Origin of the sequence: Stutzerimonas stutzeri (genome assembly GCF_000952685.1) — a bacterium.
GTDB classification, from domain to species: domain Bacteria; phylum Pseudomonadota; class Gammaproteobacteria; order Pseudomonadales; family Pseudomonadaceae; genus Stutzerimonas; species Stutzerimonas stutzeri_E.
Genome location: NZ_JYHV01000014.1, coordinates 227,777 through 285,113, shown reverse-complemented (window position 1 = coordinate 285,113; position 57,337 = coordinate 227,777). Strand labels below are relative to the sequence as shown.

Annotated in this window: 54 protein-coding genes (1 of these 54 only partly in view); 18 read left to right on the top strand and 36 right to left on the bottom strand. The window is 59.9% G+C overall.

Features of this window, described 5'->3' with window-relative positions; genetic code table 11:
* Window positions 1–465 precede the first annotated feature (465 nt).
* Window positions 466–2,061: an isocitrate lyase gene (locus UF78_RS08115; protein WP_045161600.1), complete on the top strand. Its 1,596-nt coding sequence runs from the start codon at window positions 466–468 to the stop codon at window positions 2,059–2,061.
* A gap of 689 nt (window positions 2,062–2,750) precedes the next feature.
* On the opposite strand, the gene UF78_RS08110 is transcribed toward UF78_RS08115, so the two are convergent.
* The 7 genes from UF78_RS08110 to ppsA form a co-directional block, all read right to left on the bottom strand.
* Window positions 2,751–3,743, bottom strand: coding sequence for an OmpA family protein (locus UF78_RS08110; protein ID WP_045161598.1), 993 nt, complete (start codon window positions 3,741–3,743; stop codon window positions 2,751–2,753).
* A 99-nt stretch (window positions 3,744–3,842) separates the two neighbouring features.
* Window positions 3,843–4,409, bottom strand: coding sequence for an RNA polymerase sigma factor SigX (gene sigX / locus UF78_RS08105; RefSeq protein ID WP_045161597.1), 567 nt, complete (start codon window positions 4,407–4,409; stop codon window positions 3,843–3,845).
* Between the two features lie 107 nt (window positions 4,410–4,516).
* Entirely contained in the window at window positions 4,517–5,347 is an 831-nt protein-coding gene (locus UF78_RS08100) for a mechanosensitive ion channel family protein (protein ID WP_045161596.1), read from the bottom strand.
* A gap of 2 nt (window positions 5,348–5,349) precedes the next feature.
* Window positions 5,350–5,595, bottom strand: a complete 246-nt coding sequence (locus UF78_RS08095; protein ID WP_045161594.1) for a hypothetical protein — start codon at window positions 5,593–5,595, stop codon at window positions 5,350–5,352.
* Between the two features lie 54 nt (window positions 5,596–5,649).
* A complete protein-coding gene (locus UF78_RS08090; protein ID WP_080890570.1) occupies window positions 5,650–6,603 on the bottom strand; it encodes a zinc transporter ZntB in 954 nt (317 codons plus the stop codon).
* A gap of 102 nt (window positions 6,604–6,705) precedes the next feature.
* The gene (rraA, locus tag UF78_RS08085; RefSeq protein WP_045161591.1) at window positions 6,706–7,194 is read right to left on the bottom strand and encodes a ribonuclease E activity regulator RraA; all 489 of its coding nucleotides are present in this window, start codon (window positions 7,192–7,194) and stop codon (window positions 6,706–6,708) included.
* A gap of 186 nt (window positions 7,195–7,380) precedes the next feature.
* Entirely contained in the window at window positions 7,381–9,753 is a 2,373-nt protein-coding gene (gene ppsA, locus UF78_RS08080) for a phosphoenolpyruvate synthase (protein ID WP_045161589.1), read from the bottom strand.
* A 156-nt stretch (window positions 9,754–9,909) separates the two neighbouring features.
* Between ppsA and ppsR the strand changes: the two genes are divergently transcribed.
* On the top strand, window positions 9,910–10,728 hold the full coding sequence (gene ppsR, locus UF78_RS08075; RefSeq protein ID WP_045161588.1) for a posphoenolpyruvate synthetase regulatory kinase/phosphorylase PpsR: 819 nt from the start codon (window positions 9,910–9,912) through the stop codon (window positions 10,726–10,728).
* Window positions 10,729–10,861: 133 nt separating this feature from the next.
* Here the strand turns inward: ppsR and prpF are convergent, their stop codons facing one another.
* The 5 genes from prpF to UF78_RS08050 form a co-directional block, all read right to left on the bottom strand.
* A complete protein-coding gene (prpF, locus tag UF78_RS08070) occupies window positions 10,862–12,049 on the bottom strand; it encodes a 2-methylaconitate cis-trans isomerase PrpF (protein WP_045161587.1) in 1,188 nt (395 codons plus the stop codon).
* Window positions 12,050–12,147: 98 nt separating this feature from the next.
* Window positions 12,148–14,745, bottom strand: a complete 2,598-nt coding sequence (gene acnD / locus UF78_RS08065; protein WP_045161585.1) for a Fe/S-dependent 2-methylisocitrate dehydratase AcnD — start codon at window positions 14,743–14,745, stop codon at window positions 12,148–12,150.
* Window positions 14,746–14,819: 74 nt separating this feature from the next.
* Complete coding sequence (prpC, locus tag UF78_RS08060) at window positions 14,820–15,947, bottom strand: bifunctional 2-methylcitrate synthase/citrate synthase (protein WP_045161584.1); 1,128 nt, start codon at window positions 15,945–15,947, stop codon at window positions 14,820–14,822.
* Between the two features lie 93 nt (window positions 15,948–16,040).
* The gene (gene prpB / locus UF78_RS08055; protein WP_045161582.1) at window positions 16,041–16,928 is read right to left on the bottom strand and encodes a methylisocitrate lyase; all 888 of its coding nucleotides are present in this window, start codon (window positions 16,926–16,928) and stop codon (window positions 16,041–16,043) included.
* Complete coding sequence (locus UF78_RS08050; protein WP_045161581.1) at window positions 16,925–17,647, bottom strand: GntR family transcriptional regulator; 723 nt, start codon at window positions 17,645–17,647, stop codon at window positions 16,925–16,927. Before UF78_RS08050 ends, prpB begins: the two co-directional genes overlap by 4 nt.
* A 273-nt stretch (window positions 17,648–17,920) precedes the next feature.
* Between UF78_RS08050 and UF78_RS08045 the strand changes: the two genes are divergently transcribed.
* The 4 genes from UF78_RS08045 to pabB are packed head-to-tail and all read left to right on the top strand — an operon-like array spanning window position 17,921 to window position 22,363.
* Window positions 17,921–18,457 carry an ATP-dependent zinc protease gene (locus UF78_RS08045; RefSeq protein ID WP_045161580.1) on the top strand — a complete coding sequence of 179 codons (537 nt, stop codon included), beginning with the start codon at window positions 17,921–17,923 and terminating at the stop codon, window positions 18,455–18,457.
* Window positions 18,458–18,461: 4 nt separating this feature from the next.
* Window positions 18,462–19,988 carry an inactive transglutaminase family protein gene (locus UF78_RS08040; RefSeq protein WP_045161579.1) on the top strand — a complete coding sequence of 509 codons (1,527 nt, stop codon included), beginning with the start codon at window positions 18,462–18,464 and terminating at the stop codon, window positions 19,986–19,988.
* 3 nt (window positions 19,989–19,991) lie between these two features.
* Entirely contained in the window at window positions 19,992–20,975 is a 984-nt protein-coding gene (locus UF78_RS08035; RefSeq protein ID WP_045161578.1) for an alpha-L-glutamate ligase-like protein, read from the top strand.
* 47 nt (window positions 20,976–21,022) lie between these two features.
* On the top strand, window positions 21,023–22,363 hold the full coding sequence (gene pabB / locus UF78_RS08030) for an aminodeoxychorismate synthase component I (RefSeq protein WP_045161577.1): 1,341 nt from the start codon (window positions 21,023–21,025) through the stop codon (window positions 22,361–22,363).
* 140 nt (window positions 22,364–22,503) lie between these two features.
* Here pabB and thrH read toward each other — a convergent pair whose 3' ends face one another.
* A complete protein-coding gene (thrH, locus tag UF78_RS08025; RefSeq protein WP_045161576.1) occupies window positions 22,504–23,121 on the bottom strand; it encodes a bifunctional phosphoserine phosphatase/homoserine phosphotransferase ThrH in 618 nt (205 codons plus the stop codon).
* A gap of 183 nt (window positions 23,122–23,304) precedes the next feature.
* On the opposite strand from thrH, the gene UF78_RS08020 reads away from it, so the two are divergent.
* A complete protein-coding gene (locus tag UF78_RS08020) occupies window positions 23,305–24,039 on the top strand; it encodes a phosphoadenylyl-sulfate reductase (protein WP_045161575.1) in 735 nt (244 codons plus the stop codon).
* A gap of 136 nt (window positions 24,040–24,175) precedes the next feature.
* On the opposite strand, the gene cysB is transcribed toward UF78_RS08020, so the two are convergent.
* On the bottom strand, window positions 24,176–25,150 hold the full coding sequence (gene cysB, locus UF78_RS08015; RefSeq protein WP_045161574.1) for an HTH-type transcriptional regulator CysB: 975 nt from the start codon (window positions 25,148–25,150) through the stop codon (window positions 24,176–24,178).
* Window positions 25,151–25,465: 315 nt separating this feature from the next.
* Window positions 25,466–26,419, bottom strand: a complete 954-nt coding sequence (locus tag UF78_RS08010) for a putative 2-dehydropantoate 2-reductase (RefSeq protein WP_045161573.1) — start codon at window positions 26,417–26,419, stop codon at window positions 25,466–25,468.
* A gap of 274 nt (window positions 26,420–26,693) precedes the next feature.
* On the opposite strand from UF78_RS08010, the gene UF78_RS08005 reads away from it, so the two are divergent.
* Window positions 26,694–27,770: a 3-deoxy-7-phosphoheptulonate synthase gene (locus tag UF78_RS08005; protein ID WP_045161571.1), complete on the top strand. Its 1,077-nt coding sequence runs from the start codon at window positions 26,694–26,696 to the stop codon at window positions 27,768–27,770.
* Between the two features lie 49 nt (window positions 27,771–27,819).
* Here UF78_RS08005 and UF78_RS08000 read toward each other — a convergent pair whose 3' ends face one another.
* Window positions 27,820–28,110 (bottom strand): GNAT family N-acetyltransferase, encoded by a 291-nt coding sequence (locus UF78_RS08000; protein WP_045161569.1) that lies wholly within the window; start codon window positions 28,108–28,110, stop codon window positions 27,820–27,822.
* Window positions 28,111–28,525: 415 nt separating this feature from the next.
* Here UF78_RS08000 and UF78_RS07995 point away from each other — a divergent pair, with 415 nt between their 5' ends.
* Window positions 28,526–28,780 (top strand): Lpp/OprI family alanine-zipper lipoprotein, encoded by a 255-nt coding sequence (locus UF78_RS07995; protein WP_025241419.1) that lies wholly within the window; start codon window positions 28,526–28,528, stop codon window positions 28,778–28,780.
* 77 nt (window positions 28,781–28,857) lie between these two features.
* Here the strand turns inward: UF78_RS07995 and UF78_RS07990 are convergent, their stop codons facing one another.
* The 3 genes from UF78_RS07990 to UF78_RS07980 all read right to left on the bottom strand — a co-directional run bounded on the left by UF78_RS07990 (window position 28,858) and on the right by UF78_RS07980 (window position 30,822).
* On the bottom strand, window positions 28,858–29,820 hold the full coding sequence (locus tag UF78_RS07990; protein ID WP_045161568.1) for a L,D-transpeptidase family protein: 963 nt from the start codon (window positions 29,818–29,820) through the stop codon (window positions 28,858–28,860).
* A gap of 70 nt (window positions 29,821–29,890) precedes the next feature.
* Window positions 29,891–30,172: a hypothetical protein gene (locus UF78_RS07985; protein WP_045161566.1), complete on the bottom strand. Its 282-nt coding sequence runs from the start codon at window positions 30,170–30,172 to the stop codon at window positions 29,891–29,893.
* Between the two features lie 44 nt (window positions 30,173–30,216).
* Window positions 30,217–30,822 carry an arylesterase gene (locus UF78_RS07980; RefSeq protein ID WP_045161744.1) on the bottom strand — a complete coding sequence of 202 codons (606 nt, stop codon included), beginning with the start codon at window positions 30,820–30,822 and terminating at the stop codon, window positions 30,217–30,219.
* 10 nt (window positions 30,823–30,832) lie between these two features.
* Here UF78_RS07980 and UF78_RS07975 point away from each other — a divergent pair, with 10 nt between their 5' ends.
* From UF78_RS07975 to UF78_RS07955, 5 genes are all read left to right on the top strand, one after another.
* The gene (locus tag UF78_RS07975; protein WP_045161565.1) at window positions 30,833–31,519 is read left to right on the top strand and encodes an ABC transporter ATP-binding protein; all 687 of its coding nucleotides are present in this window, start codon (window positions 30,833–30,835) and stop codon (window positions 31,517–31,519) included.
* Window positions 31,516–34,017, top strand: coding sequence for an ABC transporter permease (locus UF78_RS07970; protein WP_045161564.1), 2,502 nt, complete (start codon window positions 31,516–31,518; stop codon window positions 34,015–34,017). Before UF78_RS07975 ends, UF78_RS07970 begins: the two co-directional genes overlap by 4 nt.
* Before the next feature lie 62 nt (window positions 34,018–34,079).
* On the top strand, window positions 34,080–34,577 hold the full coding sequence (gene greB / locus UF78_RS07965; protein ID WP_045161563.1) for a transcription elongation factor GreB: 498 nt from the start codon (window positions 34,080–34,082) through the stop codon (window positions 34,575–34,577).
* Between the two features lie 305 nt (window positions 34,578–34,882).
* Entirely contained in the window at window positions 34,883–35,824 is a 942-nt protein-coding gene (locus tag UF78_RS07960; RefSeq protein WP_045161562.1) for a triacylglycerol lipase, read from the top strand.
* 46 nt (window positions 35,825–35,870) lie between these two features.
* Window positions 35,871–36,896 (top strand): lipase secretion chaperone, encoded by a 1,026-nt coding sequence (locus UF78_RS07955; protein WP_045161561.1) that lies wholly within the window; start codon window positions 35,871–35,873, stop codon window positions 36,894–36,896.
* A gap of 4 nt (window positions 36,897–36,900) precedes the next feature.
* On the opposite strand, the gene UF78_RS07950 is transcribed toward UF78_RS07955, so the two are convergent.
* Window positions 36,901–38,310 carry a transglycosylase SLT domain-containing protein gene (locus tag UF78_RS07950; RefSeq protein ID WP_045161560.1) on the bottom strand — a complete coding sequence of 470 codons (1,410 nt, stop codon included), beginning with the start codon at window positions 38,308–38,310 and terminating at the stop codon, window positions 36,901–36,903.
* Window positions 38,311–38,487: 177 nt separating this feature from the next.
* Between UF78_RS07950 and UF78_RS07945 the strand changes: the two genes are divergently transcribed.
* Both UF78_RS07945 and UF78_RS07940 read left to right on the top strand, forming a co-directional pair.
* A complete protein-coding gene (locus UF78_RS07945; protein ID WP_045161559.1) occupies window positions 38,488–39,303 on the top strand; it encodes a TatD family hydrolase in 816 nt (271 codons plus the stop codon).
* An 89-nt stretch (window positions 39,304–39,392) separates the two neighbouring features.
* Window positions 39,393–40,865 carry a methyl-accepting chemotaxis protein gene (locus UF78_RS07940; protein ID WP_045161558.1) on the top strand — a complete coding sequence of 491 codons (1,473 nt, stop codon included), beginning with the start codon at window positions 39,393–39,395 and terminating at the stop codon, window positions 40,863–40,865.
* Between the two features lie 115 nt (window positions 40,866–40,980).
* Here UF78_RS07940 and UF78_RS07935 read toward each other — a convergent pair whose 3' ends face one another.
* From UF78_RS07935 to selD, 8 genes are all read right to left on the bottom strand, one after another.
* The gene (locus UF78_RS07935) at window positions 40,981–41,778 is read right to left on the bottom strand and encodes an acyl-CoA thioesterase (RefSeq protein ID WP_045161557.1); all 798 of its coding nucleotides are present in this window, start codon (window positions 41,776–41,778) and stop codon (window positions 40,981–40,983) included.
* Window positions 41,779–41,876: 98 nt separating this feature from the next.
* Window positions 41,877–43,895, bottom strand: coding sequence for a transglutaminase TgpA family protein (locus UF78_RS07930; RefSeq protein ID WP_045161556.1), 2,019 nt, complete (start codon window positions 43,893–43,895; stop codon window positions 41,877–41,879).
* Window positions 43,892–44,851 (bottom strand): DUF58 domain-containing protein, encoded by a 960-nt coding sequence (locus tag UF78_RS07925; RefSeq protein WP_045161555.1) that lies wholly within the window; start codon window positions 44,849–44,851, stop codon window positions 43,892–43,894. Before UF78_RS07925 ends, UF78_RS07930 begins: the two co-directional genes overlap by 4 nt.
* A gap of 27 nt (window positions 44,852–44,878) precedes the next feature.
* Window positions 44,879–45,796: an AAA family ATPase gene (locus UF78_RS07920; RefSeq protein WP_045161554.1), complete on the bottom strand. Its 918-nt coding sequence runs from the start codon at window positions 45,794–45,796 to the stop codon at window positions 44,879–44,881.
* Window positions 45,797–46,052: 256 nt separating this feature from the next.
* Complete coding sequence (locus UF78_RS07915; RefSeq protein WP_045161553.1) at window positions 46,053–46,658, bottom strand: flavin reductase family protein; 606 nt, start codon at window positions 46,656–46,658, stop codon at window positions 46,053–46,055.
* Window positions 46,659–46,743: 85 nt separating this feature from the next.
* Complete coding sequence (locus UF78_RS07910) at window positions 46,744–47,022, bottom strand: lipoprotein (protein WP_045161552.1); 279 nt, start codon at window positions 47,020–47,022, stop codon at window positions 46,744–46,746.
* A 28-nt stretch (window positions 47,023–47,050) separates the two neighbouring features.
* Entirely contained in the window at window positions 47,051–48,157 is a 1,107-nt protein-coding gene (mnmH, locus tag UF78_RS07905; RefSeq protein ID WP_045161551.1) for a tRNA 2-selenouridine(34) synthase MnmH, read from the bottom strand.
* Entirely contained in the window at window positions 48,157–49,191 is a 1,035-nt protein-coding gene (gene selD / locus UF78_RS07900; protein WP_045161550.1) for a selenide, water dikinase SelD, read from the bottom strand. The genes mnmH and selD overlap by 1 nt, the downstream gene beginning before the upstream one ends.
* 214 nt (window positions 49,192–49,405) lie before the next feature.
* Here selD and UF78_RS07895 point away from each other — a divergent pair, with 214 nt between their 5' ends.
* Complete coding sequence (locus UF78_RS07895; RefSeq protein ID WP_045161549.1) at window positions 49,406–50,392, top strand: patatin-like phospholipase family protein; 987 nt, start codon at window positions 49,406–49,408, stop codon at window positions 50,390–50,392.
* A gap of 18 nt (window positions 50,393–50,410) precedes the next feature.
* Here the strand turns inward: UF78_RS07895 and UF78_RS07890 are convergent, their stop codons facing one another.
* The 8 genes from UF78_RS07890 to UF78_RS07855 form a co-directional block, all read right to left on the bottom strand.
* A complete protein-coding gene (locus UF78_RS07890) occupies window positions 50,411–51,499 on the bottom strand; it encodes an AI-2E family transporter (RefSeq protein ID WP_045161548.1) in 1,089 nt (362 codons plus the stop codon).
* A 77-nt stretch (window positions 51,500–51,576) separates the two neighbouring features.
* A complete protein-coding gene (locus UF78_RS07885; protein ID WP_045161547.1) occupies window positions 51,577–52,380 on the bottom strand; it encodes a DUF4892 domain-containing protein in 804 nt (267 codons plus the stop codon).
* Window positions 52,381–52,552: 172 nt separating this feature from the next.
* Complete coding sequence (locus UF78_RS07880) at window positions 52,553–53,410, bottom strand: alpha/beta fold hydrolase (protein WP_045161546.1); 858 nt, start codon at window positions 53,408–53,410, stop codon at window positions 52,553–52,555.
* Window positions 53,407–54,213 carry an alpha/beta fold hydrolase gene (locus tag UF78_RS07875; protein ID WP_045161545.1) on the bottom strand — a complete coding sequence of 269 codons (807 nt, stop codon included), beginning with the start codon at window positions 54,211–54,213 and terminating at the stop codon, window positions 53,407–53,409. The genes UF78_RS07880 and UF78_RS07875 overlap by 4 nt, the downstream gene beginning before the upstream one ends.
* 104 nt (window positions 54,214–54,317) lie before the next feature.
* Window positions 54,318–54,773, bottom strand: a complete 456-nt coding sequence (locus UF78_RS07870; RefSeq protein WP_045161544.1) for a hotdog fold thioesterase — start codon at window positions 54,771–54,773, stop codon at window positions 54,318–54,320.
* A gap of 74 nt (window positions 54,774–54,847) precedes the next feature.
* A complete protein-coding gene (gene sixA / locus UF78_RS07865; protein ID WP_045161543.1) occupies window positions 54,848–55,306 on the bottom strand; it encodes a phosphohistidine phosphatase SixA in 459 nt (152 codons plus the stop codon).
* Window positions 55,303–55,641 (bottom strand): DUF4389 domain-containing protein, encoded by a 339-nt coding sequence (locus UF78_RS07860; protein ID WP_045161541.1) that lies wholly within the window; start codon window positions 55,639–55,641, stop codon window positions 55,303–55,305. The genes sixA and UF78_RS07860 overlap by 4 nt, the downstream gene beginning before the upstream one ends.
* A gap of 19 nt (window positions 55,642–55,660) precedes the next feature.
* Window positions 55,661–56,683 carry an NAD(P)H-dependent glycerol-3-phosphate dehydrogenase gene (locus UF78_RS07855; protein ID WP_045161539.1) on the bottom strand — a complete coding sequence of 341 codons (1,023 nt, stop codon included), beginning with the start codon at window positions 56,681–56,683 and terminating at the stop codon, window positions 55,661–55,663.
* 427 nt (window positions 56,684–57,110) lie between these two features.
* On the opposite strand from UF78_RS07855, the gene fabA reads away from it, so the two are divergent.
* A protein-coding gene (gene fabA / locus UF78_RS07850; protein ID WP_045161538.1) for a 3-hydroxyacyl-[acyl-carrier-protein] dehydratase FabA crosses the window boundary here: on the top strand, window positions 57,111–57,337 show its beginning. It continues 289 nt past the right edge of the window; 227 of the gene's 516 nt are visible here — the first part of the coding sequence; its start codon is at window positions 57,111–57,113; its stop codon lies beyond the right edge, outside the window.

The following is a 57,337-nucleotide window of genomic DNA, read 5'->3' as shown; positions in this document are numbered from 1 at the left end:
GCTATAAAAAAAGCACTACAAAACATTTGACGAACCTTTTTTGCCAGCGCATTATGGCCCCGCTCCCGCTAACCAGGGGCCCTGGCAAGGGTCTCCGGATCGCGCTCAGCCAACCAGCAGAGCCGTTCCGTGACTGTACTGCCCACAAGGCGGACTGACGAGGTTGCGACTGGAACGAGTCGTCCTGAGGGACGGGGAAGCGATTAACGCATCAGCTCGAGACGTCAGTACTGCTCGCCACGCAAAGGCCTTGTGCCGCTGCGTGTGGAATGCCACGAATCATTCCAAAGCTTGCCGGCTCCTCTTGCGGTCGTAACTGCAAACCCTCCTCTCCTTGGTTCAATCCTCGTCCCGGTCGGTATTTCGACGCTCTGCCGCGTGTTGCCCGCATGATCAGCGTAAGCACGTAGGTTTCGGTGGGAAAGTCGGTGCTCAACCAAACACGAATTTTTTGAAGGATTGACCATGTCCGCTTATCAAAACGACATCAAGGCCGTTGCCGCTCTGAAAGAAGTAGCTGGAAGCAGCTGGAGCGCTATCAACCCTGAATCCGTAGCTCGTATGCGCGCTCAGAACCGCTTCAAGACCGGTCTGGAAATTGCCCAGTACACCGCCGACATCATGCGCAAAGACATGGCTGAATACGACGCCGATTCGTCCGTCTATACCCAGTCGCTGGGTTGCTGGCATGGCTTCATCGGTCAGCAGAAGCTGATCTCCATCAAAAAGCACCTGAAAACGACCAACAAGCGCTACCTCTACCTGTCGGGTTGGATGGTTGCCGCTCTGCGTTCCGAGTTCGGCCCGCTGCCGGACCAGTCCATGCACGAGAAGACCGCCGTTTCCGACCTGATCGAAGAGCTGTACACCTTCCTGCGTCAGGCTGACAGCCGCGAACTGGATCTGCTGTTCACCGCTCTGGACGCTGCTCGCGAAGCCGGCGACCAGGCCAAGGCTGCCGAGATCCAGAATCAGATCGACAACTACGAAACTCACATCGTCCCGATCATCGCCGACATCGACGCTGGCTTCGGTAACCCTGAAGCCACCTACCTGCTGGCCAAGCGCATGATCGAAGCCGGTGCCTGCTGCATCCAGATCGAAAACCAGGTTTCCGATGAGAAGCAGTGCGGCCACCAGGACGGCAAAGTTACCGTTCCGCACGCCGACTTCCTCGCCAAGATTGCCGCCGTTCGTTATGCCTTCCTCGAACTGGGCATCGACAACGGTGTGATCGTGGCGCGTACAGACTCTCTGGGTGCAGGCCTGACCAAGCAAATTGCCGTAACCAAAGAGCCGGGCGACTTGGGCGACCTGTACAACTCTTTCCTCGACTGCGAAGAAATTACCGAAGCCGAACTCGGCAACGGCGACGTCGTCATCAAGCGTGAAGGGAAGCTGCTTCGTCCGAAGCGCCTGCCAAGCAACCTGTTCCAGTTCCGCAAGGGCACCGGCGAAGACCGCTGCGTCCTGGACTGCATCACCTCGCTGCAGAACGGCGCTGACCTGCTGTGGATCGAAACCGAGAAGCCGCACGTGGGCCAGATCAAGGCCATGGTCGATCGCATCCGCGAAGTCATTCCGAATGCCAAACTGGTGTACAACAACAGCCCGTCGTTCAACTGGACGCTGAACTTCCGTCAGCAAGTGTTCGATGCCATGGTTGCCGAAGGCAAGGACGTTTCCGCCTACGATCGCGCCAAGCTAATGAGCGTCGAGTATGACGAGACCGAGCTGGCCACCCGCGCAGACGAAATGATCCGCACCTTCCAGCGCGACGGTTCCGCCCAGGCTGGCATCTTCCATCACCTGATCACGCTGCCGACCTACCACACCGCCGCGCTGTCCACCGACAACCTGGCCAAGGGTTACTTCGCCGAAGAGGGCATGCTCGCCTACGTCAAGGGTGTGCAGCGCCAGGAGCTGCGTCAGGGCATCGCCTGCGTCAAGCATCAGAACATGGCTGGTTCCGATATCGGCGACAACCACAAGGAGTACTTCGCTGGCGAGGCTGCTCTGAAGGCCAGCGGTAAAGACAACACCATGAACCAGTTCCATTAAGAGCTGTTCAGGCTCGGGCGTCGGCCCGAGCCAGTGGTGCAAGTGATGCCCCGGCATCCGTCCGAGATGCTGTTCACTAGCGGAACAGCATCTCGGTTCATAGAAGAATCAATTGTTGAGATTGTTTGCCGCTCACCCTTTGAGCGAATCCGTAAAACCCCGCCCGTACCTGCCCGTCGTCTAATACACCTCTCCCGAGGTATACATCGCCACCATCCACGCCCTGGCTAACCAGGTCAACCCTGCGCAGCGCTAAGCCGGTGGCATAGGCATCGACATTTTGTATGTCTCATTTCTCAACTTTTCGTTAGGTGTTCGCGTCGGCCTTGAGTCCTGATGGGGCTAACCTCTCCCCTTGTCCGTCATATACGACTCAACACTTTGCCAGACCCTGGCGAGCGCCTTCTGGATGCGTCTGATGGCCTCGCTAAGCGCCTTACCAGTTCTTCTCATATGCAGGCATCGTCTAGACCCCGCCCTAGTGGCTGTACAGCTCTCCGCGTCCGCCGTCCAAATCGAATATCGTTCGTGAATCCGCATTCGGCATAGACACTAGCGCTATTCGATTCGACAAGAGGCTTCGGAAAGGCAAAAAAATCCGATGCCAGTCGCCTGACATCGGATTCTTAAAAGCAGAGGCTCTGATGCCTAATGGCACCGCTGGCGAGCCTCGCGAAACAAGGTGCGGATTAACGAACCTGTGCTTCGACCTCTGCCTCTACACGGCGGTTGATCTGACGGCCTTCTTCGGTGCTGTTGTCAGCAACCGGGCGGGATTCGCCGTAGCCGACCGAATCAACACGCTGGCTTTCTACGCCGTACTGGTTGACCAGCACTTCGCGAACAGCCTGAGCGCGACGCTCGGACAGACGCTGGTTGTATTGGTCAGTACCCACCGAGTCAGTGTGACCTTCAACGGTGGTGCTGGTCTGCGGGTACTGCTGCATGAAGTCAGCCAGGTTCTTGATGTCGCTGTAGCTTTCTTCGCGAACGCGCGCCTTGTCGAAGTCGAACTTGACGTCCAGCTCGACACGGACCAGCTCCGGTTCCGGCTCTGGCTCGTTATCGACGATTGGAGCCGGTGCTGGCTCAGGAGTCGGCTCGACCTGTGCAACCTGCTGCCGTGCGCCGCCACCGAAGTTCAGGCCTACACCCACGCCAGCCATCCACTCGCTGTCGCCGGCATCGATGTTGTGCATGCCATCAACGCTGGCCTTGGCAAAGAAGTTTTCGGTGAAGTAATACTTCAGACCCGCGCCAATGTTAGCAAAGGTGCTGTGGTCACGACCGCTACGTGCTGCCTGGCCGATGCTCTGGTGAGCCATGCCGGCGGAAACGTAAGGACGCAGACCTACGCCTGGCTGGCCGAAGTGGTAGGCCGCATCAAGAGAAGTCAGGCTTCCCTTGATGTTCTTGTGGCCGCCGCCCGCTACCGGCTCGTCGGAAGTGACGTCGTGATATTCGCCGTAGGACAGGCCCAAGGAAACATCATCGGTGAGAAAATAGCTGGCGCCAGCGCCATAGAGCTCGCCTTCGTCTTCGAAGCCGCGGGAGCTGTCTGAGAAGTAATGCTTGCCGAATGCTTCCACCTCTACAGCGCCCTGGCCCTGGGCGAGCGCGCTAAGAGAAGTAGCAGCAACCATAGAGCCAATTACAACGCCCAAGGTGTTTTTAAGTTTCATCCGTAAATCCCCATCTGGTGGTGAGTATCAGAACAATCTAAGGAAACCGGCTGTCTCTAAGCCCAAGCTGTTCGCTATCACTAAGACAGTTTGTTGCCATTAAGTTTCAGCAATTCCCGAAAATTTTTCCCGCAGTTTATCCAGTGCACGCTTGTATCGCATCTTCGTTGCGCTTAGGCCCATATGCATGATGTCGGCGATTTCTTGAAATTCCAGCTCCGCGACAAAGCGCAGCACAAGTATCTCCCGATCAATCTGATTCACATGGACCAGCCACTTGTCTAGCCCCGCCTTTTCCTCGGTGTTGGGCGTCTTTTCCTCGACAGCCTCCTCGACCGGATCGAGGCTCAGCGCATCAAGTAACCGTCGCTTACGGCGTTCTTTGCGATACTGCGTAATACATTCGTTGTACGTAATGCTGTATAGCCATGTCTTGAACTTCGATTTGCCTTCAAAGTTCTTCAAGCCGTACAACACCTTCAACATCACTTCTTGACAAACGTCATCTGCGTCCCGGTCGTTTCCCAAATAACGCGCACATACGTTAAATAGCGTGCGCTGATATCGTCGCATCAGCTCTTCATACGCGCGCGTGATATGGAACAGCTCGGCATGAGCACGCTGCACCAGCTCTTCATCGGAAAGCTGGCGGGGGTCATAGCTCATGTTGGGCGGATGGGCTTTAGTCAAGACGCTTCGAACCGGCAAAAGTCGTGGCCGCCATTCACGGTAGCCCGCGAAAAGGGGCGGCGCACTTTAACAGATTACCGAGCCTAACGGCTGCCCACGCGCTGTTCCAGCAACACTCTATTTGCAATCGAGACCAGCTCACCGTCGTCAGTGAGCAGTAAGGTCTTGGCGGTGCCGATCTCTTCGATAACGCCCTCCAGCTGCAGTCCCTCGAGCCGCACCCGCTGGCCGACTTCGTACAGCTCGCGCCCATAGATTCCGGCCAGGATCTGACTGACCAGTTCACGGCTACCAAGACCCAAGGCCAGCGCAACCGCCAAGCCGACGGAGATCAAAGCAATCGCGATCACATAGTTGAGCAGCTCGGTCTTGACCTCCAATTGGCCGATTGCAACCGAGATGATGATGATGATCACCAAGCCCTGAGCGATCCGCCCCAGCCCGCTGGCGTACTCGAGCCCAACTCCCTCGGCAGCACCTCGAACCAACCCGTTGACCAATTGAGCCAGCAGGATACCGACGAGCAAGATCAGCCCGGCACCGAATACCTTGGGCACATAAAGCGCGAGCATATCGAGCGTCGCCGACACCCGGGCGAGACCGAGGGATTCGGCAGCCGACACCAGGAAAACCAACAGAACGAACCAATAAACGATCTTGCCGATGAGGACCGATATCGGTACGCGAATCCCGGCACGCCCGAGCAGCTTGGTCACACCGGTACCCGCGACCAATCGATCAAGGCCTATTTTCGCCAGAACCTTCGACAGCAAGGTGTCTAGTAACTTGGCGACTATAAAGCCGACAGCCACTACCAACAACGCACCAAACAAACGCGGAATGAACGCCGCCACGGGTTCCCAAAGCGCATTCAGCGCGCCCAGCAAGCTTTGGCCCCAGGGATCTAATTCCATGATCAATCCGCCTTATCGAAAGAAGAATGGGGGGAGGAACGACGACGGGTAACAGCCGAGGTGTGCGGCGCCCCGCTGCTGAAGGCAATCAGCACGGCCTGCAGCCAGTGGCCCATCAGTCCGAACAGATCGCCTGCGCCAACCTGACGGTTCGCCGTCTTCAGTACGCGGTCCAGGCAGGCATCGTCATCGCGCGCCGACTGCGCGTTGAGCATGTCCCGCAAGGATTCTTCAAAGGGATCGCGCATGTTTACCTCGCTAACAGTCTGACCTAGACGGCTTAACCGTGTGGGTAGTCACATTCACACCCATTTCAGCCGGCGAAAAATCCACCACTGGAAACCAGCCACCGCCATGATCACGGTGCATGCCACCGCAAATCCGTATGGGTTCTCAGAGCCGGGAATGCCCCCGACGTTGATGCCAAGCAGTCCGGTAAGAAAACTCATTGGCAGGAAAAAGCCGGTGATTATGCCGAGCAGATACATGGTTCTGTTCATTCGCTCGCGCATTCGACGCTCCTCTGCCTCAAGCACCAAATTGACTCGTTCGCGCACCAAATCCAGCTCCTCGAGATAGCGGATCAGCCGGTTGTTCAGCTCATTCCAGTAATCCGTATCGTCATCGACGAACCAGGGCAAACGATTACGTGTCAGCTGTGCATAGATTTCACGCTGTGGCAGCAGGAAGCGACGAAGGCTCGCAGCCTGGCGTCGCAAGTACAACATCTTGTCCTGGGGCGGCGTGTAACGTTCGTCCGCCTCGATTCGCTCCTCTTCCTCGTCCAGTTTTTCCGTCAGCACCGCGACCAAGTCGTCGACACGATCGGTGAGTGCATCAGCCAAGCTGAGCAAGATTTCGGATGACGTTTTCGGCCCGACACCGGCCTTCAACTGTTGAAGTACCACTTCGGTGGAGCGCAGCGGGCGCAGGCGCAGCGAGATGACCCTCCGAGCATCCGCAAATACTCGCAGCGAGACCATATCCTCGGGCTCAGCGTCGGGGTTCAAATTGACACCCCGCAGAAACAGCAATAGCTCGTCCTCTGGCAACGCGAGCAAACGTGGCCGGGTGTTCTCCTCCAGCAGTACGTCGCAGACGAACCCGCTTAATCCGCTTTGCTTACGCAGCCAGGCCTGCGCCTGCGCCTGGCTGCGGTCCCAGTGAAGCCACAGGCTTTCGGAATCAGCCAGCTGCAGCGAGGGAATGTCTGCGTAGGCAACCTGGCGCGCCCCACCCTGTCCGTCCAGGACCATTGCATGCAAAAGGCCTGCATGGCCAATCTCCTCAGACAAAATCGTCCCCCTTCAAATCGCGAAAGCCCGGCATAGCCGGGCTCGGTAAACGGACGCCGGCGCTCAGCCAGGCATCTTCAGCATCTCTGGCGATACTATAATGCCGTTGTTGTCGGCATACACATATTCACCTGGACGGAACGTAACCCCACAGAAAGTTACCGGAACATTGAGGTCGCCAATGCCACGCTTGTCCGTCTTCATCGGATGGGTGGCCAGTGCCTGCACTCCGAGCTCGGTCTGGGCGATTACGTCGACATCTCGAATGCAGCCATAAATCACCAGCCCTTCCCAGCCGTTACGGGCGGCCTTCTCTGCAAGCATGTCGCCCAGCAATGCCCGTCGTAGCGAGCCACCGCCATCAACCACCAGCACCTTGCCGGTGCCGTCGACGTCCACTTGCTCCTTGACCAGCGAATTATCCTCGAAGCATTTGATGGTCACGATCTGCCCGCCAAAGGAGTCGCGGCCGCCAAAATTGCTGAAGATCGGCTCCACTACCTGCACCAATTCCGGGTAGGCGTCGCACAGATCGGGAGTGATGTATTGCATGGTAAATCTCCTTCCAGTGGGAATCGCATCAGATCTCAGGGGTATCAACCATCCAGGTCGACATGAACACCTCGGCGCACCGCAGGCGTCGGCATCACGGAATGCGTCCCATAGACCGCAACTCCCGCCACCCGAGAAAAGTGAGAAAGGGCGGAGACCGCCCTTTTTGCTTTGCCGCCCGTGCGATTACTTGATTTCGGCGTCCGCCAGGAAGAACCAGGTATCAAGCACAGAATCGGGGTTCAGCGACACGCTCTCGATGCCCTGCTCCATCAGCCACTTAGCCAGATCCGGGTGATCCGACGGACCTTGTCCGCAAATACCGATGTACTTGCCAGCTTTGTTACAGGCCTCGATCGCATTGGCCAGCAGTTTTTTCACCGCCGGATTACGCTCATCGAACAGGTGCGCAATGATGCCGGAGTCGCGATCCAGACCGAGCGTAAGCTGCGTCATGTCATTGGAGCCGATGGAGAAGCCATCGAAGAATTCGAGGAACTCGTCAGCCAGCAGAGCGTTGGATGGCAGCTCGCACATCATGATAATACGCAGGCCGTTTTCGCCACGCTTGAGGCCGAACTGGCCGAGGATATCGATGACCTGCGACGCCTCACCCAGGGTGCGCACGAAGGGCACCATCAGCTCCACGTTGGTCAGCCCCATCTCATCGCGAACCTTGCGCATGGCACGGCACTCGAGTTCGAAGCAGTCGCGGAAGGATTCGCTGATGTAACGCGAAGCGCCGCGGAAACCGAGCATCGGGTTCTCTTCTTCAGGCTCGTAGAGCTTGCCTCCGATCAGGTTGGCATACTCGTTGGACTTGAAGTCCGACAGACGCACGATGACCTTCTTCGGCCAGAATGCGGCAGCCAACGTGCTAACCCCCTCGACCAACTTCTCGACATAGAAGTCGACCGGATCGCCATAGCCTGCGATACGTTTTTCGACGCTGGACTTGATGTCTGACGGCAGACCGTCGAAATTCAACAGCGCCTTGGGGTGCACACCGATCATGCGATTGATAATGAATTCAAGCCGTGCCAGGCCGACACCAGCGTTCGGTAACTGGGCGAAGTCGAATGCACGGTCCGGGTTGCCGACGTTCATCATGATCTTGAACGGCAGTTCGGGCATGGCATCAATGGAATTCTGACGGATGTCGAAGCCCAGCTCACCCTCGAAAATCAGCCCGGTGTCGCCCTCGGCGCAAGTGACGGTGACGCGCTGGCCGTCCTGCAGCAGCTCGGTTGCATTACCACAACCAACAACCGCGGGAATGCCCAGTTCACGTGCGATGATGGCCGCGTGACAGGTACGGCCGCCGCGGTTGGTAACGATGGCGCTAGCGCGCTTCATCACCGGCTCCCAATCCGGGTCGGTCATGTCCGATACCAGAACGTCGCCGGGCTGCACCTTATCCATCTCGGATACGTCGCGAATGATCTTCACCGGGCCAGCGCCGATACGCTGACCGATGGCGCGGCCTTCGACCAGGACCGTGCCTTTTTCCTTGAGCAGGTAGCGCTCCATGACGTTGGCGCTGCTGCGGCTCTTTACGGTTTCTGGACGCGCTTGAACGATATATAGCTGGTTGTCATCGCCATCTTTGGCCCACTCGATGTCCATCGGGCGACCGTAGTGCTTCTCGATGGTCATAGCCTGCCGGGCAAGATTGGCGACTTCGGCATCGCTCAGACAGAAACGCATGCGCTCGGCCTGATCGACTTCCACGGTTTTGACCGATTTGCCAGCGCTGGCTTCTTCGCCATAGACCATTTTTATCGCCTTGCTGCCCAGATTCCGACGCAGGATGGCGGGACGACCGGCCTCAAGGGTGTGCTTGTGAACATAGAACTCGTCGGGGTTCACCGCGCCTTGCACGACGGTCTCGCCCAAGCCGTAGGCGCCGGTGATGAACACCACGTCGCGGAAGCCGGACTCGGTGTCGAGGGTGAACATCACACCGGCAGTGCCGGTCTCGGAGCGGACCATACGCTGAACGCCCGCGGACAATGCGACCAGCTTGTGATCGAAGCCCTGGTGCACGCGATAGGCGATCGCACGATCGTTGAAGAGCGAGGCAAACACTTCCTTGGTAGCGCGGATCACATTGTCCACGCCACGAATGTTGAGGAAGGTTTCCTGCTGACCGGCGAATGAAGCGTCCGGCAGATCCTCGGCGGTGGCGGAGGAGCGAACTGCTACCGCCATGTTGTCATTACCGCCGGCCATTTCTGCAAAGGCGGTACGGATATCGGCGTCCAATTGCGGCGGAAACTCAGCTTCCATCACCCAACCGCGGATCTGCGAGCCCGCCTTGGCGAGTGCATTAACGTCATCGACATCCAATGCATCGAGAAGCGCATGGATTTGCTCGTTGAGACCGCTGAGCTCCATGAAATCACGATAGGCCTGGGCCGTGGTGGCGAAACCGCCAGGTACCGAAACACCGGCGCCTGCAAGGTTGCTGATCATCTCGCCAAGGGAGGCGTTCTTGCCCCCTACACGCTCAACATCATGATTGCCGAGCTTATCGAGGGAAACTACGTACTCTACCAAGGTGATCTCTCCACGTTGTTTTGGGAACTCGGTTCGTGCCCATCCGCGGCACGGTGGTCTGGCCCTGCAAAATAAGTAACAATGCCCGCCAATCGAGGCTCGGCGAAGGGGCCTACTATAGCTGAGAACCGTTCTTGACTTAAGGTCCCAGGCGCAATGAAACGAACTGCATTTTTTATATCCGACGGTACCGGGATCACGGCTGAAACACTCGGCCAAAGCCTGTTGGCACAGTTCGAAACCATCAACTTCATCAAGCTCACCCGACCGTATATCGATACGGCGGAAAAAGCGCGGGCAATGGTACAGCAAATCAATAAAGCGGCGGAAAGTGACGGCGCTCGCCCGATCATATTCGATACGCTGGTGAACCAGGAGATTCGCGACATCCTGGCTGAGTCCAATGGCTTCATGATCGACATCTTTTCATCCTTTCTCGCTCCGCTGGAACATGAGCTGATGTCACGTTCCTCCTATTCGGTCGGCAAATCCCACTCGATCAGCCATAACGCCAACTACATGGAGCGAATCGACGCAGTCAATTTCGCTCTGGACAACGATGACGGCGCCCGCACGCACTACTACGACAAGGCGGATTTGATTTTGGTCGGCGTCTCCAGGTGCGGCAAAACGCCCACCTGCCTCTACATGGCCATGCAGTACGGCATCCGGGCAGCCAATTACCCGCTGACCGAAGACGACATGGAACGCTTGCAACTACCTACCGCGCTCAAAACCCACCGGGACAAGCTGTTCGGCTTGACCATCGATCCAGACCGCTTAACTGCCATTCGCAACGAGCGCAAACCGAACAGCCGCTACGCCAGCTACGCTCAATGCGAATTCGAGGTTCGCGAAGTGGAAAGTATGTTCCGCCGCGAGAACATCAATTACATCAATTCCACGCACTTCTCGGTGGAGGAGATATCCGCCAAGATTCTTGTCGAGAAAGGCGTCGAACGACGGCTCAAATAAGCGCCGTTCTGCTAGACAACAAAAAGTCCGCTTAGTGCGGACTTTCTGCGTCTATGCCGTTCTGTCTTCGGGCGGTCAACCAACGTACGGCTGACCGCAAGCCCTTGATCCATGCAAAGCTCGGTGCCCGTGATCAGAGGCCATCGCTTGGTACCCTCACCCAACCTTCCATCAATATTCGTGCGCTGCGGCTCATGCTTGCCTTAAGCACCGTCCACTCGCCGTTGACCTCGCGGGCCTCAGCACCCACCCTCAACGTACCGGACGGGTGCCCGAACACGACTTCCGAGCGATCGCCTCCCCCGGCGGCCAGATTGACCAGCGTGCCTGGAATCGAGGCGGCCGTACCGATGGCAACCGCCGCGGTTCCCATCATCGCGTGATGCAACTTGCCCATCGAGAGGGCGCGCACCAGCAGGTCGACATCTGAAGCGCTAACGGCTTTGCCGCTGGATGAGGTGTAGTCCCGCGGCTTGGCAACGAAGGCAACCTTGGGCGTATGCTGCCGCTTCACGGCATCCGCGATCGTCTTGATCAGACCCATGCGCAGCGCACCGTGAGCACGAATCAACTCGAACATGGCCAGTATTTTCGGATCTCCGTTGACCGCATCCTGCAGCTCGCTACCGGTGAGCCCTACATCCTCTGCGTTGATGAAAATGGTCGGGATACCGGCGTTGATCATGGTCGCTTTCAGCGCGCCGACGCCCGGTACCTCAAGCGAGTCGACCAGGTTTCCGGTGGGAAACATCGAACCACCAGCCTCGCCCTCGTCGGCGGGATCCAGGAACTCCAGCACGATCTCCGCCGAAGGAAAGGTCACCCCATCCAATTCGAAATCACCGGTTTCCTGAACCTCGCCGTTGGTCACCGGCACATGCGCGATGATGGTCTTGCCGATATTGGCCTGCCAGATGCGCACGCTGCAGACGCCGTTCTGCGGAATGCGTTCCGGGTCGAGCAGTCCGGCATGCAGTGCAAACGCGCCAGCAGCCGTTGAAAGATTGCCGCAGTTGCCGCTCCAGTCGACAAAGGCGCTGTCGATCGAGACCTGCCCATAAAGGTAGTCGACGTCATGTTCAGGGCGGGTGCTCTTGGACAGGATGACGCATTTACTGGTGCTGGACGTCGCGCCGCCCATACCATCGGTGTGCTTGCCATAAGGGTCGGGGCTGCCGACGACACGCATGAACAGCTTGTCCCGCGCCGCGCCCGGAACCTGCGCCGCGAGCGGCAGATCCTTGAGGCGGAAAAACACACCCTTGCTGGTGCCCCCGCGCATATAGGTGGCCGGAATTCTCAGTTGCGGTGCGTGTACCATGGAAATCTGCCTTATTAAATACACTGGCCATAGAACGGATTCGGACTCTCAGGGCGCAACGCTGCTGCTTGTGCGCAGCAGCGAAGCCTCGCGCGCACTCAGGATTGGTTGAGGAAATCCTTCGCGAAGCGCTGCAGCACACCGCCGGCGTCATAGATCGATACCTCTTCCGCCGTATCGAGGCGACACGTGACTGGCACCTCGACACGTTCGCCACTCTTGCGGGTGATCACCAACGTCAGCGTGGCATGCGGCGTGCGCTCACCGATCACGTCATAGGTTTCGCTACCATCGATGCCCAGCGTCAGGCGCGTGGTGCCCGGCTTGAATTCGAGCGGCAGCACGCCCATGCCAACCAAATTGGTTCGATGGATCCGCTCGAAGCCTTCCGCTACGATCGCCTCCACACCCGCCAACCGAACGCCTTTCGCCGCCCAATCGCGGGATGAGCCCTGCCCGTAATCGGCGCCAGCGATGATGATCAGCGGCTGCTTGCGGTTCATGTAGGTTTCGATGGCTTCCCACATGCGCATCACCTTACCGTCCGGCTCGACGCGCGTCAGCGAACCTTTCTTAACCTGCCCGTCGACAACCGCCATCTCGTTGACCAATTGCGGGTTAGCGAATGTCGCACGCTGGGCGGTCAGGTGATCGCCGCGGTGCGTGGCGTAAGAATTGAAGTCCTCTTCCGGCAAGCCCATCTTGGCCAGGTATTCGCCGGCAGCACTGTCGAGCAGGATCGCGTTGGATGGCGACAGGTGATCGGTGGTGATGTTGTCCGGCAGCACCGCCAGCGGGCGCATACCCTTGAGCGAGCGCTCACCTGCGAGAGCGCCTTCCCAGTAAGGCGGACGGCGGATGTAGGTCGACGTCGGACGCCAGTCGTACAGCGGGCTTTCCGCCTCTACCACCGTACCCAGATCGAACATCGGGATATAGATCTGCTTGAACTGCTCCGGCTTGACCGATGCAGCAACAATGCGGTCGATCTCTTCATCACTCGGCCAAAGATCCTTGAGCGTAACCGGATTGGCCAGTTGGTCATGACCGAGTACATCCTTCTCGATATCGAAACGCACGGTACCGGCGATGGCATAGGCAACCACTAACGGCGGTGACGCCAGGAACGCCTGCTTGGCGTATGGGTGAATGCGACCATCGAAGTTGCGGTTACCCGAGAGCACTGCCGTGGCGTACAGGTCACGGTCGATGATTTCCTGCTGGATCTTAGGATCCAGCGCACCGGACATGCCATTACAGGTGGTACAGGCGTAGGCCACGATGCCGAAACCGAGTTTTTCCAGTTCAGTCAGAAGGCCAGCGTCCTCCAGATATAGCTTGGCGACCTTTGAGCCCGGCGCGAATGAAGTCTTGACCCAGGGCTTGCGCACCAAACCCAGCTCGTTGGCCTTCTTTGCCAGCAGGCCAGCGGCGACTACGTTGCGCGGGTTCGATGTATTGGTGCAGCTGGTGATGGCGGCGATGATCACCGCGCCGTCCGGCATCAGTCCTTCACGCTCTTCGGCTTGCGCCTTGTCGAGATCGCCAGCGATGCCGCGCTCATGCAACGCGGACGTTGGTAGGCGACGATGGGGGTTGGACGGGCCGGCCATGGTGCGTTCGACGCTCGACAGGTCGAACTCCAACACCCGCTCATATTCGGCATCGACCAGGGCATCAGCCCACAGGCCGGTAGTCTTTGCGTAGTTTTCCACCAGCGCCACCTGTTCCGGTTCACGACCCGTCAACTTCAGATAGTCGATGGTTTGCTGGTCGATATAGAACATTGAAGCCGTGGCACCGTATTCCGGGCACATGTTGGAGATCGTTGCGCGGTCCCCGATGGTCAGGCTGGCCGCGCCGTCACCGAAGAACTCCACATACGCACCAACCACACGTTCCTTGCGCAGGAACTCGGTCAATGCCAGGACAATGTCAGTCGCGGTAATACCGGGCTGACGCTTGCCCGTCAGGCGAACGCCGATAATATCCGGCAGTCGCATCATCGATGCGCGGCCGAGCATCACGGTCTCGGCTTCCAACCCACCGACACCGACGGCGATTACACCGAGCGCGTCGACGTGCGGGGTGTGGCTGTCGGTACCAACGCAGGTATCCGGGAAGGCAATGCCGCCACGGGCCTGAATCACCGGTGACATCTTCTCCAAATTGATCTGGTGCATGATCCCGTTGCCAGCCGGGATCACATCGACATTCTTGAATGCCGTCTTGGTCCACTCGATGAAGTGAAAGCGATCCTCGTTGCGACGCTCTTCGACGGCACGGTTCTTCTCAAATGCGTCAGGGTCGAAGCCAGCATATTCGACGGCAAGAGAATGATCGACGATCAGCTGGGTCGGCACCACAGGATTGACCTTGGCCGGGTCACCGCCCTGCTCGGCAATCGCATCGCGCAGGCCGGCCAGATCCACCAGCGCGGTCTGGCCGAGGATGTCATGACAGACCACGCGCGCCGGATACCAGGGGAAATCCAGGTCACGGCGTCGCTCTATGATCTGTCTCAGCGAATCGGCCATGATGGCCGGATCGCAACGCCGCACCAGCTGTTCGGCCAGCACGCGCGAAGTATAGGGGAGTTTGTCGTAGGCCCCGGGCTGGATGGCTTCGACCGCGGCGCGTGTATCGAAGTAGTCCAGCAACGTGCCGGGCAGTGGTTTGCGGTGTTCTGTATTCATGCCTATGACTCAATCCAGTGGGATGTTCGCAAAAGCGGGTTGGAGAGACCACAACGCGGTCTCTCCTGTCTCGATCAGCGCTCAGCGATCGGAACGACCTTGCGTTGTTCCGGACCGACATACTCGGCGCTTGGCCGGATGATGCGATTGTTGGCCCGTTGTTCGATGACGTGGGACGCCCAGCCGGTGACCCGCGAGCAGACGAAGATCGGCGTGAACAACTTGGTCGGGATTCCCATGAAGTGATACGCGGAGGCATGGTAGAAGTCGGCATTGGGGAACAGTTTCTTCTGCGCCCACATGGTCTCGTCGACTGCAACCGACACCGGAAACAAGACGGTATCGCCTACCTCATCGGCCAGTTTCTTCGCCCAGATCTTGATGACTTCGTTGCGCGGATCGGATTCTTTATAGATCGCGTGGCCGAAGCCCATGATCTTGTCCTTGCGCTCGAGCATGCCGAGGATGCCCTGCACCGCTTCTTGCGGCGACTTCCATTGTTGGATCAAGTCCATGGCCGCCTCGTTGGCACCGCCATGCAACGGACCGCGCAGCGAGCCGATGGCGCCAGTGACGCAGGAGTACATGTCCGACAAGGTCGAGGCGCAGACGCGCGCGGTGAAGGTCGACGCGTTGAACTCATGCTCGGCGTAGAGGATCAGCGAGACGTTCATGACCTTGACGTGCAGCTCGCTTGGCTTGTTGCCGTGCAGTAGCGCGAGGAAATGGCCGCCCAGCGTGTCTTCGTCGCTGGCGCATTCGATCCGCTGTTGTTCATGAGTGAAGCGGTACCAGTAGCACATGATCGCGGGGAAAGCGGCCATCAGACGCTCGGCGATATCGCGCTGCTGCTCGAACGAGTGCTCCGGCTCCAGGGTGCCCAGCACCGAAGCGCCGGTGCGCATCACGTCCATGGGATGCGCATCGGCAGGGATTCGCTCCAGCACTTCTTTAAGCGCAGCTGGAAGATCACGCATGCCCTTCAGGCGTGTCTTGTAATCGGCAAGTTGCAGGACAGTTGGCAGCTCACCATAGAACAGCAGGTAAGCGACCTCCTCGAATTCGGCCTGTGCCGCCAGATCCCGCACGTCGTACCCCCGATAGGTCAGGCCCGCGCCGGTCTTGCCGACCGTGCACAACGCAGTCTGGCCGGCAACCTGGCCTCGCAGGCCAGCGCCACTCAATACTTTTGCTTCAGCCATTGCTTTCTCCTTAATTGAACTTGTTCTGGATACTGCAAATTGCTCAATCATCAGCGTTCGGACGATCTCTGAATCGCTTGCCCCGATCAGGCCTCAGCCTTTTTTCTGGGCAAACAGCGCGTCGAGGCTTTGCTCGAAGGCGTGATAGTTGATGCGCTCGTACAGCTCCATGCGGGTCTGCATGGTGTCGATGACGTTCTTCTGCGTACCGTCGCGGCGAATGGCGGTGTAGACGTTCTCGGCCGCCTTGTTCATGGCGCGGAACGCGGACAACGGGTAGAGCACCAGAGAGACATCGGCACCAGCAAGCTCTTCGGTCGTGTACAGCGGTGTCGAGCCGAATTCGGTGATGTTGGCCAGGATCGGCGCACCGACCTTTTCGGCGAACAGCTTGTACATCGACAGTTCGGTGATCGCTTCCGGGAAAACCATATCCGCTCCGGCCTCGACGCAGGCCTGGGCGCGCTCCAGTGCAGATTCGAGCCCCTCGACCGCCAGCGCATCGGTACGCGCCATGATCACAAAGCTGTCGTCGGTACGCGCATCGACTGCCGCCTTGATCCGATCGACCATTTCCTGCTGCGAGACGATCTCCTTATTGGGTCGATGGCCGCAGCGCTTGGCGCCCACCTGGTCCTCGATATGAATCGCCGCAGCGCCAAACTTGATCATCGACTTGACGGTACGCGCCACATTGAAGGCCGAGGAGCCGAAGCCGGTATCGACATCAACCAACAGCGGCAGATCGCAGATATCGGTAATCCGGCGCACATCGGTCAGCACGTCGTCCAGCCCGCTGATACCGAGATCGGGCAGGCCAAGCGATCCGGCTGCGACGCCACCACCCGACAGGTAGATCGCCTTGAAACCGGCACGCTTGGCCAGTAGCGCATGATTGGCATTGATCGCGCCAACCACCTGCAGGGGGTGTTCACTGGCCACCGCGTCACGAAAACGCTGGCCGGGAGTAGGAAGTGTCATGCCTCACCTCTTGTCTGTGGTGTCGGTTGCTGAGCAGCCTGATAGTGGCGCTCGATATTGCGCTTGGACGCGCCGATATGCCGACGCATCAACAACTCGGCCAATTCGCCATCGCGGTCGGCAATGGCGTCGAGAATTCGATGGTGTTCGGCGAATGCCTGATGCGGGCGGTTCGGGGTCGCGGAAAACTGGATGCGGTACATCCGAACCAGCTGATACAGCTCGCCACAGAGCATCTGGGTCAGCGTACGGTTGCCGCTGCCCTGGATGATTCGATAATGGAAATCGAAGTCGCCCTCCTGCTGGTAGTAACCGACGCCCGCCTTGAACGCCTCGTCCCGTTCATGGGTCTCCAGCACGCGACGCAACTCACCTATTTCGGTCTCACTCATACGTTGCGCGGCCAGTCGGCAGGCCATGCCCTCCAGCGACTCGCGAATCTCATAGAGTTCGATCAGCTCCTCATGGCTGAGCGAAACGACACGAGCCCCTACGTGCGGCACGCGAACTAGCAGCTTTTGCCCTTCCAGACGATGTATCGCCTCACGCAACGGCCCCCGGCTAATGCCGTATGTGCGTGCTAATTCGGGTTCTGAGATCTTGCTGCCCGGGGCAATCTCACCTTTTACGATAGCCGCCTGGATCAGTCGAAAAACGTGCTCGGAAAGGGTTCCGCTGTCGACCTGATCAGGGCGAGCGATTTCCAACGCATCGAGCATATTGTTGACACCTAAGCTGATTTAAAGACAAATCTATGCCTGAAAAGGCGCCCAGTCAAATGAGACCAAGGTAGATTGTCGACACCTTTCGAAGTCGCAATCTCTCTAGCGCAACGCTTTGAAAATAAGCATCGAGGGAGCAAGGCTAGTCGCACCAATAAATGCCCATGCTAGAATGCGCCGCTATATGCCGCGCTGGCGTTCGCCTCGCCATGCCACATCCATGGGATCGTCGTTCCGACTGCCCTCTCCGACTCGACTAATTCTGGATCTATGAGCACCAAATCCCGTCTCCTGTTGCTCTGCCTATTGGCTTCTCCGTTTCTCGTCCAGGCTGAAGAAAAAACTGTCTACGGTCTCAACGAACATGTAGCACTACCCGATTTCGGTCTCGAAGTGCCGGCGAAACTCGACACAGGCGCACAGACCGCCTCGCTCAGCGCACGCGACATCGAGCGCTTCAAGCGCAACGGGAAAAGCTGGGTCCGCTTCTATCTCGCCATTGACGAGGCCCACAACCGTCCGATCGAGCTGCCCCTGCAGCGCATTAGCAAGATCAAGCGGCGCGCCGGTGACTTCGACCCGGAAGAAGAAAAAACCTACACCCCGCGCCCCGTCGTAGAGCTCAACTTGTGTATGGGCCAGGCTAAACGCAGCATTGAAGTGAACCTCACGGACCGAAGTGCATTCCAATACCCACTTTTAATAGGTTCCGATGCGCTTGCTCGCTTCGAAGCCCTGGTCGACCCAAGCCTTAAGTACGCCGCTGGCAAGCCCGGCTGCATTACCGAATCCGACGCTGACGAGTAATTCCATGCGCGCCCTTACCCTGCATCTGAAAGTCCTGATTTTTATACTCGTCACGCTGGGCATCGCGATCACCGCGTACCAGATTTTCATTCTCGGCATTCCGATTACCGAGGATGAAACGGACGACCTGTGGAATATCGATGCCAAAGTTGAATTCCAGGCCAATCCGCGCGATCCGGTAAAGCTGCAGATGTATGTGCCGCCGCTGAATCAGGAGTTTGTCAGCCTCAACGAAAGCTTCATCTCCAATAACTATGGTGTGAGCATCAACCGTGCCGATGGCAACCGCCGCGTCACCTGGTCGGCGCGCCGCGTCAGTGGCAATCAGACGCTCTACTACCGCCTGGTTCTGACTCGACGCTATAGCGGTGAACAAACCAAGGCCAACGGCCCGATCTTCCGTGACAGTATTCCGGTCGAAGGAGCTGAGAAGATTGCCGCCGAAGCATTGCTCTCACCGATTCGCCAGCACTCGGCCGATGTCGAGACCTTCATCAGCGAAGCCATCAAGCGCGTCAATAACGAAAACGACGATAACGTCAAGCTGCTGCTCGGCGGTGACTCCGCGACGGCGAACAAGGCGCGCGTGATCGAGTTGCTGCTATCAATCGCACACGTCCCCATGGAGCGCGTACACACCATACGGCTGTCGCCCGACATGGCGCAGACGCCGGAGTTGTGGCTGCGCAGCTTCAATGGTGATAAATGGCTGTACTTCAATCCCGAAACCGGTGAGCAGGGCCTGCCGAAAGATCGTTTGGTCTGGTGGACCGGTGACGAGCCGCTCATCAATCTGGAGGGTGGCCGGAACCCGCAGGTGACATTTACGCTCAACAGCAGCGAAATGAATGCCATCCGCCTGGCCAAGCTGACCGACGAGAACACCGACGCGGACTTCCTCGAGTACTCGCTGTACGGCCTGCCGCTGCAAACTCAGCAGACGTACCAGATCATGATCATGATTCCGATCGGCGTGCTGGTGATTTTGATTCTGCGAAACCTCGGCGGCCTGCAGACGCTGGGTACTTTTACACCGGTTCTGATCGCCCTTGCCTTCCGTGAGACGCAGCTCGGATTCGGGATCATCCTGTTTACCGTGATTACCGCGCTGGGGCTCTCGCTTCGTTCCTATCTGGAGCATCTGAAATTGCAGATGCTTCCTCGACTTTCCGTGGTCCTGACCTTCGTCGTCGTACTGATCGCCGTGATCAGCTTGCTCAGCCACAAGCTGGGTCTGGAACGTGGACTGTCGGTCGCGCTGTTCCCGATGGTGATCCTCACCATGACCATCGAGCGGCTATCCATTACATGGGAAGAACGCGGCGCGGGCCATGCCTTCAAGGTCGCCGTCGGGACACTGATTGCGGCAACCTTGGCGCACCTCCTGATGAGCGTACCGGAGCTGACCTACTTCATGTTCACCTTCCCAGCCGTACTGCTGATCATGGTCGGGTTCATGTTGGCGATGGGTCGCTACCGTGGCTACCGCCTGACCGAGCTGTTTCGATTCAAAGCCTTTTTGAAGGATTGAGCCATGTTCGGTCTGATCAAAACGTGGAAGGCCCTCGAAGCCAAAGGCATCATGGGTATCAATCGCCGCAACGCGGACTACGTGCTCAAGTACAACAAGCGCAACCTGTACCCGATCGTCGATGACAAGATCATCACCAAGGAAAGGGCAATCGAAGCCGGCATCGACGTCCCGGAGATGTACGGCATCATCGAGACCGAAAAAGACATCGATAAACTCAAGGACATCGTCAAAGACCATGACGATTTTGTAGTCAAACCGGCGCAAGGGGCTGGCGGCGACGGCATTCTGGTAATCGCTGATCGTTTCGAAGGTCGTTACCGAACGGTATCGGGCAAGATCATGACGCACGATGAAATCGAGCATCAGATCTCCAATATCCTCACCGGCCTCTACTCGCTCGGCGGCCATCGCGATCGCGCCCTGATCGAATACCGCGTCACGCCGGACCCGATCTTCAAGAGCATCAGCTACGAAGGCGTTCCGGATATCCGCATTATCGTACTCATGGGCTACCCGGTGATGGCCATGCTGCGCCTACCGACGCGGCAGTCTGGCGGTAAGGCCAATCTCCATCAGGGTGCAATCGGCGTCGGCGTTGACCTGGCGACAGGTATTACGCTGCGCGGCACCTGGCTGAATAACAAGATCACCAAGCATCCTGACACCACCAACGCGGTGGACGGTGTGCAGCTGCCCAACTGGGACGGTTTCATGAAGCTTGCTGCGGGCTGCTACGAGCTCTGCGGACTGGGATATATCGGCGTGGACATGGTGCTGGATCAGGACAAGGGACCACTAATCCTGGAGCTCAACGCTCGCCCCGGCTTGAACATCCAGATCGCCAACGACTGCGGCCTGACCCTGCGTACGCATGCTGTGGAAGACCGGATCGAAGAGCTCAAGCAGAAGGGTATCCAAGAAACGCCTGAAGAGCGGGTGCGGTTCGCGCAGCATCTCTTCGGTCATATACCGCCCCACGCGTGAATCCCAGGCCCGGCCACATCCGGGCCCTCCTGGATCGACACTCTCGCATGCCGCTCTGCACCGTACATACCCTGCCCTATCGCCCCGACCCCACCTTCTGGTTCGAGCGCGTTCGCCATGCGCCCGGCGCGGTGCTGCTGGACTCCGGACGCCCGACCGCAGAGCGCGGGCGGTACGACCTACTGAGCGCGTGGCCGAGAGAGATACTGGAACCAAATCCAGGAGAGACTGGCAGCGCCTTCTTTGCGCGTCTTCGAGACGCCTTGCGAACGTTCGGCAAGGCAGAGCCTCCAGCGGGACTGGAGCTGCCTTTCGCCGGTGGCCTGCTGGGGTTTCTCGGCTACGACTTCGGTGCGCGGCTCGAAAGGCTCCCGACCGCTGCGGTGGCGGATCTGCGATTGCCGCCCGCCCGGTTCGGTCTATACGCCTGGGCATTGATAAATGACCACCACAACCAAACGGCCCAGCTGATTTTCCATCCGAAGCTCGCCGATGAAGAGCGGGATCGTCTGATCAAGCTGTTCGAGTCGAGATGGCAGTCAGAGCAATCGGCGTTCAGCCTTGATTCGCCGTTCACCGCCGACCTGGAGCGCTCCGAGTACCAGCAAGCAATCGAGCGCATCCAGCAATACATCCAGGCCGGCGATTGCTATCAAGTGAATTTCGCGCAACGCTTCCGTGCGCCGTGCACAGGCGACCCATGGCAGGCGTACCAGGCCCTGCGCACCGCCTGTCCGACGCCCTATTCAGGCTTCATGACCGTGGAGCGCGGCGCCATCGTCAGCCTGTCTCCCGAACGCTTCCTGCGGCTCTCCAACGGAATCGTCGACACCCGACCGATCAAAGGCACGCGTCCTCGTCGAGATGACCCCGATGCTGACCGCGCAGAGGCCCAAGCGCTGCTGAACAGCGAAAAGGATCGCGCCGAAAACCTGATGATCGTTGACCTGCTGCGAAACGACCTGGGGCGAAGCTGCGAAATCGGCAGCGTGACGGTGCCAGAGCTGTTCTCGCTGGAAAGCTATCCGAACGTGCACCATCTGGTGAGCAGTGTCAGCGGTACCCTGGCCAGCAACAAGGACGCTCTGGACCTGCTGGCCGGCAGCTTTCCCGGAGGTTCGATAACCGGCGCGCCGAAGATCCGTGCGATGCAAGTGATCGACGAGCTGGAGCCCACGCGGCGCTCGATCTACTGCGGCTCATTGCTCTATCTGGATGTACGAGGCGAGATGGACAGCTCCATCGCCATCCGCACACTGCTGATTCAAAACGATCAGGCGACCTGCTGGGGCGGCGGCGGGATCGTGGCGGATTCTGACTGGCGAGCCGAGTATCAGGAAACCTTCGATAAGGTGAGGATGCTGATGGAGACGCTGGAAGGGCTATAGCCGGCGATTGCAGGCGCGTGGCTCGCGCCTGCCTCTGACTGATGGGCATGTTGTTATCCGCCAGCGCCTCCGCACGGCCGTCAAGGTGGATCGATGAGACGTGACTCCACCCGACGAATACAACGCTGGATCTTGGCCGGTTAGAGTTCAAGCGTGCGATTGGACGCCTTGAGGAACTCCTGCTTCAGAGCGTCGAAGGTGTGAACGGCCGGGAACTGCGGAAATTCGCGAATGACGTTATCGGGCGCATGGAAGAGGATGCCGGCATGCGCCTCGGCGAGCATGGTGGTGTCATTGTACGAATCACCAGCGGCGATAACGCGGTAGTACAGGCTCTTCAGAGCGATCACCGACTGGCGCTTGGGATCCTTCTGGCGCAGCTCATAGTTAACGACACGCCCCGACTCGTCGGTGATCAGTCGATGGCAAAGCAGCGTGGGGAAACCTAACTGACGCATCAGCGGCTGCGAAAACTCGTAGAAGGTATCCGACAGGATCACTACCTGGAAACGCTCACGCAACCAGGCGACGAACTCAACAGCGCCGTCGAGCGGCTTCAGGGTCGCGATGACCGCTTGGATATCCGACAACTTCAGGCCATGCTCGTCGAGGATGCGCAGGCGCTGCTTCATCAGTACGTCATAGTCAGGAATGTCCCGTGTGGTTGCCCGGAGCGATTCGATTCCGGTGGCCTCGGCAAAGGCGATCCAGATTTCCGGAACCAGGACACCTTCCAGGTCGAGACAGGCTATTTCCACGAATCACTCCTCAAAGCAGAAAATTGAAGCGGCACTCTAACGGTAAGGATCAGGTGGCGCAACGCGATGGCTTATTCGTTAAAGTTAGGCATGGCCACCCCAAACGTTATTTAGAGTCATAAAAACAATTTGCTAACATCCGCGGCCAGCAGAGCGCCAAGCGCCAACCAAGGAAGCCGCCTGATGAGCCAAACAATTGATGTAGCCGAGCTGGCATCTGCCTATGCCAGTAAATCACCCCAAGACATTCTCAAGCTCGCCTTCGACCTGTTCGGCGACGATCTCTGGATCTCGTTCAGTGGCGCTGAAGATGTCGTGCTGGTGGACATGGCCTGGAAGCTGAACAAGAACGTCAAGGTGTTCAGCCTCGACACCGGTCGTCTGCACAGCGAGACCTATCGTTTCATCGAACAGGTTCGCGAGCATTACGACATCGCTATCGACATCATGACGCCGGACCCTGCCCTGTTGCAGCCGATGGTCAATGAGAAAGGGTTGTTCAGTTTCTACCGCGACGGTCATGGCGAATGCTGCGGCATCCGTAAGATAGAGCCGCTTCGACGCAAGCTTACCGGGGTCCGAGCCTGGGCCACCGGCCAGCGCCGTGATCAGAGCCCCGGCACGCGTAGCCAAGTATCGGTGCTGGAGATCGACAGCGCTTTTTCAACGCCAGAGCACACCTTGTATAAATTCAACCCATTGGCGCAGATGACCAGTGAGGAAGTCTGGGCTTATATCCGCATGCTCGAGTTGCCTTACAACAGCCTGCACGAGCGCGGGTTCATCAGCATCGGCTGCGAACCATGCACACGCCCGGTTCTGCCAAACCAGCATGAGCGTGAGGGTCGTTGGTGGTGGGAGGAGTCCACCCAGAAGGAATGCGGCCTGCACGCCGGTAATCTTATCGCCCGAAGCTGACGGTGTTTTTCACACTTCGAGTGTGCTTGCGCGATGAGTCGCCGCTTGACGTCAGCTCATAACCGAATCATCCAAACCCCAGCGTCGCCTCAGCGAAGCTGGCTTCGATTCGTATTGAGTGGCGATTGACCCGCTATCAAAAAGTCGGCAGATCGACATCGCTGAACAACTCGTCCAGCTCGACCTTGTTCCGGCACTGAACAGCTCTTTCGAGTATTTCCCGATCGAGATGCGGGGCGAAGGTTTCGATGAAATCGCACATGAAGCCGCGCAGAAAAGTGCCGCGACGGAATCCGATCTTGGTCACGCTGGACTCGAACAGCTCGCTGGCATCGAGCACCACCAGATCCGGGTCGAGCTTGGCATCGACCGCCATTCGCGCGACGATTCCGACCCCCAACCCAAGGCGCACATAGGTTTTGATGACGTCGGCGTCTGCCGCCGTGAACACCACCTTCGGCGATAAGCCTCTGTGACTGAATGCCTCATCCAGCTTGGAGCGTCCGGTAAAGCCGAACACATAGGTCACGATCGGATGTTCCGCCAAGGCTTCCAGGGTGAGCTTTTCCACTTTCGCCAGCGGATGCCCCTGCGGCACGACCACACAACGATTCCACCGATAGCACGGCATCATGACCAGATCACCGAACAGCTCCAGCCCCTCGGTGGCGATGGCGAAATCCACAGTGCCGTCGGCTGCCATCTCGGCGATCTGCATGGGCGTACCCTGGTGCATGTGCAGGGAGACATCCGGGTACTGCTTGATGAAGGCGCTGATCACCTGCGGCAAGGCATAGCGGGCCTGGGTATGAGTGGTCGCGATACTCAAGGTACCGCGTTTTTCGTTGGAGAATTCCTGGGCGATCTGTTTGATGCTTTCGCACTTGCGAAGAATTTCGCCAGCGGTCGTAATGATGCGTTCGCCAGCAGGGGTAACTCGGGTCAAGTGCTTGCCGCTCCGGGCAAAGACTTCCACCCCTAGCTCGTCTTCGAGCAAGCGGATCTGTTTGCTGATGCCGGGTTGGGACGTGAACAGGCTCTGCGCGGTTGCCGAGACATTGAGGTCATGATGCGCCACCTCCCAGATGTAACGCAGTTGCTGAAGCTTCATAGAGATCCCTCAAAGGCCAATGACGCCTGAACGTCACCATTTTTTTATAACTTTGCGCACCAGAACGTCGGAATTCTAGGTCATTTCCATATGTACCGCCTCCCAGCGATTCGGGTCGCAATCGCCGCCTCTCATAGTACGAACTAGAACAGCGAGCATATCCTGGGACTATCCGTCTGATATGCCAGGCCGATCGCATCCTGAACGTCAAACAGGCACTTAGAATTCTCGCGGCCTCGTTTGAGCTTAGCAGCCCCAAAAGAAACCTCTACCGACTCGAACGCCCGCCCGGCAGCTGCCTCCGAGGTGATTGACCTAGCGGTCTGCGCGCATGGAAATGAAACGCAGGGCCTGAAGCAGCGCCTCGGTCTTGGGCATCCCAAAACCGACCTGTGCGGCCGCGGCAAGCGGAGCGGCGTAGATCGCTTCGAGCTCCATCGGGCGCCCATGCGCATGGTCGTGGTACATGCTCGGTAGATAGTTGGGCATGTGGTCGGTGGCCGTCATCATCCGGTCTACCAGCGCCTCAGGTAGTGGATAGCCACAGGCGCTCGCCGCTCCACAGGCTTCCAGCATGATCGACCTGACCAGTGCCCGACTGTCAGGGTTGGCCATCAAAGGCGCCGTGCCGGCATCCAGCAGGACCGAAAGGCCGTTGTATGGCATGTTCCACACCAGCTTCTGCCAGCGCGCCTGAGCGAGATTGGCGGCCGCATTGGAATCGACACCCGCCGCGCGAAACATCGATACGCCCTCTTCGACCAAGGCCTGCTGTTGCTCTGGCGTTGCTGCCGAACCTGAGTGATAGCCGAGATTGACCCCACCGAGCGCCTGATGCTCGACGACGCCCAGCGCCGAACGGTGCGCGCAGATGAAACAAAGACCGCCAAGCAGATGAATATTGCTCGGTAGCAACACACGCAGGTCGTCCTCGATTCCCAGGCCATTCTGCAACACCACGACCTTGGCATCTTGCCCAGCAGCCTCCACGATCAGCGGGGCCAGTTCCGGATTGCTGGTGCTTTTCGCCCCCACTAACAGCCAGTCGCATTTGGGCATGTCCGCGGCCCGCCGATAGGCCTGTACCTCATCCAGATGCAACGAACCCTGTACCGCGCTGTTCACGTGCAACCCGTTCTGCCTGACCGCCTCGTATTCGCTGCGCAGCAGAAAGTGCACGTCGTAGCCGGCCCGGGCGAGCATCAGTCCATAGAAACCACCGATGGCGCCAGTGCCAATAATTCCAATTCGGGGATGAGGTGCGGTCATGCAGAACTCCAGCTACAGGTCAGTACGACGCCAACAATGGCGCGCTTGAAATCGCAACCTTAGCAGCGTCCCGGGGCAGCGCCCAGCCGTCACTCACGGTAGCCCTTCGGTCGCATGCCGGTATAGGGCGGACCCAGGCGGCAGTCCGACTTCAAGGTCATTGTCGGAGCGCCTCAATACGCGATAAGGTTCCGCTTCCCCGCTGCGCCCTAAAGCCCTGCTCCGCCGCATCGGGATTGGCTGGCGGACGGCATCCGTGACTGATGAGAACACGATGGCTGATTTACCGATCGATGACCTTAACGTTTCCTCCAACGAGACACTTATCACGCCGGAGCAGTTGAAGCGTGAAATACCGCTGACCGCTTCCGCGCTGAAGACCGTCTCCGAAGGACGCCAGGTGGTACGCAACATTCTCGACGGCAAGGATCATCGCCTGTTCGTGGTGATAGGCCCCTGCTCGATTCATGATCTCAAGGCCGCGCATGAATATGCCGAGCGCCTCAAGGTGCTGGCCGACAAGGTGTCCGACAGCCTTTTTCTGGTCATGCGGGTGTACTTCGAGAAACCTCGCACCACCGTAGGTTGGAAAGGCCTGATCAACGACCCCTATATGGACGACTCGTTCAAGATCCAGGATGGCCTGCACATCGGCCGCCAGTTGCTGCTCGATCTCGCCGAAATGGGTCTGCCCACCGCCACCGAAGCACTGGACCCAATCTCTCCGCAGTACCTGCAGGACCTGATCAGCTGGTCGGCCATCGGTGCGCGCACTACTGAGTCCCAGACACACCGTGAGATGGCCTCAGGCCTGTCCTCGGCGGTGGGTTTCAAAAATGGCACCGATGGCAGCCTGACCGTCGCGATCAATGCGCTGCAATCGGTATCCAGCCCGCATCGTTTCCTTGGCATCAATCAGTCCGGCGGGGTCTCCATCGTCACCACCAAGGGCAATACCTACGGTCACGTCGTGTTGCGCGGCGGCAACGGCAAGCCCAACTACGATTCGGTCAGCGTGGCCGTGTGCGAACAGGAACTGAAAAAGGCTGGCATCACCCCTAACATCATGGTCGATTGCAGCCACGCGAACTCCAACAAGGATCCGGCATTACAACCGCTAGTCATGGACAACGTGGCTAACCAGATCCTCGAGGGCAACAACTCGATCGTCGGGTTGATGGTAGAAAGTCACCTCGGCTGGGGCAGTCAGCCAATTCCCAAGGATCTGGCTGACCTGAAATATGGTGTGTCCATTACCGATGCCTGTATCGACTGGGACGCTACCGAAAAGGCTATCCTCGGCATGCATACGAAACTGAAGAATGTACTGCCGAAGCGCGCTCGCGGCTAACGGCTCACGGCGACTTGTAGCAAAAGAAACGCCGCTTGCCGGCGTTTTTTTATTCGCTGTCGATACTGTTCGTCGAACTGCCCTGCCGCTCTATGTACCACTCCACATACGAACAGGACGGAATCACGGTGTAGCCCTCGCGCGCCGCGTAATCGAGCGCATGCTGAGCCAATACAGCCGCAACGCCGCGACCACGAAGCGCATCTGGCACGAAGGTCCGGTAGATATCCAGCGTCTGTTTACCTAAATCGACATAAGCAAGATAGGCGCGATAGCCATCCACGGTCGTCTCGAACTGGCGACCCGTTCGATCATGATGGATGGTTAGCTTCTCGGTCATCTCGCCTCCTCTGCAGGCTTGCCTGCCTATCGACTTGGAGCTGTGTGCGAGGCCGCACATTCCCCATTCTTGTTGTTAGCTGGATGACGCATGCTACCGCCATGTAAGACTTGGCTTCAATTGATAAGTTGGCAGTGCTTCATGGCTGCGCTGAGCGATATAACGCTCACTCGCCGAATTGCTCGGCGAGTGCAACTTTTCAACGTCCCGACCGGTCCATGTAACGAGTGCAGCGGCCGGCTCTGATTGTTTTTCAATCAACGGGCCTGCGGATGCCGTGAAAAAGATGAGCTTGCAGAAAAATTGTGGTAACGACTGCTTGCCTCAGTTTACTTAGCGCAACTTATCGGTAGTATGTGCGCGCCAACTTTCCATAACGGAAGTTGCCATGGATTTCATCCTTAAGGGGAACACGATGAACAACGTTCTGAAATTTTCTGCTCTGGCTTTCGCCGCAGTTCTGGCTACTGGTTGCAGCAACAGCATGACCAAGGAAAGCGAAGCCCGTCTGACCGCGACCGAAGACGCCGCTGCCCGTGCTCAGGCTCGTGCCGACGAAGCGTACAGCAAGGCCGACGAGGCTATGCAAGCTGCTCAGAAGGCTCAGCAAACTGCTGACGAAGCCAACGAGCGTGCACTGCGTATGCTGGAACGCGCCAGCCGCAAGTAAGCTTCAGGCGATAAAAAAGCCGACCTGCAAACAGGTCGGCTTTTTTGTGGGCGCCAGATAATCGGCTCGTCAAATCTTCAGAAAACCGACTCTTCGTGGTTGGCCAGAGCTTGCCCCTGTTCGGCGATCTGGATCGGCAGACCGTCTTCGCCAGCGATGATTTCGCGCACCATTTCCCAATCCAACTGCAGCACACCGGCCGCTTCGTCACGCTTCAACAGCGTGTTGACTACCACTGCATGCTTGTCCATAAGCGTCATATGCTTGTCCTCATCCTGCAGAGGCGTATGCGCCTCCAGGTAGATCTTGCCCTCGCTTACGCCAAACTTGTAGGGCTCGTCGATAATCCTCACCGGCGTTCCGACCTTGACCAATCCGGCCAGCTCCAGCACGTTGTGGTTCAGCATGCGGAAACAACCGTGACTGACGCGCATGCCAATGCCGAACTTCTTATTCGAGCCGTGGATGAGGTAGCCCGGCAATGCCAGGTTCAGTTTGTACGGACCAAGCGGGTTATCCGGACCTGGCGGCACGACCTTGGGCAGAGGATCGCCATCGGCCGCGTGCTCGTCCCGAATCGACTGCGGCGGATACCAAGCCGGATTGTTCGTCATCGCCGAGATATGAGTTTTGCCGACAGGTGAACCCCACCCCTCACGCCCGATTCCAAGGGGGAAGGTATGCACCACGTTTTCGCCTTTCGGATAGTAATACAAGCGGTATTCCGCCAGGTTGATGACAATCCCCTCGCGCGGCCCGGGCGGAAGGATGTAGCGAGTCGGCAGAATGATGTCGGTACCTTCACCAGGCAACCAGGGATCCACCCCTGGGTTAGCCGCTACGAGCTCCAGATAGCCCAGATCATGCGTCTCGCCCAGCGCCGCGAACGTGTCCTCGTATTTGGCCTTGATCACCTGGATCTGCCCAACCACGTCCTCGCCTTCCGGAGGTAGCGGCAACTCGAGCGCAGCGGACTGGCCGGCCAACAGCAAAGCAGCGAATGACACACAGGAGGTGACTGCAGACGCACGCGAGAGCATTCAGGATTTCCTTGGTAATTAAGTGGGCGTGTTGCTGGCGATTGTACTCGAAGCGACAGCGGCCGCCGAGCTACCAGATACTCGCGGCAGACGGAAGGCCCTTGCGCTGTGCACTGAGCGTATCGCGGCAGGCCGGGCAGAGCCGGCGATCCTTGAGCATCGCTCGCTCCAGATCCTGCCAGTGCGGTCGAGCCGGTAGGAAACCACCGCAGAGCGTGCGATCGACCCGTCCGTTCAATTCCAGTTGCCGCAGCGCCAGATGCAGACGATTCTCGCGACAAGCGAACAGGTCGAACTGCTCGTCCGGCACGATGAGGCGATAGGCAAATAGAGTCCAGGCTGGGCGTGGCATTGAAGGCTCCGATCGAGGGGCGCGACAGTAGCCGCGCGCACGCCTCAAAGCAAGGGTTCGAGCACCGGCCAGACGTTATCCAACAGTCGTCGCTGCGCGCCGGCTGCCGGATGGATGCGATCGGCCTGCATCATGCCTTCGACCCCGCCGACGCCTTCGAGAAAAAACGGGACGTAAGGCAGCGACTGCTCCTTGGCAAGCGAGTCGAACGCTTGGGCAAATGCCGTTGTGTACCGCTGCCCCAGATTGGGGGGCAAACGCATGCCAAGCAGCAGCACTTTGGCGTCCGCCTGACGCGACCGCTCAACCATGGCGGCAAGGTTCTGCTTCAATTGGGTAGGCGACTGGCCGCGCAATCCATCGTTGCCGCCAAGCTCCAGAATCACCACTTCGGGTTTATGCTCTTCGAGCAGAGCGGGCAATCTAGCCAGCCCGCCGGCGCTGGTGTCGCCACTGATCGAGGCGTTCACTACCCGATGATCCTGCCCTTGTGTATCAAGGCGTTGCTGAAGCAGCTGCACCCACCCTTGGCTGGTTTCCAGCCCGAAAGCGGCGCTGATACTATCCCCGACCACCAATACCGTTCCCGCCCAGGCTCCTTGGGTCCAGCACAGCAGTACCAGCACCCCACTTTTCAGCCAATTTCGCATCGGAATCTCCATGAGCGCCAGCATTCTCTCTGCCCGGAACCTTAGCAAAGCGGTACCCAGCGCGGAAGGCGAGCTGGCGATACTCGACGATGTGTCCCTGAGCCTGAGCAAGGGGGAAAGTCTGGCGATCATCGGGACTTCTGGATCCGGCAAGTCAACCCTGCTCGGCCTGCTGGCCGGACTGGATCTGCCCAGTTCGGGTGAAGTGCACCTAGCCGGCCATCTGCTCGGCGAGTTGGACGAAGATCAGCGTGCCCGGGTGCGCGCCGAGCATGTCGGCTTCGTTTTTCAATCGTTCCAGCTGCTCGACAGCCTCAATGCCTTGGAGAACGTCATGCTGCCTCTCGAGCTGCATGGCCGCCGCGATGCGCAGGCGAAAGCCACCGAACTGCTCGGGCGCGTCGGCCTGGACGCTCGTTTGCATCATTATCCCAGGCAACTATCCGGCGGCGAGCAACAGCGCGTGGCGGTTGCTCGCGCATTCGCCGCCGAGCCCGAGGTGCTGTTCGCCGACGAGCCAACCGGCAATCTCGATAGCCACACGGGGGCAAATATCACCGAATTGCTGTTCGAGTTGAACCGTGAGCGCGGCACTACCCTCGTGCTGGTTACCCATGACGAGCGCCTGGCAAAGCGCTGCCAACACCTGCTGCGACTGGAAGGTGGGCGCCAGCTTCGCGACGAGCAAACTCGATGAAGCGCGTGCCTGCCAGCCGACTGGCTGCTCTCGCACTGCGCCAGCTATTGCGGGATGCACGCGCCGGCGAGCTGCGTGTGCTGTTCCTCGCGCTGCTGATTGCCGTCGCGGCAAGCACCGCCATCGGCTATTTCGGCGCCCGCCTGAACGATGCCATGCTGCTGCGCGCCACTGAATTCCTCGGAGCCGATCTCGTGTTGCGCGGCAGCGCGCCCGCTGAGCCCGAACAGATCGAAGCAGGCATTCGGCTTCAGCTCGACCATGCTCGGGTGGTGGAATTCTCCAGCGTCGTCGCCACCGATGACAATCTGCAGCTGACCAGCGTCAAGGCAGCCGACGATCGCTATCCGCTGCGCGGAGAACTGCGCAGCGCAGCCGCGCCCTATCAACCGGAACAACCCGGGCCAGGCCCTCAGCCCGGCGAAGCCTGGGCCGAAGCACGCCTGTTCGCCGCACTCGACCTGCAGATCGGCGACCACATCGAAGTTGGCAACAAACAGCTCAAACTGACGCGTGTTCTGACCTACGAACCCGATAGGGTTGGCGATTTTTACAGCCTGACGCCACATGTATTGATGCATCTCGACGACCTCGAAGCCACCGGCGTCGTGCAGCCGGGTAGCCGCGTGCGCTACCGCGAGCTCTGGCGTGGCCCGGCGGAGCAGTTGCGTGCATACGAAGAGGCCGTCAAACCGGAGTTGCAGCCGCATCAACGTATCGAGACGGCCAAGGATGGTAATCGTCAGATTGGCGGCGCATTGGGGCGCGCCGAGCGCTACCTGAACCTGGCCAGCCTAGCGGCTGTATTATTGGCGGGTGTCGCTGTGGCGCTCTCGGCAGCACGTTTCGCCGCTCGCCGCTTCGATGCCAGCGCCCTGCTGCGCTGCTTGGGGCTGTCACGACGTGAGGCGCTGATGCTCTATACGCTGCAGCTCGGCTATCTAGGCGTGGCCGCCAGCGCGGCAGGCGCCTTGCTGGGCTGGACCGCGCAGCATGGGTTGTTTTTCCTGCTGCGCGAGCTGGTGGTCAGCGAAGTACCGCCCGCCACCCTTTGGCCCGCGCTGGCAGGCATCGCCACGGGGCTGGTCGCACTGGCCGGTTTCGCCTTACCGCCACTGGCAGCATTGGGGCGTGTGCCGCCGCTCCGGGTGCTACGCCGCGACATCCTCCCCGTCCCGCCGAGCTCCTGGCTGGTGTACGGCGCAGCAGTGATCGCCCTAGGCCTGATTATGTGGCGCCTGAGCCTGGATTTGAAAATCACACTGGCCCTGTTGGGCGGCGGCTTGCTAGCGACCGTCCTGCTTGGCGGACTGCTGCTACTGGCACTGCAGGGACTACGGCGCTCACTGTCGGGCGCGTCGCTGATATGGCGCCTTGGCCTCGGACAGCTGCTCCGTCACCCGTTGGCGGCAGCCGGTCAAGCCTTGGCCTTTGGCCTGATACTGCTTGCCATGGCGTTGATCGCCCTGTTGCGCGGCGAACTTCTCGATACCTGGCAGAACCAGCTTCCGGACGACGCGCCTAACCATTTCGTACTGAATATTCTGCCGACGGATCGCGATGCGTTCGCCGAGCGCATCGATGCGCTGTCGGATCACGCTGCGCCGCTATATCCCGTGGTTCCGGGCCGGCTAGTGGCTATCAATGGGGAGCCGGTGCGCCAGTTGGTTAGCAAAGACAGCCAGGGTGAGCGGGCGATTCGCCGGGACCTGAGCCTGACCTGGGCACGCGACCTGCCTTCCGATAACCAGCTGACCGCCGGCCACTGGTGGGAGGACGAGCGCGGCGATCTACCCGGCGTATCAGTGGAAGCCGAGCTGGCCGAGAGTCTTCAGATCGGGCTGGGCGATCGGCTCAGCTTCACGGTCGGCGGACTGACTCGCGACGTCACGGTGACAAGCCTGCGCGAAGTGAACTGGGACAGTTTCCAACCGAACTTCTACATGATCTTCGAACCCAACACGCTGCGAGACATGCCGGCCACCTTCATGACCAGCTTTCATCTGCCCAGCGGCAAGGACCGCGAACTGGTTCAATTGGCCCGCGACTTTCCCTCCGCCACGATACTGCAGGTCGAGGCCTTGCTCAGCCAGCTGCGCAGCATCCTTGCGCAGGTCTCGTTGGCAGTGGAATACGTGTTGATGTTCGTTCTGGCAGCAGGCTTGGCCGTATTGCTCGCCGGGCTTCAGGCAACGCTCGACGAGCGTATCCGTCAGGGAGCCCTGCTGCGCGCATTGGGCGCCGAGCGCAGCCTGTTGCTCAAAGCCAGACGTGCCGAGTTCGGCGTGCTCGGCGTTGCCAGCGGGTTGCTCGCGGCCCTTGGCTGCGAGCTGGTCAGCGCACTGCTCTATCACTTCGTGTTCGATCTACGCTGGCATCCGCATCCCTGGCTGCTATTGCTGCCGCTGATCGGCGCGCTGCTAGTCGGTACGGCCGGCGTGATCGGCACTCGCCGAGCGCTCAATGCCAGTCCGCTCGATGTGCTCCGAGACAACTGAGCCAGCGGACAGCAGTGAGTCCTTTTAGAATGTGCGACTTTCCAGCCTGACCCGGAGCCATCATGAGCCGCTATCGCCCTCCCCGCCCTGCCGGTACGCCTCTGATTACTCCCGAGGGCGAAGCGCGGCTGCGCGCCGAACTCCATGAGCTTTGGCACGTCAGGCGCCCGCAGGTCACCCAGTCGGTCAGCGAAGCGGCCGCGCAAGGCGACCGTTCGGAAAACGCCGAATACACCTACGGCAAGAAGATGCTGCGGGAAATAGACAGTCGAGTGCGCTTTCTTACCAAGCGTCTGGAGAAGCTCAAGGTCGTCAGTGAGAAACCGAGTGATCCGGGCAAAGTCTACTTCGGCGCTTGGGTGACGGTTGAAGACGAGAACGGCGAACAGGCCCGCTATCGCATCGTCGGCCCCGATGAACTGGACCTTCGGCAGGGGCTGATCAGCATCGATTCGCCACTGGCCAGAGCCCTGATCGGCAAGCCACTAGATGCCGAGGTGCACGTTCAGACACCCACCGGCGCCAAGCTTTGGTACATCGTCGCTATCGATTACCAGTGAGCAGTGACCAGCGAGTTCCAATATGACTAATAAGTCGCGATATTACGCAAACTTCGGCGATCGGGTCTAGATCAAGCGAATATAACTTTCCTACCCATCAGAGCGTTCCGCCTAGTAACAGGCAAGGCGATACGGCGCTGGCAGCCATGGCCACCCATCAGTCTGGACGAACGGTGCCAGAGCCGATCCCCGCCGCCTGTTATAGGACTGGCACGATTGCTGCGTTTGTCAGGCGGCAGTACGCGCAACGCGCGGTGAACAGCGAGGGATCGCCATGCCCGATTCACCCACTGATGAGTGCATTCATGAACAACAAGAAGACCTTGATCGCTCTGTGCCTCGGTACCGCCTTGGCCGTCACAAACCAGGTACATGCCGGCCTGTTCGGGTCGAGCGGATACACCCAAACGCGTTACCCGATCGTTCTAACCCACGGCATGCTTGGCTTCGACAGCCTGCTCGGCCTCGACTACTGGTACGGCATCCCACGCGCGCTGCAGCGTGACGGTGCGCAGGTCTACGTGACCGAAGTCAGCCAGCTCAACACCTCGGAGCTGCGTGGTGAAGAATTGTTGGATCAGGTCGAGGAAATCGTTGCGATCAGCGGAAAATCGAAGGTGAACTTGATCGGCCACAGTCATGGTGGCCCGACCGTACGCTACGTCGCCGCCGTGCGCCCCGATCTGGTTGCCTCGGTCACCAGCGTCGGCGCCCCGCACAAGGGCTCGGACGTCGCGGATCTGCTTCGCAAGGTTCCCGAGGGATCCGGCGGCGAGGCCATCATTGCCGGCTTGGTCAATGGCATGGGCGCGTTGATCCATTTTCTCTCCGGCAGCCCGAGCACCGCGCCTCAAAACTCGCTCGGGTCACTCGAGTCGCTCAACAGTGAAGGCGCCGCGCGATTCAATGCCAAATACCCACAGGGAATTCCGACCTCTAAATGCGGCGAAGGCGCATACAAGGTAGGCGGCGTTAGCTACTACTCCTGGAGCGGTACCAGCCCGCTCACCAACCCGCTGGATGTCAGTGACGCCATGCTGGGCGCTGGCTCGCTCGCCTTCGGTGAAGCGAATGACGGGCTGGTTGGACGCTGCAGCTCACACCTCGGCATGGTTATCCGCGACAACTACCGGATGAATCACCTGGATGAGGTCAATCAGGTGCTCGGACTGACCAGCTTGTTCGAAACCGATCCGTTGACTGTCTACCGCCAGCATGCCAACCGCCTGAAGAACGCAGGCCTTTGAGACTCGCCGGGGCCGATCGGCCCCGGCCCTGAAGCGAGGCGTCTCGATGAAAGTAATCGCCCTCCTGCTCCTGCTGGCCGTGACTGTGACCCTCGGCGTCGCGATCAATTGGCAGGACCCGGTCGAGACACAGCCGGACCAGGCGCAGCGCGTTGCGCCCGTACGCGCCCCATCGCCGGCTCCAACCCAGACATCGGTCCGTTTACCGGATCCGCGGCCTTCGCCTGTCGCAACGATCCGTCGCTTACCTCCTTCCTTCGCGGGGACCCAGGTCGATGGGCAACTACGAACGGACGCCTCCGGCAGGTTGATCATCGAGAATGACATCCGACGCGTCTTCGATTATTTCCTGGCCTCGATTGGCGAAGAACCCCTTGAGGCCAGCGTCACGCGTCTACGACATTACATCGAAGCGCAACTTCCCCAGCCCGGAGAAGGTCAAGCGCTGCAGTTGCTAGCACAGTATCTGGATTACAAACGCCAACTGCTGCTACTGGAGCAGGATCATGTGCGGCAGGCCGATCTGAACGCCATGCGCGAGCGGCTGCAGGCGGTTCGCCAGCTGCGCGCCCAATTATTCGACGATGAGGTCCATCAGGCGTTTTTTGCACTCGACGAAACGGCCGACAGCTTCACGCTGGAAAGGCTGGCGATTCGTCGCGACTCAACTCTCGATGCCGCCGCCAAGGGAGCCGCAATCGACAGGCTGCAGAGCAGCCTACCGCCCGAACTGCAGGACGCGATGGTCATTCAATTGCAGTCTGAATTACGCGAGCAGACACGTGCATTGCAAGCGCGCGGAGCCACGCCCGCGGACCTACGTCGGCTGCGTCAGCAGCTGGTTGGCAACGCCGCCACCGCGCGTCTGGAACGGCTCGATCTCAAAAGGCAAGAATGGCAAAGGCGACTCTCCTCCTATCAAAAAGAAAAGAGCCGCATCGAAAGCAGCCGAGGGCTTGGCGAAGCGGATAAGCGCGCTGCGATCGCCCGATTGGCCGCCGAACGATTCGACGAAAACGAGCGCCAACGCCTGGAGGCGGTCGAGCAGCTACTCGTCATCAAGCAAAGCTAAACGCTCATTTGGCAGCGCTTTGCGGACCGCCTTCGAGCAGGTAACGCTCCCGCGTGTAGGTCAGGTAGTACTTGTTTACTGCATTGACGTAGCTGACTACGCCCATACCCATGGTTTCCATGGCAACGCGCTCGACCTGGAAAAACCACTGGTCGGCATTGAGCCCTCGGCGCCGGGCCTCGGCACGCATGCTCTGGACCCGCTGCGGCCCCATGTTGTAAGCCGCGAGGACGAACGCCATGCGTTCGCGTTCATTCAGCCTGGGGCTAGCGAAAAATTTCTGCCGGATGTTGGCTAGATACTTCGCACTGGCCTGCACATTGTTATCAAGCTTGCCGATGTCGTTTACACCCATGCTGCGTGCAGTAGCCTGCGTCACCTGCATGAGTCCGGTGGCGCCGGAAGCACCACGGGCTGCCGGATTGAGGGTCGACTCTTTGAATGCCAGCGCGGCCAGATTGAGCCAGTCGATATCCTGCTGCTGAGCATGCCGTTGTAAAGTGGGCCGCACCTTCTCCAAGCGCTGCCGACCGACCCGATCAAGGGGATACTGCACCCGGTAAAGGCGCCGATAGACCCGGACGAAAGCGGCGTCCTGGTTATCCGGCGCACTGTAGCCTCGGAGGAAGCGATCGACGCTAGCACGCAACATGCTGGCCTCCGTTCGGACAAACCAACGCATGTCGGCGCGCTTGCCCAGAACCAGATCTCGCTCGATACGTAATTTGGGCAGTACCTTCGCCCATCGCTCCGCAATGGGCAGCTCGACGACAGTCGCGGAATAGATGCCGGCCTGCACCATCTCCAGCACGTCCTCGACCGCGAGCGTTGGATCGACCCACTCGACAGCAATCGGCGCGCGCCCGGCTTGCATCAACCGTTGATTGAGCACTTCCAGTTCCAGCCCGGCGGCGCTGCCGGCAGACAACGCCAGACTGCGTCCCGATAGCTGTTCGAAGTTTTTGTAGCGAAGGCCGCCCTGGCGGCTGACCAAAACCATGGGGACGTTATCGACTACGGCGCGACTATGGCTCACCCGACGCGTCGATCCTGACTCCAAACGTTCTCCAGGCGCGACCAGATCACCCTCGCCTCTCTGCAGTGCGCCGAGCAGCTGGTCCTTGGCCTTAGGTATAACTTCCAGGGTGATCGCGGGCCCCTTCGAACCGCGATTGAGAAACTGCTCGAACGCGCGTAGCCGCACGTATTCCACGCCGATGGCTTCACCTTTGACTTCGCCCGAACTGTTGCGGCTCTGATTGACCAGCACACGCAACACGCCACTGCGGCGAATCTCAGCCAGATCGCGTACCGTATCCGCCGGCTGCCACGCCTGAGGCCCCATCACGCGCGCAGCGGCCGGCCAGGGTGCGAGCACCATTAGGCACAACAGCAAGGGCAATAATCGGTTCATTTACAGCGTATCGACTCGAACGGGACCGTCTGTAGGGCGGCCAGCCTGCCGCAGGGCGGCGAAGATTCTCATAGCCACGGTTTCGCCGCCAGCGTAGCTTGCCAATTAACATGAGATACCAGCTATAAGTATTTGATATTAGTACTTATATTATTTTTATTCTACATGAGGTAGTTTGTGCAGCTTATTGACATTGGTGTCAACCTGACCCACCCGACCTTCGCTCGCGACCCGCGCGCCGTCCTGACTCGCGCTTACGCAGCTGGCGTCACGCAACTGGTACTGACCGGCACCAGTCTGGTCGAAAGCGAAGCAGCATTAACGCTTTGTCGTGAGCTGGATGAGAGCCGGAAACGGTTGTTTTGCACGGCAGGAGTCCATCCACATGATGCCAGCCAGTGGACGTCCGAAACCGCCACTCAGTTGAAGCAATTGCTCGCCGAACCCGAGGTTCGCGCTGTTGGGGAATGCGGGCTGGATTTCAACCGGGACCTTTCCCCGCGCGGGCAGCAGGAACGGGTGCTTGAAGAACATCTGCAACTGGCAGTGGAAACCGGTCTCCCGGTATTTCTTCACGAACGCGATGCGGACCAGCGCCTGGTGGACATCCTCCGGCCTTTCCGCGATCGGCTCAGTGTCGCGGTCGTTCATTGCTTTACCGGGGAGAAGCGCGCCCTCTACGCCTATCTCGACCTCGACCTGCACATCGGCATCACCGGCTGGATCTGCGACGAGCGCCGCGGCACGCACCTGCAGTCGCTGGTTCGCGAGATTCCCGCCTCGCGATTGATGCTCGAAAGCGATGCGCCCTATCTATTGCCACGCACGCTGCGGCCCAAACCCAAAGGCGGTCAGAACGAGCCCGCTTTTCTTCCGGAAGTGTTGCGTGAAGTGGCCCGCCATCGCGGCGTGAGCGACGACGAACTCGCGACAACCACCATCGCCTGCGCTCAACGGTTCTTCGGCATCGCTCCGCTGGCTCAACCAGAATAGCGCTAAAGCCTGCCGTCGTTCTGCCGCTAAAAAGACGGACGCCTAAAACGCACCGACGCCCTCTCAGCCACCCATACAGAAGCGCACTCATGGTTCTCTGGATTCGTGATCTTTCTCTGAAATACAAGTTCTGGGCGCTGAACATGGTGACCTTCGTTACCACGTTGCTGCTGGTGTTGTTCGCCCTGCAACTGGAACAGCGGTCCCGCAGCCAGGACGCGCAAACCAGCGCTCAGGAACTGGCCAGCGTGCTGCAGGACTGGCCGGCAGGCAGTGCCCTTCCCCGCCATCCCGATCTGCTGGCGGCAGCTGCCGGTCAGGGGCTGGTTATCGAAGGTCGAACCATCGCGCCGGGTCAGGGCTGGCTTGCAATCGACCACGACCGCTTTTTCGCCACCACACCGGTTGTCGGCGCACAGCGGATCACTCGCTCAGGCGGCGACAGCCTTGCCGTTCTGGCTCGCGCGCCTAGCGTCTGGCAATTGCTGACGCAGCACTTTTTCAGCTACGCGCTGGCCGTCGCAATTCTGATGCTGGCGCTGCTAGCGGCTTCGCAGATGATGATCCGATTCCTGCTAAGCCATCTCAACACGCTGAAAGACGTCATGCTGCATGTGGAGCGCAGCGGTGATCTCACCGTACGCGTACCGTTGGACAGCGCTGACGAGGTCGGCCAGATGGCGGGCGCTTTCAATGCCATGCAATCCGGCTACCAGCGCATCGTAGGTACCGTCACCCAAGCGGCCACACGCCTGGACGAGGGCGCCAGCCGCCTGGCCTCCAGCATGGGCGAAGTGCGCAAGGGCATGCTCGGGCAGAAAAGCGAAACCGATCAGGCCGCGACGGCGATCAATGAAATGAGCACGACCGTCTACCAGATCGCCGACCATGCGCGAGAAACCCGCGACCAGTCTCAGCATGCCGACCGTCTCGCCGGTGACGGCCACAGCGTCGTGACTCGCGTTGAGCGGTCGATATCCAGTCTGTCGCAAGGAGTGCAACAAACAGCCGAGACGATTGGACAACTCGCCGCCGACAGCCAGAAGATCAGCGGTGTCGTCAGCGTCATCCATAGCATCGCCGAGCAGACCAACCTGCTCGCGCTGAATGCCGCCATCGAAGCGGCTCGCGCTGGCGAGATGGGCCGGGGCTTCGCGGTGGTGGCGGACGAGGTGCGTAGTCTAGCCAAACGTGTTCAGGTGTCGACCGACGAGATCACCCAGATGATTTCCGGGCTACAGGCCATGACACGCGACGCGGTAGAGTTCATGCAGGAGAGTTCGCTGAAGGCCGACGACTGCGTGAGCGAGGCCCGCGAGGCGGGGTTGGCTCTGGAAGCGATCACCGCAGCGGTCGCGCAGATGCGCGAGAGCAACACCCAGATCGCGGATGCCGCAGAGCAGCAGAGTGGCGTAGCCGAAGAGCTGAATCGCTCGGTGACCGGCATCCGCGACGTCACCGAACAGACCGTTGAGCAGACCGCTGTGTCCGCCGCCACCAGCTCCGAGCTGGCTGCACTCTCCAAAGAACTGAGCAAAGCGATTCAGCAATTCAAACTGTGAGCCGTCACTGTCAGCGCGAGACCAGGATCTCGCGCTGGCGGGCCGACCGATGGCGACTCTAGAGCGCTCGCTGGCCAGTCTTCGGTCGAAGCCGTCCTGATGGCCGAACCTTGGCTCAGCCGAACACCGTTACCGTCTGGCGACTCAATGCCACCAGCTCACCCGCTGGGGTCCAGAGCGCTGCTGCGCAATGGCCATAACCATCCTGGGCATGCTCGATCACCGCGCGGTACCGACACCAGTCGTGAGTATCGAGCGACGGCATCGGCTGGATGAACTCGATGGTCCAGGTCAGCGAACTGCCGGGCGCGAATCCCTTCAGATGCGACAGTACGGCGGGTGGCCAGGCATCCACCAGTGCCAGCAGATGCGAAACGGTCACTGGCTCGCGCTCGACCTCGCCGCGTAAGCGCACCCAACCGCCCATTTCGCGCGACGTGTTGCCCGAGAACGGCAGCCCACCGATGCCCCAGCGCATCGCCAGATAACGGGTGAATTCCGGCGCGGCGCCCGGCACATAGGGCAGCTCCTGACATTCGTCTACCGGCGGCATCGACGGCGCGGGCTCTGCGGCTACCCGCACCGCCGATGCGCGGGCCGCACCGAAACTGCCCTGGACGATGGTTACCACCTGGCCGTTCTGCACCGCACGCCCGAGCACTTGGCTGACCGCCTTGCCCTCGCGCAATACCTCAGCCTCGAAGCTGACCGGAGTATCTACCATCAACGGGCCGACAAAGGTGATGGCCAGCGAGCGCGCTGGACGGCCGTCCGGCACCTGCGCCTGCATGGCCTCATAGACCAGCGCTGCAACCACACCGCCGAAACCCGCACGCCCCTGCCCCCAGGTGGCCGGCACGATGACGTTCGCAGGATTGTCACGCACGGCTCGTATCAGTTCGAAAAGGGTCATGCCCACCTCGGATTGTTTTTATCGGTCACCATCTTATCGCCGACGTGCGGCCAGAAGTGTGCAGTTGAGCATTGGTGATAGGACACCATCGCACGCAGCTATCGCTCGCCGGGTTCAGTTTCCTGCTTTCTGCGCGTACCGGAGCGCCAAGGCAGCTGGCGACGCAGTCTGGCGAGCGAAACATGCATTTCGTTTCTGTCTGCAGGCTGGCCAGCATAACGCGCCATCTCATAGAGCCGGGTGAACTCCCGTATCGGCTCGGCGACGATCGGCATCAACACTGCCGCGCGCTCGGCGAAATCACGCGGGCCCTCGCCGACCTGCCGCTCGACGCCGTGTCGAGCGAGGAGTCGTTCGAACCGATGGAACAGGCGCAGCTGTGGATCACGTTCACGGCGCCAGGGTTTAAGCAGCAGCAAAGCCAGGACCATCGTCAATAGCGCGGCCGCAGCAACGGTGAGCAACCCGAGCTTACCGGCGTCGACCTTGCCGAACAGTCCTTTCAACACGTCCAGCTGACGCTCACCCTGATAGCCGAGCACCCATCGCTGCCAACCGTAGTTGAGATTGTCCCAGCCGAATCGCAGCTGGTTCAGCCAGCCGATATCTCGGTAGCGCCGCAGCGCCAGCGGTGAGTCATCAAACAGCGTCTGCTCGTCGGAAAGTGCATCCTCAAGGCCTCGTTCGATGCGTTCCGGCGCGACTTGAAACGTGGGGTCGATCGAGACCCAACCGCGACCCGCAACCCAGTACTCGACCCAAGCGTGGGCGTCCAATTGACGAACCGACAGATAATTGCCCGTCGGATTGATCTCCCCGCCCTGATAGCCCGCCACGACCCGAGCGGGAATGCCGGCGGCACGCAAGACGAACGTCATCGCGCCAGCGTAGTGAATGCAGAATCCGTTCAGCGTATCGAACAGAAAGCCGTCAACGATATCGCCCCCCACCGATGAAGGCCGCAGCGTGTATCGGTACGGCTGCCGATTGAAATGCTGGAGGAGTGCCTGCACCAGCGCTGTCGGGTCTGGATTATCGCGGCGCAACTGCGCGGCCCAGGCACGGCTGCGCGGATTGCCTTGTGCCGGCAACTGCAGCGCACGCTCCAGTGTGGCAGCGCTAGCCACAGGTTCGCGACGCGATCCGGGCCACGAGGTGACCTGATAGAGCAATGCCTGATCGATCGGACGCGGGCGTTGTAAATGGAAATCTGGCATCAACCGCACGCCCCCCGCATCGACCTGCGCCACATCCAGCGCGTATAGCCATGGACGGCCGCTGGGCTGCATCACCACCGAGTAACTCACCGCGGCGCCTCCGGGCGTCCAGTCTGGCTCCCCTGGGATCTGTACAGCGAGCGATTGCGACCAGCGCCGACCATCGAAGCGCTCGAACGTGACGGCCCGCCAGTAGAGCTGATCCCGCTCGGGGATCGGGCCTTCGAAGCTGGCTCTGAATGCCAGCCCGGCAGACCGGCTCAACTGCGCGATGTCACCCGGCGACATGCTGTCAGAAAGCCCCGTCACTCCGCGATCTCGGGGTTGCGGCAATGACCAGAGCGGCCCCATCCGGGGAAACAATACGAATAGAACGAGCATCAGCGGTACAGCCTGCAGCAGCAGCGAGCCAGCCAGGCGCAACGTTGGCCAGGGGTGTGTATCGGTGCTGCTTTGCTGCAGGCCAATCATCGCGGCCAACAAAACGGTGACAGGCAGCAGGCTGTAAAGGCCGGCCGGCAAGCTGTCATAGAACAGATAGCTGGTCGCCACGGCAAAGAAGCCGAGAAGGATCAGCACCCAAGCGTCGCGCCGGCTGCGCATCTCCACCAGCTTCAGAATGAACGCGGCAATCAGCAGTACGACGCCGGCATCGAGCCCGATCAGGCTGCCGCGCGAAACGAACACGCCGCCGCCGACGCCAATCATCATCAAAACCTTCACCCAGCCTCTCGGATAGCGCGCGCGCATGCGAAAGATCTGCACGCGCCAGGTGGCGCAAGCCAGCCAGAGGCCGATGATCCATAACGGTAGGTGACCCAGGTGCGGCAAGATCACCAGTACCTGGGCGACCAGCAGCCAGACCAGGCCGTTGCGCGGAATCGACTGCTGGGTGCTCATCGAACCTCCCGTTCCAGACCGAACACCGCCAGTTCACGCAGGCAGCGGTTGCGGTGGTCGACCCCTGCATCCGGACCGATAAGTGTCGCGCCGATCTGCAAGGCGAAGGGCTGCTGACGCGCAGACAGTTCGACGACCCAGTGGCATAGCACCGACAGTCGCGACTCGATGTCACCTTCGAGCGCATCCAGATCGAGCAACGGTTCCTGCCCAAGCAGAGCGGTGAAATCCTTGACCAGCAGCCCCTGCCCACGGGAATAGGCTTTCCAGTTGAGGCGTCGCCGCGAGTCGCCCGGCTGCCAAGGTTTCAAACCCTGATAGTCATCGATGCCGGGCCCTGATACGCAGGTGCCCTCGCGCTCTTCGTCAGCGGGCCCTCTGGCGGTCGGCAACTCGCCCTCCACAGGTCTTGGATACACCAGAGCTGCCAGTTGCAGATCCACCCAGCTCCAGGCCACCAAAATGCCCAAAGGAAAGCGGCTCTCGACACGCACACGCCCCGGCCGTAACCAGCCACGATCTTCGGTTGGCAGGCTCAGATCGACCTCGCAGGTTCCCCCTGCCGGCACGTCGACCACCTGTAGGCCGCTTTTTGGCCAGCCCAGCGCGACGGCCTGATAGAGGCGTCCACGGCTTTCCAGCCGTACTTGCAGACGCGCCTGCTCTCCGAGGAAGACGGCCGGTGAACTGCCCGCCAGTAGCGTCAGACCGGCGAGATTGCGCCAGGTATGTAGAATCGCGACCAGATATACCGAGCCGAGCAGGAACGTCAGCCCGTAGGCAAGGCTGTTCTGGTAGTTGATCGCAGCAATCAGCATCAATAGCAAAGCCAGCAGAAAGGTCATGCCCACCGGCGTCGGCATGATGAATATCCGTCGCTGGTCGAGCCGCATGCTCGGACCCGGCGGAATACGCTTCAATAGCCAGCGTTCACGTATCCGCGGCAGTAGTCGCATGCTGAGCCCCCGGGCAGGTCGTGCGAGTCAGAGCGCTGGCACTTCGCGCAACAGCCATTGCACCAGCGCGCCACCACCGTGGCCTGTGGCATCGGCACGCTCGCGCAGACGATGGCCTACCACCGCGGGCAGCACCGCCTGAACGTCTTCGGGTATGGCGTAATCGCGCCCATCGAGAAATGCCCAAGCGCGTGCCGCGGCCAGCAGGGCGAGACTGCCTCGCGGCGACAGTCCCCAGGCGAACTGAGGCTGCGTGCGGGTCGCCTCGACCAATCTCAGCACATAATCGACCAGTGCGTCGCTGACCCGAACCTGCGCCACCGCATCCTGAATTTCCCCCAGCGTAGCGCGGTCGAGCAGAGGCTCCAGCCGCACAAGCAGATCACGGCGTGGATCGCCCAGCAGCAAGGCCTTCTCGGCGGCTTTCGCCGGGTAACCCAGCGATAAGCGCATGAGGAAGCGGTCCAACTGCGACTCAGGTAAAGAAAACGTCCCGCCGGAGCTGACCGGGTTCTGCGTGGCCACCACGAAAAATGGATCGGGCAGCGGCCGCGTGGCGCCCTCGATCGTCACCTGCCCCTCTTCCATGGCCTCGAGAAGCGCGCTCTGGCTTTTTGGCGTGGCTCGGTTGATTTCGTCCGCCAGAATCAGCTCGGCAAAGATGGGTCCTGGATGGAAAGCAAACTGACCGCTGTCCTTATCGAACACCGAAGTGCCGAGAATATCGCCCGGCAGAAGGTCGGAGGTGAACTGGATCCGCTGGAACTCCAGGCCCATCACCCTGGCGAGGGCGTGACTGAGGGTGGTCTTGCCCATGCCCGGAAGGTCCTCGATCAGCAGATGCCCTCTGGCCAGCAGACAGGCCATGGCCAATCGCACCTGTGATTGCTTGCCGAGCAATATGTCGTTCACCGCTCGCAGGCAGACATCCAATCTAGCGCGCATTCCGCTCTCCTTCGATTCGTCCCACGATGCTACTGACCCGAGACGCGCAGGCAAAGCCGACGGAAATCTTTGTTGACGAAGTTGTGACCGGGCACTTGCTCGGCGGCACCTCGAACGACCTATACGGCAGCGAGCGCTTGGCATCCTGCCAGGCCCGACTGAACGTGGTCGGCCGGCAGCTGGCGTGCCGCTGTACCGGAAGCAGTTCGGCCTCTAGGCTGTCGCGACCATCGAATGGCCCGGGCGGCGCCACCGCTCACTGCGGCCGGAGCATCTCGAAACGCTCGCGCGTGTAGGTATAGCTGATGCCGCCAAGCCTTCCGACCACGTCGAGCCTGGCCGGGTCGATGCGGCCGCGCTCATCGAGCAATCCGTCAGCCACATGCGCCAGCAGCACCTCGGCGAAAATCAGATGGCAGTTGGGTGACTCCGCTGGATAGGGCAGGATCTGTGCGACTCGACACTCGAAAGCAACTGGTGCCGTGCACACCCTGGGTACGTTAACCAATTTGGCGGGTTCGCTGGCAATGCCACAATGCTCGAATTCGCTGATGCCATGGGGTAGCACGGCAGCGGATGCATTCATCGCCTCGACCTGCTCGGCCCCCACCAGTTGAACCACCAGCTCACCGGTATCCCGTGCGTTTCGCGCAGTGTCCTTCGGCATGCCGTCCTTCAGGCCCACGTTGATCAGCAACGTCGGCGGCTCGCTGCTGATGACTTGAAAGAAACTGAAGGGCGCAAGGTTGCTGATGCCATCGGTCGAACGGGTCGACACCCAGGCAATCGGACGCGGGGTAATCGTCGAGGTAAGCCAGCGATAGCGCTCGGCCGGGGTCAGTGCGCAGAAGTCGAGTTGCATGGAGATTTCCAAATGAACCGATCAGCACATTCGGCTCGAGCGTATATGGCGGTGGCACCTGCCGAAGGTGCCACCGGAAGGGGTGTTAGCGACCTGCGCGCGACTCGCGGAGATAGAAACGGGCCTTCTTGGCCTTTTCCACGCAGCCTCGATAAGCCTCGAATTGCTGTTGGGTTTTGGCACCCGTCAGTAAAGCCATTGCCTTGGAATAACTCACGGTACCGGCGAAACCCTCCGCTTCGGCAAGGCTCTGCTCTTCCCAAGCCGCATTGAGCTGAGACGCACAGCTGTCGCGATAGGCGGTTTTTCCGGCGCAGCCGGTCAGGGCCAACGCCAGCACGGATAAACAGATCAGACTTTTCATCGATACATCCCTCATTTTCGAGACCTGCTCATTTTTGCTTGCCTGCTGCACGTTCGCGCAGGAATTCGACTACGGCGTCCTGCTCTCCAGCGAACTCGATACGGGACGCTTTGCTCTCTCGCTGATAGGCGTACATCGGATCGTAGTACTGTTTCAACAACGTCTCGATCCATCCGCGGTGCAGCTCGACTGCGCCAGTCCTGGCCTGTTCGGCAAGCGCTTGATCCATGATCGCGGCCAGGCGTGCGAAGCATTCGCCTCCGAGCCGCTTGCTGATATTGACCAGACTTTGCCGTAAACGCTCGGCGAATGCGGAGAACCCTTCCTCGCCCTGCTCGGCAATGAATTCGGCACAGAGGTCGATCACATAGTCCTTGAGAATGCGATCAACCCGGCTGTCGAAGCTGTCCTCCAACCACACCAGCGGATAGCGTTGCATACCTTGGAACAATGGCAGCGGGATGGAGCAGCGCCCGACCAGCCGTGCTTCGTCTTCAAGCACGAACTGCCGAACGCCAGCATGCTGCATCTTCAGCAAACGAATCGCCAGCGCATTCTCGAAATCGATCTGTACCGGCTGCGGCGTGGCGCGCTTACCGAAGCTCGACCCGCGGTGGTTGGCAATGCCTTCCAGATCGACGCTGTCCTCCAGACGCGCCAGCACCTCGGTCTTGCCGGTGCCGGTCATGCCGCCGACCAACACGAAATCATCATGTGCGGCCGCGTGCTCGATGGTTTCCAAAAGAAAATGACGCATCGCTTTGTAACCGCCGGTCACGCGAGGATAGTCGATCCCCGCCTCGGTCTTGAGCCATTGCTGGACCAGCTGCGAACGCAGCCCACCACGAAAACAGTAGATATATCCGCGCGGATTTTGCCGGGCGAAGTCGGCCCAGGCCTGGATGCGCTCGGCCTTGATCTGACCGCTGACCAGCCGATGGCCAAGCTCGATCGCCGCCTGCTGACCGTGCTGCTTGTAGCAGGTGCCGACCTTCTGCCGCTCCAGATCGTTCATCAGCGGCAGATTGACCACACCGGGGAAGGCGCCCTTGGAAAACTCCACCGGAGCCCGGGCATCCATCATGGGCACATCGTTGAGAAACAGTTCGCGGTAATTATCTGTATCGCCGCGCATCAACGGACCTCGACGGCAAAGGTGCCGGCTTCGATCAGCTCGCCGATCGACTCGAGCACGAGACCGAGTTCGGCCGCGACCGCGTGAAACTCTGCCTCGCCCTCAGGCGCTACCGCCACCAGCAACCCACCACTGGTTTGCGGATCGCAGAGCAGTTGTTTGTGCGACTCGTCGAGCGTGGCAATACGTTCGCCATAGCTGTCGAAGTTGCGTCCGGTGCCGCCGGGGACGCAGCCCTGTTCCAGGTAATACTCGACGCCCTCGAGGCGCGGCACGCGGGCATAGTCGATACGCGCGGTCACACCGCTACCGTCGGCCATTTCCACCAGGTGCCCGAGCAGACCGAAGCCTGTGACGTCGGTCATAGCACGAACGCCAGCAAGCTTGCCGAAGCGGCTGCCGGGGGTGTTCAACGTGCACATCCAGTCACGGGCGCGACCGACATCCTCGGCTCGCAGCTTGGCCTTTTTTTCGGCAGTGGTGAAAATGCCGATGCCCAACGGCTTGGTCAGGTAGAGCTTGCAACCCACAGACGCCGTGTCGTTGCGCTTCATCTGCGCTTTGTTCACCAGGCCGGTCACCGCCAGGCCGAAGATCGGCTCGGGGGCATCGATCGAATGGCCGCCAGCCAGGGGAATGCCCGCCGCATCGCAGACCGCGCGCCCGCCGGCGATAACCTCGCGGGCCACTTCAGGCGGCAGCAGGTTGACCGGCCAGCCGAGGATCGCAATGGCCATCAACGGGTCTCCGCCCATCGCATAGATGTCGCTAATGGCATTGGTGGCGGCGATTCGTCCAAAATCGAATGGATCGTCGACGATGGGCATGAAGAAGTCGGTGGTCGAGACCACGCCGCGCTCATTATCGATACCGTAGACGGCAGCATCGTCACGCGAGGCGTTGCCGACCCACAGGCGCGGGTCGAGATTTTGCGCGCCACTGCCGGCAAGGATCACGTCCAGCACCTTCGGCGAAATTTTGCAGCCGCAGCCGGCACCATGGCTGTATTGGGTGAGACGGATGGGTTCGCTCATCTGAAGGGCTCTCATGATGCTGGCAAAACGGGCGCCGATTGTAGCAAGAAGGCCGGCGTCTCGCGGTAATCCCGGTTACACCGGTCGGCTGATGGCGGTGCCATAGGCCTGGTAGAAATCCTGGTTCGGCTGCGCTCGAATTAGCTGATGGCGGGGCTTGATGCCCCGCGTCTGAGGCTGGAAGCTATCACCCTTGCCAAATAGGGAGAATCACATGGGCAACAAGGTTGCACTGGTACTGGGATCGGGTGGCGCGCGTGGCTATGCGCACATCGGGGTCATCGAGGAGCTCACCGCCCGGGGTTACGAGATCAATTGCATCGCGGGCTGCTCGATGGGCGCAGTGGTCGGCGGGATTTATGCCGCGGGCAAGCTGGGCGAGTACCGGGACTGGATCGAGAGCCTGGACTATTTCGACATGCTGCGGTTGGTCGACCCGAGCTTCAGTCTCGGAGCGATACGCGGCGAGAAGATCTTCGGCCGTATCCGTGACATGCTCGGTTCGATCAACATCGAAGACCTGCCAATCCCGTTCACTGCCGTCGCGGCCGATCTCACCAACCAGCAGGAAATATGGTTTCAGGAAGGCAACCTGGAGCTGGCGATGCGCGCTTCGGCAGCCATCCCAAGTCTGTTCACCCCAGTCATGCAAGGCAACCGAATGCTGGTTGATGGCGGGATCCTCAACCCCTTGCCGATTGTCCCGGTGGTCTCCAGTCACAGTGACATCATCATCGCGGTGAACCTCAACGCCAATAACCATCGGCAATACCCCCTGCCGGAAGTGATTCGCCCTGGTCGCTTCGATGCCATGGTCAGCTCGATAAGCTCGCATATTCCGTTCTGGCGCAGCAAGGGACTAGCAGAGCATATCGCTGAACTTCAAGCCCCTGACGAAATTGGAGCGAGCCAGCCACCAGCGGCCCCTACCGGGCAAAGTGCACCGAAATCGGCGGAGGGGTCGATGGTGGTGGATGTCGGCGGTCCAGCTTCATTGCTGGAGCTGATCAACCAGAGCTTCGAGGTGATGCAATCATCGCTGACGCAATACAAGATTGCTGGCTATCCACCGAACGTGCTGGTCAACATTCCTAAACGCGCCTGCCGGTTTTACGAGTTCTACAAGGCGCCCGAATTGATCAAGCTCGGCCAGATCATCGCCCGCGACACGCTCGACAAATACGAGGAAGAACAGCTCTAGCCACAGCTATGTCCCTCTTCACCGAGAAGCTGCTCGATCGACACCGGCGGACAACTCATTCGGGGTGACGACTTCGGGCACTTCCTTGATCAACCAGTCACCCAGCAGACTGTAGGCGACCGCCAGGAGCGTCGGGCCGAGAAACAGTCCCATGAAACCGAACGCCAGCACGCCGCCGAACACGCCCAGCAGTACCACCACTAGCGGCAAGTTGCCGCCGCGACTGATCAGATAGGGCTTCAGCACATTGTCCACGCCGCTGATGATGAACATGCCCCATATGCCGAGGAAAACTGCCATTCCATATTCGCCCTGCCAGGCAAGCCAGGCCACAGCCGGCCCCCAGACCAGCGGCGGGACCATCAGAAAGCTGAACGCGAACGTCAGCACGCCGAGAATCAACGCACCCGGTACTCCAGCGATGCTGAACCCCACATAGGCCAGAATCGCCTGCGCAGCGGCGGTGCCGATCACACCGTTGACCACGCGCTGTACCGTACCGGCAACCAGCTCCAGGTAATGATCCGCACGATCGCCGATCAGTCGATGCAGCAAACTGTGGACGAAGGCCGCCAATTTTGGGCCGTCGCGGTAGAAGAAAAACACCAGCACCAGACTGAGCGCCAACTCCAACATCCCTCCCCCGATCCGCGCGCTGCGTACCAACAACCAGTTGCCGACCTGGCCGACATAAGGGCGAATCGTCGCGAAGAAGGCAGTGCCCTGCTCGTTAATGGTGCTCCAGAGGGTCAATAGCCGGTCGCCAACCAGCGGCACCTCGCCCAGCCACACCGGAGGCTCCGGCAGGCCCTGCATCTGCAGGCTATGCACCAATACGTTGACCTCGCGGATCTGATCGGCAATGTTGAACCCCAGCCACACCAGCGGCACCGCTACCGACACCATCCAGCCGAACGTCAGCAGGGTAGCGGCAAGGGTGGAATTGCCCTTTAACCAGCGTGTCAGCACACGCATGACCGGCCAGCTGGCAAACGCCAATACCGCTGCCCAGAACAGCGCGGAAGCAAACGGAGCCAGTACCCACACACAGGCACCGAGCAGCACCAGAAGCAAAATCTGCACCAGCAAACGATCGTTGTTAAGCATCAGGGTACCTATGGGGAAACGCGGTGCGCTCCAGGGGAGCGTATCAGGGGAGCGCTATTGCATTCTGAAGCCTGTTCTCAGCGCAACAGTTTGATACGCAGACCGTCCTCGTCGGTCCTCTCGACATCTAGGCGTCGCGCCTTGATTCGCTCCTGCGTCAGCGCTTCCCGCCAGCCCTCGGCACCCTTCCCCGCCAGCGCGACCCGCATAGTGCTGTCGAGCCGCAGAACATTCGCCAGCAGCGCGCCCCACTCAGCCGTGGGCTCTTGGGGCAACCTCGGCAACCAGAGTTCTCCGTTGCTCTTCAATTGACGTAACAGCGTGGCCGGATTCGGCAGAATGACACCGAGCGCCTCGTCGGGGGTGAATTGTTCCACCTGCAGATAAGGGCGGCCATTGCCCCGCGTGATGCCGTAGAGCGCCATGAGGCGATCGGAATCGCCCGGCAGACGCGCCAGCAGATAGGTCTGCCTGGCATCGGGACCGTAGAGCGTCGAGCGTTGGAATATGTCGTTGGCCCAGAGGCTGCTCGATCCACACTCTCGCCCCTCACACCAGAAGAGCAGTTCGGCACCGTCCTGCAACAGCCGGTTGCGTGCCCGTTCGAAAGCTTCGATACCGGTATGTACCTCTGGTAACTGATAAGTGGCGGCGGTCAGCTGGCCACTTGCACTCACCTGGTCGCTCATTCGCAGACGACCGCTGATGCGGCGAATCGAGTCCAGCGGATAGGTCCGCTCCAGTACCTGCTGCTCCTTGAACGCAACAATTTGCGCTTGTGGGTATCGCTCAAGCGAGTCGAAGTCCCGGCTACCCGGTACATCAGCAGCGCTCGCGGTGTGAGCGAGCATGGCCAGCGCGACTGTCCATACACTTCGCATACTCAACGGATCACCTTCGACTGGGCAGTCTTACCGTTGGGCGTGGCGGCGGCATGGAGATAGATCATTGAGGTACTTCCTGTTGAGGCGATGCCCCAGCCTCACCAGTTGGCAAAAGCAAGTCAAGCCGGGCTTTGCGACAGATTCTTGCGCAACCGCACCTTTGCTCGATTCAAGCCGCGAAGAACGGGTTGAAAACAGCTGCCACCGCTTCGGCTCCCGCTTGATCATCCAGATGCAAATGATGCCCTCCGGGCAATCGATGCCGCATGAACGGCAACGTCTCGGTCAGTTCAATCATGGCCGGTTGTGTCATCAAGCCCTGCTCCGCCAGTACCAAACTCGAAGGGCAAGCCACCCGATGCACGAAGGCCTGCGCATGCGCACGAGTCAGGCGCATCGCGGACGGTAGCATCAAGCGGGCATCGGTGCGCCAGGTATAACCACCGGGCACTGGCATCAACCCTCGTTCAGCAAGCCGTTCAGCTGCCTCGTGACTGACCGCGCCGACGCCCTTCATGCGCGCCGCGACAGCCTGTTGGAATTCGGCATAGACCGGCTTGCGCTTGTCGTCGACGGCGAGCAGCGCCTGTAACGACTCGCCAAGCTTTTGCGGTGCGGTGTCGGCTTCGCCCGTATAGGGAATCACCCCATCGATCAACGCCAGACGCTCGATGCGGTCGGGCATGGCACCGGCCAGCAACACCGACACGATGGCCCCCATCGAATGGCCCAGCAGAGAAAAACGCTTCCAGCCGAACTGCTCGGCCACCTGCAGCACATCGTGGGCGTAATCCCAGATGTTATAGGCCGCGCCAATCGGACGGTGGCCGGAATGGCCATGCCCTGGCAGGTCGAGCGCAACGATACGCACACCTTCCAGCAGCGGCGCGAGCCGGGAGAAAGTGGCGGCGTTGTCCAGCCAACCGTGCAGCGCGATGACCGGTCGACCCTCTTCTGGGCCGTAAAGGTGCGCCGCGACTTCGATATGCGGCAGGCTTAGGCGAATCTCTTCGAATACAACACTCATGCGGCACCTCGTTGGCCCAGTTCACCCCAGCGAGCGAATACCCGTCTGAGCAACATCGCCGTATCACCCGGACGCTCGAGCGGAAACATGTGCCCACCCGGCAAGGTATGCGCTTCGCCGTGGGTAACCAGGCGAAGCAGGCACAGGTGATGAGGCAGCACTACGCTGCTCTGGCGACCACGCACCACGGCGAGTGGAATCTTCAACGCATGCGGCCAGCCGGGCGTTACGTGCGGCACACTGCGGTAGATCTGGATTTCGGTTTCCGGATCGAAGCGTAAGCGCAGCCCTTGGGCGGTTGGCTCCAACCCATGTTCGAGGTAGGCATTCAGGCAATCGGGATCGAATGCGCGGAACAACGCCTTGCTGGCGAAGTATTGCCGTGCCTCATCTGTGCAACTGAACGCCTCGCGACGGCCGAGGGTACGACCAGCCGGCGTAAGCCGATCGATGAAGCCGAAACGCTTCGCCGCCCAGATCAGCGTCTGATCGAACCAGGTGGTCATTGGCGAATCGAGCATGACCACACCGCGATAAAGGTCCGGCCGTTGAAGGGCTGCGTGATAGTGCAGCATTCCACCCAGCGAGTGACCTACGCCCCAAACAGGCTCCTCAAGAGGCGCGAGCTGTTCAAGGAGTTCGCGCACCAGATTCTGCCAGTTGTCATCCACGGGGAAACGCGGATCGTGTCCGTGCTGGTCGAGGTGGGTGATGACGTAGTCCGGCGCCAGCGCGTCGAACAGCTTGCGATAGGTCGCGGAGGGAAAGCCGTTGGCGTGGGCGAAGAAGATGCGTTGCGTCATGGGTTCGATGCGGAAAGAGAAAGGCAACCATTGTCTGGCCCCCTACTCCCTACGGCAATCGGTCTGAGCGACGGAACCCAAGGCAGTCCTGCCAAACAAGGCGTCTACGACGCCTCTGCACGCCGCGGACTGTTTTCTCCCAAGGGCATCACGGCAACGGTCAAGCGGGAAACACAGCTGGGCTTGCCATCATCACCACTTAGACGGATGTCCCAGACGTGGCTGGAGCGCCCGAGATGGATTGGACGACAGACCGCAGTGACGCGCCCGCTGCGCAACGCGCGGATATGGTTGGCGTTCACTTCGAGGCCGACACAATAGTATCGGCTCGGGTCGATGCACTGATAGCTGGCCACGGAACCTACGGTTTCGGCGAGCACCACCGAAGCGCCACCATGCAGCAAGCCATAAGGCTGGTGAGTGCGGGAATCGACCACCATGCTGGCGGTAAGGGAGTCGTCACCGACGGCTTCGAACCGAATATCGAGCAGTTCGGCGATGGTGTTCTGGCTGTTAGCGTTGAGTTGTTCGAGTTCCGGAAGACGGTGCCAAATGCTCAAGTGTCGCTCTCCATGTACTTGATCTAAACCAGCACGTTGCGCTGCGCTCTAGTTTTTCAGAACGATGTCGCTGGTCAGCCCGGATGCTGCAGTTTGACGAGGCGCATCAGTCCCGCAGCCAGATGTTCGCCATCCAGCTCGGCCAGGCTGGCAGTCGCCATCGGTAGCGGCGCGTCGCGATGGCCACTGACCAGCCAGCCACCCAATACGCCGACAAAGGGCTGGTGGGTCACAAGCAGTAGATTCTGCTCGGCGCGACGGTCGAGATATAGCATTGCATCGTTTGGATCCGACTCGGGCGTCAGCCAGGGTACCGTCTCGACCGGACCGGCGAAATCAAGCGTCTGCCGGACGATTTCTGCGGTCTGCTGGGCCCGCTGATAGGGGCTGACGAGGATAACCTGCAGCGCCTGATCCAGCAGTTGGGCCGCAGCGCCCTCCACTTCGAGCCGACCGGCGGCTGTCAGGTTACGTTCCGCATCGGTACGGGCCCTGGGCTCGGCCTCCCCGTGACGCAGCAGCCATATCTTCATGGCTGCGGCTCCTGCGCTGGCGGCGTCGGCGTCATGGGTGGCGCCGTTTCCATATCGGCGGGACGCGGTTGAGGCCAATCGGACATCGGCCAGGGCTTGCGATCCGTGTTGAAGGTGCCGAAACGGCCGATCTGTGCCACGTACTGACTGAGGCTGTCGCCCAGCGCTAGCAGACTCTCGTTGGCCTTGCCATTCACCGAACGCAGGACCAACTGCGCGGCTACGACCACCAGCAGCACCACCTCGGCCACCTGCCAGACAAAAAAGAAAACCAGCATCCAGATGGCACGCAGAATCAGCGATTCGCGATCCGTACTGCGTTGTGATGTGCTCATCGATATCTCCGCTATCGTTTCAGAAGCCGTCGGTGGAAATGAAATCCACGTCGGTCTTCGGCTCGCCGCGCATCAGCAGCGCGATTACCTGTTCCAGCGTACGCCCCTCGAACAGAATGGCATGTAACCCAGCGACCAGTGGCATGTAGACCTGAAGTTCCTCGGCCTTGGTCTTCAGCACCTTGATGGTATTGACGCCCTCAGCCACCTCCCCCAAACGGGATACCGCCTGATCGAGGCTCAGGCCTTCGCCAAGCGCATAGCCCACCTGAAAGTTGCGACTCTTCGAAGAAGTGCAGGTAACGATCAAATCTCCCACGCCCGCCAGCCCGAGGAAGGTCATAGGGTTGGCGCCCAATCGGACCGCAAACCGGGTCATCTCCGCCAGCGCGCGTGTGATCAGCATGCTGCGCGTGTTCTCGCCCATGCCCAGGGCAGCAGCCATCCCAGCCATGATGGCATAGACGTTCTTCAGCGCGCCGCCGAGCTCCACACCGAAACGATCGGAACTGGCATAGACGCGGAAGGTTCGCCCATGTAGCGCCTGCTGCACACATCGGCAGAGCGCTTCGTCGTCACTGGCGACAACGGTTGCGGTCAAGGCATGCTCGGCCACTTCACGTGCCAGATTGGGGCCCGAGATCACGCCGATTCGAGCTTGCGGTGCAATTTCCTGAAGGATCTGACTCATCAGCATAAAGCCTTGTGCCTCGATACCTTTGGTCGTGCTGACCAGCATCTTGCCCGACAGTTGAGCCGCGAACGGCGATAACGCCTGACGCAGCGCACTGGAGGGCAGCGCTACGAAGATCAGCTCGCAGTCCGCCAGCGTCTGCCCCAGGTCCGTCACCGGGGTGACCTCTGGAAGCACTACCACACCTTTCAGATAGCGCGGATTCTGACGCTGGGCGCGGATGCTTTCGGCCTGCTCGGCATCACGCATCCACAGCCGGACGCCGTGGCCATTTTCGGCAAGCAGATTCGCGATCGCGGTCCCGAAGCTACCGCCGCCAAGCACCGCTATGGGTTGCTGTTCAGTCATGAGGTATCCGTTTTGAGCCAACCTGGATGGCAATGATCGGCATTATACGTAGCGCTCCGCTCTCAGCCAGTACAAAGCCAGTCGTCAATAGAATCATCGGGTTACAGTTTCAAACGACGCCTTGATCCGGAAAAAGATCCCTGCGTCCAGCCATGCCCTGCGGGCATCGTCGCGATACGTTCCCCTATGGTCTATAAGGGACAGGTCGTCGCATGGTCGTTGTCGCAGGCCAGGAGTGTTAAAGTATCGGCCCGTTTCTACCATGGTCTTCTCGTAGTCGGTCGAAACGAGCGGTATCCATGTCCTTGCGCTGTGACTTTCGGCGCAGGGTGGCAGTCTATGACTAGTCTTTATGATCGGACTCTCTATGTTTCGGGTCGGATAAAAAGCAGCAAGCCCTCCATAAAGGGACCATTGAGGAATACGCATGACCAAACAACAGGCCTTTACTCGGGAAGATCTGCTTCGTTGCAGCCGCGGCGAGCTTTTCGGGCCCGGTAATGCGCAACTGCCCGCGCCGAACATGCTGATGGTCGATCGCATCGTTCATATCAGCGAAGTGGGCGGTAAGTACGGCAAAGGCGAGCTGGTCGCCGAGCTGGATATCAATCCTGATCTCTGGTTCTTTGCCTGCCATTTCGAAGGTGACCCGGT

Coding starts and splice junctions, on each gene's coding strand:
- cysB (WP_045161574.1), bottom strand. CDS start 25,150: ATGAAGCTTCAGCAACTGCGTTACATCTGGGAGGTGGCGCATCATGAC.
- UF78_RS07980 (WP_045161744.1), bottom strand. CDS start 30,822: ATGCGAAATTGGCTGAAAAGTGGGGTGCTGGTACTGCTGTGCTGGACC.
- UF78_RS07895 (WP_045161549.1), top strand. CDS start 49,406: ATGGGCAACAAGGTTGCACTGGTACTGGGATCGGGTGGCGCGCGTGGC.
- UF78_RS07970 (WP_045161564.1), top strand. CDS start 31,516: ATGAAGCGCGTGCCTGCCAGCCGACTGGCTGCTCTCGCACTGCGCCAG.
- UF78_RS07855 (WP_045161539.1), bottom strand. CDS start 56,683: ATGACTGAACAGCAACCCATAGCGGTGCTTGGCGGCGGTAGCTTCGGG.
- UF78_RS07950 (WP_045161560.1), bottom strand. CDS start 38,310: ATGAACCGATTATTGCCCTTGCTGTTGTGCCTAATGGTGCTCGCACCC.
- UF78_RS08095 (WP_045161594.1), bottom strand. CDS start 5,595: ATGCGCGATCCCTTTGAAGAATCCTTGCGGGACATGCTCAACGCGCAG.
- UF78_RS08005 (WP_045161571.1), top strand. CDS start 26,694: ATGGCTGATTTACCGATCGATGACCTTAACGTTTCCTCCAACGAGACA.
- UF78_RS07860 (WP_045161541.1), bottom strand. CDS start 55,641: ATGAGCACATCACAACGCAGTACGGATCGCGAATCGCTGATTCTGCGT.
- UF78_RS07915 (WP_045161553.1), bottom strand. CDS start 46,658: ATGCAACTCGACTTCTGCGCACTGACCCCGGCCGAGCGCTATCGCTGG.
- UF78_RS07940 (WP_045161558.1), top strand. CDS start 39,393: ATGGTTCTCTGGATTCGTGATCTTTCTCTGAAATACAAGTTCTGGGCG.
- UF78_RS07885 (WP_045161547.1), bottom strand. CDS start 52,380: ATGCGAAGTGTATGGACAGTCGCGCTGGCCATGCTCGCTCACACCGCG.
- UF78_RS07975 (WP_045161565.1), top strand. CDS start 30,833: ATGAGCGCCAGCATTCTCTCTGCCCGGAACCTTAGCAAAGCGGTACCC.
- ppsR (WP_045161588.1), top strand. CDS start 9,910: ATGAAACGAACTGCATTTTTTATATCCGACGGTACCGGGATCACGGCT.
- UF78_RS07955 (WP_045161561.1), top strand. CDS start 35,871: ATGAAAGTAATCGCCCTCCTGCTCCTGCTGGCCGTGACTGTGACCCTC.
- UF78_RS07930 (WP_045161556.1), bottom strand. CDS start 43,895: ATGAGCACCCAGCAGTCGATTCCGCGCAACGGCCTGGTCTGGCTGCTG.
- UF78_RS08100 (WP_045161596.1), bottom strand. CDS start 5,347: ATGGAATTAGATCCCTGGGGCCAAAGCTTGCTGGGCGCGCTGAATGCG.
- UF78_RS08035 (WP_045161578.1), top strand. CDS start 19,992: ATGTTCGGTCTGATCAAAACGTGGAAGGCCCTCGAAGCCAAAGGCATC.
- acnD (WP_045161585.1), bottom strand. CDS start 14,745: ATGAATACAGAACACCGCAAACCACTGCCCGGCACGTTGCTGGACTAC.
- UF78_RS08000 (WP_045161569.1), bottom strand. CDS start 28,110: ATGACCGAGAAGCTAACCATCCATCATGATCGAACGGGTCGCCAGTTC.
- pabB (WP_045161577.1), top strand. CDS start 21,023: ATGCCGCTCTGCACCGTACATACCCTGCCCTATCGCCCCGACCCCACC.
- UF78_RS07960 (WP_045161562.1), top strand. CDS start 34,883: ATGAACAACAAGAAGACCTTGATCGCTCTGTGCCTCGGTACCGCCTTG.
- sixA (WP_045161543.1), bottom strand. CDS start 55,306: ATGAAGATATGGCTGCTGCGTCACGGGGAGGCCGAGCCCAGGGCCCGT.
- UF78_RS08090 (WP_080890570.1), bottom strand. CDS start 6,603: ATGGTCCTGGACGGACAGGGTGGGGCGCGCCAGGTTGCCTACGCAGAC.
- UF78_RS07990 (WP_045161568.1), bottom strand. CDS start 29,820: ATGCTCTCGCGTGCGTCTGCAGTCACCTCCTGTGTGTCATTCGCTGCT.
- rraA (WP_045161591.1), bottom strand. CDS start 7,194: ATGCAATACATCACTCCCGATCTGTGCGACGCCTACCCGGAATTGGTG.
- UF78_RS08045 (WP_045161580.1), top strand. CDS start 17,921: ATGAGCACCAAATCCCGTCTCCTGTTGCTCTGCCTATTGGCTTCTCCG.
- mnmH (WP_045161551.1), bottom strand. CDS start 48,157: ATGCGCGGCGATACAGATAATTACCGCGAACTGTTTCTCAACGATGTG.
- prpB (WP_045161582.1), bottom strand. CDS start 16,928: ATGACACTTCCTACTCCCGGCCAGCGTTTTCGTGACGCGGTGGCCAGT.
- UF78_RS08110 (WP_045161598.1), bottom strand. CDS start 3,743: ATGAAACTTAAAAACACCTTGGGCGTTGTAATTGGCTCTATGGTTGCT.
- UF78_RS08010 (WP_045161573.1), bottom strand. CDS start 26,419: ATGACCGCACCTCATCCCCGAATTGGAATTATTGGCACTGGCGCCATC.
- UF78_RS08050 (WP_045161581.1), bottom strand. CDS start 17,647: ATGCTCGATGCGTTGGAAATCGCTCGCCCTGATCAGGTCGACAGCGGA.
- UF78_RS07920 (WP_045161554.1), bottom strand. CDS start 45,796: ATGCGCGCTAGATTGGATGTCTGCCTGCGAGCGGTGAACGACATATTG.
- UF78_RS07925 (WP_045161555.1), bottom strand. CDS start 44,851: ATGCGACTACTGCCGCGGATACGTGAACGCTGGCTATTGAAGCGTATT.
- UF78_RS07880 (WP_045161546.1), bottom strand. CDS start 53,410: ATGAGTGTTGTATTCGAAGAGATTCGCCTAAGCCTGCCGCATATCGAA.
- sigX (WP_045161597.1), bottom strand. CDS start 4,409: ATGAGCTATGACCCCCGCCAGCTTTCCGATGAAGAGCTGGTGCAGCGT.
- selD (WP_045161550.1), bottom strand. CDS start 49,191: ATGAGCGAACCCATCCGTCTCACCCAATACAGCCATGGTGCCGGCTGC.
- UF78_RS08020 (WP_045161575.1), top strand. CDS start 23,305: ATGAGCCAAACAATTGATGTAGCCGAGCTGGCATCTGCCTATGCCAGT.
- UF78_RS07985 (WP_045161566.1), bottom strand. CDS start 30,172: ATGCCACGCCCAGCCTGGACTCTATTTGCCTATCGCCTCATCGTGCCG.
- prpF (WP_045161587.1), bottom strand. CDS start 12,049: ATGGTACACGCACCGCAACTGAGAATTCCGGCCACCTATATGCGCGGG.
- greB (WP_045161563.1), top strand. CDS start 34,080: ATGAGCCGCTATCGCCCTCCCCGCCCTGCCGGTACGCCTCTGATTACT.
- prpC (WP_045161584.1), bottom strand. CDS start 15,947: ATGGCTGAAGCAAAAGTATTGAGTGGCGCTGGCCTGCGAGGCCAGGTT.
- UF78_RS07875 (WP_045161545.1), bottom strand. CDS start 54,213: ATGACGCAACGCATCTTCTTCGCCCACGCCAACGGCTTTCCCTCCGCG.
- UF78_RS08040 (WP_045161579.1), top strand. CDS start 18,462: ATGCGCGCCCTTACCCTGCATCTGAAAGTCCTGATTTTTATACTCGTC.
- UF78_RS08115 (WP_045161600.1), top strand. CDS start 466: ATGTCCGCTTATCAAAACGACATCAAGGCCGTTGCCGCTCTGAAAGAA.
- UF78_RS07890 (WP_045161548.1), bottom strand. CDS start 51,499: ATGCTTAACAACGATCGTTTGCTGGTGCAGATTTTGCTTCTGGTGCTG.
- UF78_RS07995 (WP_025241419.1), top strand. CDS start 28,526: ATGAACAACGTTCTGAAATTTTCTGCTCTGGCTTTCGCCGCAGTTCTG.
- UF78_RS07910 (WP_045161552.1), bottom strand. CDS start 47,022: ATGAAAAGTCTGATCTGTTTATCCGTGCTGGCGTTGGCCCTGACCGGC.
- UF78_RS07935 (WP_045161557.1), bottom strand. CDS start 41,778: ATGACCCTTTTCGAACTGATACGAGCCGTGCGTGACAATCCTGCGAAC.